The sequence below is a fragment of the Kocuria sediminis genome, from assembly GCF_009735315.1.
GTDB classification, from domain to species: Bacteria; Actinomycetota; Actinomycetes; order Actinomycetales; family Micrococcaceae; genus Kocuria; species Kocuria turfanensis.
Window position 1 is genome coordinate 1 of the sequence record NZ_WOGU01000002.1, and the last position, 55758, is coordinate 55758.

At 74.6% G+C, this 55758-nt stretch carries 54 protein-coding genes, 2 tRNA genes and 1 pseudogene (1 of these 57 only partly in view); 31 read left to right on the forward strand and 26 right to left on the reverse strand.

The features are described from left to right. Window positions 1-239 (forward strand): annotated as a pseudogene (locus tag GMA12_RS18225) (hypothetical protein); the annotation flags it as partial. Between the two features lie 48 nt (window positions 240-287). Here GMA12_RS18225 and GMA12_RS02215 read toward each other — a convergent pair. Next, window positions 288-782: a nucleoside deaminase gene (locus tag GMA12_RS02215; protein ID WP_156266829.1), complete on the reverse strand. Its 495-nt coding sequence runs from the start codon at window positions 780-782 to the stop codon at window positions 288-290. A gap of 325 nt (window positions 783-1107) precedes the next feature. On the opposite strand from GMA12_RS02215, the gene GMA12_RS02220 reads away from it, so the two are divergent. Continuing rightward, window positions 1108-2205, forward strand: coding sequence for a pyridoxal-phosphate-dependent aminotransferase family protein (locus GMA12_RS02220; RefSeq protein ID WP_156266831.1), 1098 nt, complete (start codon window positions 1108-1110; stop codon window positions 2203-2205). Window positions 2206-2311: 106 nt separating this feature from the next. Here GMA12_RS02220 and GMA12_RS02225 read toward each other — a convergent pair whose 3' ends face one another. The 10 genes from GMA12_RS02225 to tadA form a co-directional block, all read right to left on the reverse strand. Continuing rightward, window positions 2312-2644 carry a carboxymuconolactone decarboxylase family protein gene (locus GMA12_RS02225; protein WP_162459378.1) on the reverse strand — a complete coding sequence of 111 codons (333 nt, stop codon included), beginning with the start codon at window positions 2642-2644 and terminating at the stop codon, window positions 2312-2314. Between the two features lie 77 nt (window positions 2645-2721). Further along, complete coding sequence (locus GMA12_RS02230; RefSeq protein ID WP_370829968.1) at window positions 2722-4197, reverse strand: stealth family protein; 1476 nt, start codon at window positions 4195-4197, stop codon at window positions 2722-2724. Window positions 4198-4380: 183 nt separating this feature from the next. After that, window positions 4381-5220 carry a DNA-formamidopyrimidine glycosylase family protein gene (locus tag GMA12_RS02235; protein ID WP_162459379.1) on the reverse strand — a complete coding sequence of 280 codons (840 nt, stop codon included), beginning with the start codon at window positions 5218-5220 and terminating at the stop codon, window positions 4381-4383. A gap of 27 nt (window positions 5221-5247) precedes the next feature. Further along, window positions 5248-10296, reverse strand: a complete 5049-nt coding sequence (locus tag GMA12_RS02240; protein ID WP_156266833.1) for an Lhr family ATP-dependent helicase — start codon at window positions 10294-10296, stop codon at window positions 5248-5250. Then, entirely contained in the window at window positions 10286-11104 is an 819-nt protein-coding gene (locus GMA12_RS02245) for a DUF4232 domain-containing protein (RefSeq protein WP_156266835.1), read from the reverse strand. The genes GMA12_RS02240 and GMA12_RS02245 overlap by 11 nt, the downstream gene beginning before the upstream one ends. 143 nt (window positions 11105-11247) lie before the next feature. Beyond that, window positions 11248-14115, reverse strand: a complete 2868-nt coding sequence (locus tag GMA12_RS02250) for an FAD-binding and (Fe-S)-binding domain-containing protein (RefSeq protein ID WP_156266837.1) — start codon at window positions 14113-14115, stop codon at window positions 11248-11250. A gap of 85 nt (window positions 14116-14200) precedes the next feature. After that, the gene (locus tag GMA12_RS19190) at window positions 14201-14527 is read right to left on the reverse strand and encodes a 2Fe-2S iron-sulfur cluster-binding protein (protein WP_162459380.1); all 327 of its coding nucleotides are present in this window, start codon (window positions 14525-14527) and stop codon (window positions 14201-14203) included. Between the two features lie 101 nt (window positions 14528-14628). Then, complete coding sequence (locus tag GMA12_RS02260) at window positions 14629-15462, reverse strand: thioesterase family protein (protein ID WP_156266839.1); 834 nt, start codon at window positions 15460-15462, stop codon at window positions 14629-14631. 212 nt (window positions 15463-15674) lie between these two features. Beyond that, a tRNA-Ser gene (locus GMA12_RS02265) sits at window positions 15675-15764 on the reverse strand. A 29-nt stretch (window positions 15765-15793) separates the two neighbouring features. Continuing rightward, the gene (gene tadA / locus GMA12_RS02270; RefSeq protein WP_206064628.1) at window positions 15794-16339 is read right to left on the reverse strand and encodes a tRNA adenosine(34) deaminase TadA; all 546 of its coding nucleotides are present in this window, start codon (window positions 16337-16339) and stop codon (window positions 15794-15796) included. 125 nt (window positions 16340-16464) lie between these two features. On the opposite strand from tadA, the gene upp reads away from it, so the two are divergent. The 4 genes from upp to GMA12_RS02290 all read left to right on the forward strand — a co-directional run bounded on the left by upp (window position 16465) and on the right by GMA12_RS02290 (window position 20252). Next, a complete protein-coding gene (gene upp, locus GMA12_RS02275) occupies window positions 16465-17100 on the forward strand; it encodes a uracil phosphoribosyltransferase (RefSeq protein ID WP_062735258.1) in 636 nt (211 codons plus the stop codon). Window positions 17101-17608: 508 nt separating this feature from the next. Continuing rightward, window positions 17609-18433 (forward strand): winged helix-turn-helix domain-containing protein, encoded by an 825-nt coding sequence (locus GMA12_RS02280; RefSeq protein ID WP_156266841.1) that lies wholly within the window; start codon window positions 17609-17611, stop codon window positions 18431-18433. A 94-nt stretch (window positions 18434-18527) separates the two neighbouring features. After that, complete coding sequence (locus tag GMA12_RS02285; RefSeq protein WP_156266843.1) at window positions 18528-19067, forward strand: SixA phosphatase family protein; 540 nt, start codon at window positions 18528-18530, stop codon at window positions 19065-19067. Window positions 19068-19079: 12 nt separating this feature from the next. Continuing rightward, window positions 19080-20252 (forward strand): FAD-dependent monooxygenase, encoded by a 1173-nt coding sequence (locus GMA12_RS02290; RefSeq protein WP_162459381.1) that lies wholly within the window; start codon window positions 19080-19082, stop codon window positions 20250-20252. 57 nt (window positions 20253-20309) lie between these two features. Here GMA12_RS02290 and GMA12_RS02295 read toward each other — a convergent pair. Then, window positions 20310-20385 (reverse strand) — tRNA-Arg (locus tag GMA12_RS02295). Window positions 20386-20672: 287 nt separating this feature from the next. Here GMA12_RS02295 and GMA12_RS02300 point away from each other — a divergent pair. The 3 genes from GMA12_RS02300 (at window position 20673) to GMA12_RS02310 (ending at window position 24438) form a co-directional block, all read left to right on the forward strand. Continuing rightward, the gene (locus GMA12_RS02300; RefSeq protein ID WP_156266845.1) at window positions 20673-22538 is read left to right on the forward strand and encodes a phosphoenolpyruvate carboxykinase (GTP); all 1866 of its coding nucleotides are present in this window, start codon (window positions 20673-20675) and stop codon (window positions 22536-22538) included. 162 nt (window positions 22539-22700) lie between these two features. After that, window positions 22701-23192, forward strand: coding sequence for an RrF2 family transcriptional regulator (locus tag GMA12_RS02305; RefSeq protein WP_162459382.1), 492 nt, complete (start codon window positions 22701-22703; stop codon window positions 23190-23192). Window positions 23193-23250: 58 nt separating this feature from the next. Beyond that, the gene (locus GMA12_RS02310) at window positions 23251-24438 is read left to right on the forward strand and encodes a globin domain-containing protein (RefSeq protein WP_156267408.1); all 1188 of its coding nucleotides are present in this window, start codon (window positions 23251-23253) and stop codon (window positions 24436-24438) included. 82 nt (window positions 24439-24520) lie between these two features. On the opposite strand, the gene GMA12_RS02315 is transcribed toward GMA12_RS02310, so the two are convergent. Continuing rightward, window positions 24521-25921 (reverse strand): phosphomannomutase/phosphoglucomutase, encoded by a 1401-nt coding sequence (locus GMA12_RS02315; protein ID WP_162459383.1) that lies wholly within the window; start codon window positions 25919-25921, stop codon window positions 24521-24523. 74 nt (window positions 25922-25995) lie between these two features. On the opposite strand from GMA12_RS02315, the gene manA reads away from it, so the two are divergent. Continuing rightward, on the forward strand, window positions 25996-27153 hold the full coding sequence (gene manA, locus GMA12_RS02320; RefSeq protein WP_156266847.1) for a mannose-6-phosphate isomerase, class I: 1158 nt from the start codon (window positions 25996-25998) through the stop codon (window positions 27151-27153). An 82-nt stretch (window positions 27154-27235) separates the two neighbouring features. Continuing rightward, window positions 27236-27448 carry a hypothetical protein gene (locus GMA12_RS02325; protein WP_047803740.1) on the forward strand — a complete coding sequence of 71 codons (213 nt, stop codon included), beginning with the start codon at window positions 27236-27238 and terminating at the stop codon, window positions 27446-27448. Window positions 27449-27460: 12 nt separating this feature from the next. Here the strand turns inward: GMA12_RS02325 and GMA12_RS02330 are convergent, their stop codons facing one another. Beyond that, window positions 27461-28333: an FRG domain-containing protein gene (locus GMA12_RS02330; protein ID WP_156266849.1), complete on the reverse strand. Its 873-nt coding sequence runs from the start codon at window positions 28331-28333 to the stop codon at window positions 27461-27463. Between the two features lie 117 nt (window positions 28334-28450). Beyond that, entirely contained in the window at window positions 28451-29668 is a 1218-nt protein-coding gene (locus GMA12_RS02335; RefSeq protein ID WP_370829977.1) for a glycerophosphodiester phosphodiesterase family protein, read from the reverse strand. Window positions 29669-29798: 130 nt separating this feature from the next. On the opposite strand from GMA12_RS02335, the gene GMA12_RS02340 reads away from it, so the two are divergent. Then, window positions 29799-31121 carry a hemolysin family protein gene (locus GMA12_RS02340; protein ID WP_156266853.1) on the forward strand — a complete coding sequence of 441 codons (1323 nt, stop codon included), beginning with the start codon at window positions 29799-29801 and terminating at the stop codon, window positions 31119-31121. A gap of 33 nt (window positions 31122-31154) precedes the next feature. Here GMA12_RS02340 and GMA12_RS02345 read toward each other — a convergent pair whose 3' ends face one another. Then, window positions 31155-32825 carry a thiamine pyrophosphate-binding protein gene (locus GMA12_RS02345; RefSeq protein ID WP_162459384.1) on the reverse strand — a complete coding sequence of 557 codons (1671 nt, stop codon included), beginning with the start codon at window positions 32823-32825 and terminating at the stop codon, window positions 31155-31157. After that, window positions 32822-33604 (reverse strand): cyclase family protein, encoded by a 783-nt coding sequence (locus GMA12_RS02350; RefSeq protein ID WP_156266855.1) that lies wholly within the window; start codon window positions 33602-33604, stop codon window positions 32822-32824. The genes GMA12_RS02345 and GMA12_RS02350 overlap by 4 nt, the downstream gene beginning before the upstream one ends. A gap of 252 nt (window positions 33605-33856) precedes the next feature. Here GMA12_RS02350 and GMA12_RS02355 point away from each other — a divergent pair, with 252 nt between their 5' ends. Together GMA12_RS02355 and GMA12_RS02360 are read left to right on the forward strand one after the other, a co-directional pair. Continuing rightward, window positions 33857-34153: a DUF1540 domain-containing protein gene (locus GMA12_RS02355; protein ID WP_156266857.1), complete on the forward strand. Its 297-nt coding sequence runs from the start codon at window positions 33857-33859 to the stop codon at window positions 34151-34153. Window positions 34154-34376: 223 nt separating this feature from the next. After that, window positions 34377-34946, forward strand: a complete 570-nt coding sequence (locus GMA12_RS02360; RefSeq protein WP_156266859.1) for a hypothetical protein — start codon at window positions 34377-34379, stop codon at window positions 34944-34946. Window positions 34947-35009: 63 nt separating this feature from the next. On the opposite strand, the gene GMA12_RS02365 is transcribed toward GMA12_RS02360, so the two are convergent. Both GMA12_RS02365 and GMA12_RS02370 read right to left on the reverse strand, forming a co-directional pair. Beyond that, entirely contained in the window at window positions 35010-35513 is a 504-nt protein-coding gene (locus GMA12_RS02365; RefSeq protein WP_156266861.1) for a metallophosphoesterase family protein, read from the reverse strand. A gap of 238 nt (window positions 35514-35751) precedes the next feature. Beyond that, entirely contained in the window at window positions 35752-36615 is an 864-nt protein-coding gene (locus GMA12_RS02370; protein WP_156266863.1) for a sulfite exporter TauE/SafE family protein, read from the reverse strand. A gap of 411 nt (window positions 36616-37026) precedes the next feature. Between GMA12_RS02370 and GMA12_RS02375 the strand changes: the two genes are divergently transcribed. Further along, entirely contained in the window at window positions 37027-37569 is a 543-nt protein-coding gene (locus GMA12_RS02375; RefSeq protein WP_156266865.1) for a type 1 glutamine amidotransferase domain-containing protein, read from the forward strand. 86 nt (window positions 37570-37655) lie between these two features. Here GMA12_RS02375 and nhaA read toward each other — a convergent pair whose 3' ends face one another. Continuing rightward, entirely contained in the window at window positions 37656-38990 is a 1335-nt protein-coding gene (gene nhaA, locus GMA12_RS02380) for a Na+/H+ antiporter NhaA (protein ID WP_156267412.1), read from the reverse strand. A gap of 276 nt (window positions 38991-39266) precedes the next feature. Between nhaA and GMA12_RS02385 the strand changes: the two genes are divergently transcribed. Beyond that, window positions 39267-40256: an alginate O-acetyltransferase AlgX-related protein gene (locus GMA12_RS02385; RefSeq protein ID WP_156266867.1), complete on the forward strand. Its 990-nt coding sequence runs from the start codon at window positions 39267-39269 to the stop codon at window positions 40254-40256. An 88-nt stretch (window positions 40257-40344) separates the two neighbouring features. Then, window positions 40345-40830, forward strand: coding sequence for a hypothetical protein (locus GMA12_RS02390; protein ID WP_156266869.1), 486 nt, complete (start codon window positions 40345-40347; stop codon window positions 40828-40830). An 18-nt stretch (window positions 40831-40848) separates the two neighbouring features. Here the strand turns inward: GMA12_RS02390 and GMA12_RS19195 are convergent, their stop codons facing one another. Further along, the gene (locus tag GMA12_RS19195; RefSeq protein WP_276607340.1) at window positions 40849-40980 is read right to left on the reverse strand and encodes a hypothetical protein; all 132 of its coding nucleotides are present in this window, start codon (window positions 40978-40980) and stop codon (window positions 40849-40851) included. Window positions 40981-41198: 218 nt separating this feature from the next. Between GMA12_RS19195 and GMA12_RS02400 the strand changes: the two genes are divergently transcribed. Next, a complete protein-coding gene (locus GMA12_RS02400; protein ID WP_156266871.1) occupies window positions 41199-42497 on the forward strand; it encodes a cytochrome P450 in 1299 nt (432 codons plus the stop codon). Here GMA12_RS02400 and GMA12_RS02405 read toward each other — a convergent pair. Next, window positions 42455-43297, reverse strand: coding sequence for an SDR family oxidoreductase (locus GMA12_RS02405; protein WP_156266873.1), 843 nt, complete (start codon window positions 43295-43297; stop codon window positions 42455-42457). The genes GMA12_RS02400 and GMA12_RS02405 overlap by 43 nt on opposite strands. A gap of 195 nt (window positions 43298-43492) precedes the next feature. On the opposite strand from GMA12_RS02405, the gene GMA12_RS02410 reads away from it, so the two are divergent. From GMA12_RS02410 to GMA12_RS02420, 3 genes are all read left to right on the forward strand, one after another. Continuing rightward, window positions 43493-43993: a pyridoxamine 5'-phosphate oxidase family protein gene (locus GMA12_RS02410; protein ID WP_156266875.1), complete on the forward strand. Its 501-nt coding sequence runs from the start codon at window positions 43493-43495 to the stop codon at window positions 43991-43993. A gap of 110 nt (window positions 43994-44103) precedes the next feature. Continuing rightward, window positions 44104-44643, forward strand: a complete 540-nt coding sequence (locus GMA12_RS02415) for a DUF488 domain-containing protein (RefSeq protein ID WP_156266877.1) — start codon at window positions 44104-44106, stop codon at window positions 44641-44643. Beyond that, the gene (locus tag GMA12_RS02420; RefSeq protein ID WP_156266879.1) at window positions 44631-44963 is read left to right on the forward strand and encodes a cupin domain-containing protein; all 333 of its coding nucleotides are present in this window, start codon (window positions 44631-44633) and stop codon (window positions 44961-44963) included. Before GMA12_RS02415 ends, GMA12_RS02420 begins: the two co-directional genes overlap by 13 nt. A gap of 53 nt (window positions 44964-45016) precedes the next feature. On the opposite strand, the gene GMA12_RS02425 is transcribed toward GMA12_RS02420, so the two are convergent. After that, window positions 45017-45184 (reverse strand): hypothetical protein, encoded by a 168-nt coding sequence (locus tag GMA12_RS02425; protein ID WP_156266881.1) that lies wholly within the window; start codon window positions 45182-45184, stop codon window positions 45017-45019. A 180-nt stretch (window positions 45185-45364) separates the two neighbouring features. Between GMA12_RS02425 and GMA12_RS02430 the strand changes: the two genes are divergently transcribed. The 5 genes from GMA12_RS02430 (at window position 45365) to GMA12_RS02450 (ending at window position 48470) form a co-directional block, all read left to right on the forward strand. Then, window positions 45365-46024: an SDR family oxidoreductase gene (locus GMA12_RS02430; protein ID WP_156266883.1), complete on the forward strand. Its 660-nt coding sequence runs from the start codon at window positions 45365-45367 to the stop codon at window positions 46022-46024. Window positions 46025-46242: 218 nt separating this feature from the next. Next, window positions 46243-46725, forward strand: coding sequence for a pyridoxamine 5'-phosphate oxidase family protein (locus tag GMA12_RS02435; protein ID WP_156266885.1), 483 nt, complete (start codon window positions 46243-46245; stop codon window positions 46723-46725). Beyond that, window positions 46722-47060: an acylphosphatase gene (locus tag GMA12_RS02440; protein WP_162459386.1), complete on the forward strand. Its 339-nt coding sequence runs from the start codon at window positions 46722-46724 to the stop codon at window positions 47058-47060. The genes GMA12_RS02435 and GMA12_RS02440 overlap by 4 nt, the downstream gene beginning before the upstream one ends. Before the next feature lie 59 nt (window positions 47061-47119). Continuing rightward, complete coding sequence (locus tag GMA12_RS02445) at window positions 47120-48091, forward strand: cation diffusion facilitator family transporter (protein WP_156266887.1); 972 nt, start codon at window positions 47120-47122, stop codon at window positions 48089-48091. Then, the gene (locus GMA12_RS02450; protein ID WP_156266889.1) at window positions 48081-48470 is read left to right on the forward strand and encodes a YqfO family protein; all 390 of its coding nucleotides are present in this window, start codon (window positions 48081-48083) and stop codon (window positions 48468-48470) included. The genes GMA12_RS02445 and GMA12_RS02450 overlap by 11 nt, the downstream gene beginning before the upstream one ends. On the opposite strand, the gene GMA12_RS02455 is transcribed toward GMA12_RS02450, so the two are convergent. Next, the gene (locus GMA12_RS02455) at window positions 48445-48843 is read right to left on the reverse strand and encodes a DUF779 domain-containing protein (protein WP_156267416.1); all 399 of its coding nucleotides are present in this window, start codon (window positions 48841-48843) and stop codon (window positions 48445-48447) included. The genes GMA12_RS02450 and GMA12_RS02455 overlap by 26 nt on opposite strands. A 108-nt stretch (window positions 48844-48951) precedes the next feature. Continuing rightward, window positions 48952-49722 carry a spermidine synthase gene (locus GMA12_RS02460; RefSeq protein WP_156266892.1) on the reverse strand — a complete coding sequence of 257 codons (771 nt, stop codon included), beginning with the start codon at window positions 49720-49722 and terminating at the stop codon, window positions 48952-48954. Between the two features lie 92 nt (window positions 49723-49814). On the opposite strand from GMA12_RS02460, the gene GMA12_RS02465 reads away from it, so the two are divergent. Next, window positions 49815-51332 (forward strand): MDR family MFS transporter, encoded by a 1518-nt coding sequence (locus tag GMA12_RS02465; protein WP_156266894.1) that lies wholly within the window; start codon window positions 49815-49817, stop codon window positions 51330-51332. Here the strand turns inward: GMA12_RS02465 and GMA12_RS02470 are convergent. After that, the gene (locus GMA12_RS02470) at window positions 51298-51963 is read right to left on the reverse strand and encodes a cyclodeaminase/cyclohydrolase family protein (protein WP_370829991.1); all 666 of its coding nucleotides are present in this window, start codon (window positions 51961-51963) and stop codon (window positions 51298-51300) included. The genes GMA12_RS02465 and GMA12_RS02470 overlap by 35 nt on opposite strands. Before the next feature lie 222 nt (window positions 51964-52185). On the opposite strand from GMA12_RS02470, the gene GMA12_RS02475 reads away from it, so the two are divergent. The 4 genes from GMA12_RS02475 to GMA12_RS02490 form a co-directional block, all read left to right on the forward strand. Further along, window positions 52186-52494 carry a hypothetical protein gene (locus GMA12_RS02475; RefSeq protein WP_156266896.1) on the forward strand — a complete coding sequence of 103 codons (309 nt, stop codon included), beginning with the start codon at window positions 52186-52188 and terminating at the stop codon, window positions 52492-52494. A 95-nt stretch (window positions 52495-52589) separates the two neighbouring features. Continuing rightward, window positions 52590-53852, forward strand: coding sequence for an endonuclease/exonuclease/phosphatase family protein (locus GMA12_RS02480; RefSeq protein ID WP_370829993.1), 1263 nt, complete (start codon window positions 52590-52592; stop codon window positions 53850-53852). Continuing rightward, complete coding sequence (locus tag GMA12_RS02485; RefSeq protein ID WP_156266898.1) at window positions 53849-55678, forward strand: pyruvate kinase; 1830 nt, start codon at window positions 53849-53851, stop codon at window positions 55676-55678. Before GMA12_RS02480 ends, GMA12_RS02485 begins: the two co-directional genes overlap by 4 nt. Before the next feature lie 35 nt (window positions 55679-55713). Beyond that, window positions 55714-55758, forward strand: partial view of an acyl-CoA thioesterase gene (locus GMA12_RS02490; protein WP_156266900.1) — the start only. Its footprint extends 930 nt past the window's final position; 45 of the gene's 975 nt are visible here — the first part of the coding sequence; its start codon is at window positions 55714-55716; its stop codon lies beyond the right edge, outside the window.

Here is a 55758-nt window from a genome sequence, read left to right on the forward strand (position 1 = left end):
CCCTGGACCCCGAGCAGGCCGCCACCGTCACCGCCTTCCTGCACGCCATGGCCGACGCCGTCGACGCCGCCGAGGACCTCGAAGACGTCGAGGACCACGGGGACCACGAGGGTCCCGGGGATCCCGTCGGTTCCGAGGCCCCCAGGGTCACCGGCTCCGAGGATCCCGGGGCCACCGGCGCTGTCCGGGGCACCGACGCCGCCGCGTGGCCGAGCGCGCCGGACGCTGCCGGGGCCTGACAGCCGGGGGCGTCCGCGCGGGCCCCGGCCGGTGCCGGGGCCCGGGACTCAGTAGGCGGTGCGGGTGGTGTTCGCCGCCCACGCCTCGAAGGGCGCGGTGCGCTCCTGGAGGTCCACGGGGCGCACGGGCAGGGAGCGCTCCTCCACCGGCCGGGCGAAGTACTCGTGGAACTCCGCGTCGTCGAAGCCCCCGGCCGCGGCGTCGTGCCGGTCGGCCGCGAACCAGACCGCGTCCAGGCGGGACCACAGGGACGCGGACACGCACAGCGGGCACGGCTCGCAGCTCGAGTAGAGGGTCGCCCCGGAGAGGTCGAAGGTGCCGAGCTCCCGGCAGGCGGTGCGGATGGCCACCACCTCGGCGTGCGCGGTCGGGTCGTTGTCGGCGGTGACGCGGTTGACGCCGGTGAAGCGGCGGCCGTCGGCGGTGACGACCACGGCGCCGAAGGGCCCGCCGTCGGCCCTGGCGTTGTCGACCGCGAGCGTGATGGCCTCGCGCAGGAACTGCCGGGCCTCGGCCGGAACGGTGGTCTCGTCTGTGCTCATGCGGAACTCCCGGGTGGGGCAGGTGCCGCTGGGGAGCTCGCCGAGCCAGAACCGGGAGACGCGCCGACGGCGGCCGCTGCGTGATCGATGGTGCAGTTCTGCCTGGTAGATAGTCCGGTCGCTCGGACCCGCCGTGGGCCAGTCCAGAGGGTACCGGGCAGTGTCCCGCTTCACAACAGCCGCCCCCGCGGCCCCGGCGGTCGCACGCGGACGGGCACCGCCACGGCGTCGGCGGGCCGGGCGCCCGGCTCCGTGCCGGAGGGCGTCCCGGCTAGGCTGGGCACCCGACCCGATGACCCGTCCGTGTGAGGAGCGCTCCGTGCCCATGATCCAGCGACACCTGTTCGGCCCCGGCCCGTCCAACCCGTATCCGGAGGCCACGGCCGCGCTGGCCCATCCGCTGCTCGGACACCTCGACCCCGCGTTCCTGGAGATCATGGACAGCGCCTGCGACGGCCTGCGCGAGGTCTGGGGCACCCGCAACCGGCGCACCCTGCCGCTGAGCGCCACCGGCTCGGCCGGCATGGAGGCCGCCTTCGTCAACACCGTGGAGGACGGCGACGTCGTCGTCGTGGCGGTCAACGGCCTCTTCGGGGAGCGGATGTGCGACGTCGCGGCTCGGTGCGGCGCCGAGGTGGTGCGGGTGGACTTCCCGTACGGGCAGCCGATCGACCCCCAGCGGGTCGCCGAGGCGCACCCCGCTCCGAAGATCATCGCCGCGGTGCACGCCGAGACCTCCACGGGCGTGCGCTCGGACATCGCCGCGCTGGGGGAGGTCAAGGGCGACGCCCTGCTGCTCGTCGACGCCGTCACCTCCATCGGCGGCATCGAGCTGCGCGCGGACGAGTGGGGGGTGGACCTCGGCTACGCCGGCACCCAGAAGTGCCTGGGCGTGGCCCCCGGTCTGGCGCCGTTCACGATCTCGGACGCCGCGTTCGAGCGCCGGGTGCGGCACCCCCGGTCCTGGTACCTGGACCTCGGCATGCTCGGCGGCTACGTGGGGGAGGCGCAGGGCCGTGCCCGCACCTACCACCACACCGCCCCCACGGCCATGATCGCCTCCCTGGACGCGGGGCTGCGCCGGATCTCCGCGGAGGGCCTGGAGAACGTGTGGGCCCGCCACCAGGCGGCGGGCGACGCCCTGCAGGACGGGCTGCAGGAGATGGGCCTGGAGCTGTTCGCCGCCGAGGGCCACCGCCTGCCGGAGCTGACCACCGTGAAGGTGCCCGAGGGGGTCGACTCCGCCGCGGTCCGCGCCCACCTGCTGGAGCACTACTCGCTGGAGATCGGCGCGGGCGTGAAGGAGTACGCCGACACGGTCTGGCGGATCGGGCTGATGGGTCCCAACGCCCACGCCGGCTCCGTGGCGCTCGTCCTGGGCGCCCTGCAGGAGGCGCTGCGGAAGGCCCCGCTGCCGGTCTGAGCCGCCGCGCCGCGCGCCGGCCGGGCCGGACCCACCGGTCCGGGCCCGGTCGGCGCGCGCCGCGGGACGGGTCCGGACCGGTGGGTCCGGCCGGGGAGGACCGGGATCAGGCCTCGTCGAAGATCCGCACGGCCATGGTGCCGTGGGTGACCGCGGCGCCGGCGCCCAGCCCGGCGGCGACCATGACCGCCTCGGCGATCTGGGCCTTGGAGGCGCCGGCCTTCTTGGCCTGGGTCACGTGCACCTCGAGACAGTAGGGGCACTGGGAGCTGATGGCCACGGCCACCGCGATGAGCTCGCGGTGGAGCTGGTCGATGGCCCCGCCCTCCCGCCCGATCGTGCCGTCGAAGGCGGCGAAGGCCTGGAACTCCTGCGGGGCGAGCGCCTTGAACTCGGGCAGGCGCTTGAGGTCGTCCGGGGAGTGGTAGTGATCGGTCACGGTGACGTCCTTCCGGGTCGGGTGCCCCCGAGGCTACCGGGATCGGCTCGGGCGGCCCACCCCGGCGCCCGGCCCGGTCACTTCTCCCAGGGCGCCCGGATCGGGAAGTACCGCTCCAGGAACTCCGTCATCCGCTCGGCCCGCTCGGCCGCCGGCACCTCCGGGAAGCTGCCGTCGTTGAGGCAGAACATGTCCACGCTGCGCCGCCTGAGCAGCCGGTCCATCTGCTGCAGCCCCGCCCGGGTGGTGGTGTCCACGTACTCGGTGCGGGCGGTCTCCTGGGTCACGGCCCGGCCGGTGAGCAGCGCGTAGTAGTGGTACAGCGAGTTGGTGACCGAGATGTTCTCCGCGGCGCGGAAGCGGCTGGAGGCGGTGCGCAGGAACTCCCGGGGGAACTCCCGCTCCATCTCGGCCACCACGCTGCGGCGCAGCGGGGCGGCGCAGTGCTCCAGGTGCCGGGTGGTGATCCGGCCGAAGCGCTCCCACAGCAGCCTCCGGTTCACGCGGGCCGCGTTCTCGAAGCCCGAGCGCTCGGGGTGCCCCTCGCCCAGGCCGATGCGCGTGCTGGCCTCCACGAACTTCGTCACCCCGCCGGGGGAGAAGAACAGGGCCGGCCCGAGTTGACGGCCGAAGAACATGTCGTCGTTGGAGTAGAGGAAGTGCTCGGACAGCCCTTCGATCCGGTGCAGCTGCGCCTCGACCGCCTGCGAGTTGTAGACCGGCAGCACCGAGGTGTCCGCGAAGAACTCCTCGCTGCGCACCACGCGCACCCGGGGGTGCTCGGCCAGCCAGGCGGGGGGCCGGGAGTCGGTGGCGATGTAGACGGTCCGGACCCAGGGCGCGAACATGTGCACCGAGCGCAGGGCGTACTTGAGCTCGTCGACCTGCCGGAAGCGCGCCTCGTGGTCGTCGCCCTCCCCGACCACGGCGCCCTCCATGTAGGAGGCCCGGACCCGCCGGTACTCGGCGTCGGAGCCGTCCACCCACGAGAAGACCATGTCGATCTCGAAGTCGATGTCGCTGGCGTGGTCGGCGAACATGTTCTCGATGGTCGGCCACCGCAGGCCGAAGCGCTCCACGCTGCCGCGCACGGCCTCCGTGCGGGAGACGGTCCGGCGGGTCAGGGAGTTCTCCACCGGCAGGCGGATCTCGTGCTCGCCGAACTCCCACAGCTCGATCTGCACGCCGGTCGCCGCGCCGTAGTACAGCTTCGAGCGCTTGGAGTAGTGCGGGCGGTAGAGCCGGAACACGCGGGCGTTGCGCCGGTGGGTGAGCTCCCCGTCCGCGAGCAGCTCGGAGGTCTGCTTCTTGGTGTCCATGGGCTTGACGTAGTACGGCTCGCCGGCGGCCGCCTCCACCAGGGCCTCGCGCAGCCGCGCACGATCCTGCAGGTCCACAGCCACCACGGGGCGCTCGTCGTTGCCCCGCACCAGGAGGTGGTCGATGCCGGCGTCCTCCAGGACGCGGCGCAGGAACAGCAGGTTCTGCACCATGACGTCGTATGGCGTCTGGTCGGTGATGCGCAGGGCGAAGCGGCCCTTGTACCGGACCACGTCCGGGCGCTCGTCGAGCGCCGCGGCGGAGGCGCGGGACGCGCTGCGGAACTCCTCGCCGTCGGGCCCGTCCTCGGGCGCGGGGAAGTAGGCGGTGTCGAGCGTGATGGCGTCGATGGTCGTCTCCTGGTCGTGGTCAGCGGCTGCGGCGCTCCCAGGATAAGACCCCGCGCGGGCCCGCCGTCACGGGGTGGGCTGGCAGCGCTCGCAGAACCACAGCGCCCGGTCCTGCGGGGGCCCGGGGTGGGCCTCCCCGGGGGCGAGCTCGGCGTCGTCGATCCGGGCCTCCCGGATCGGGGCCCCGCAACGGCGGCAGGGCTGCCGGCCGCGTCCGTAGACCCAGAACTGCTCGCCGCGCCGGGCCGGCCCGCCCACGGTGGAGCGCTGGGAGCGGTCCCGGTTGGCGTGCAGCAGCCGGTGGGAGAGGTCCACCACGGCCCCGAGGTCCTCGACGCCGGCCACCGGGGTGAAGGGGTGCAGCCGCCGCAGGAAGAGGATCTCGTTGCGGTAGACGTTGCCGATCCCGGCGAGGTTGCGCTGGTCCATCAGCGCGGCGGCCACGGGCCGGTGCGGGTGCCGGGCCAGCCGGGACAGGGCCTCCGCCCGGTCCCAGTCGGGGCCGAGCAGGTCCGGGCCGAGGTGGCCCACGAGCTCGTCCTCGTCCGCCGTGGCCACGAGGTCCAGCATCCCGAGGTCGAAGCCCACCGCCTGGGCCCCGGCGGTCTCCAGGACCGCGCGGGCCTGGTAGCCGGGGCGCCGCCACGGGGCCCCGCGCGGATAGACGTGCCACATCCCCTCCATGAGCAGGTGGGAGTGCAGGGTCAGCGGCACCAGGGCCTCGGGGCCGCCGTCCACACGGATCAGGAGGTGCTTGCCGCGCGGGACCACCGCGGTCACGGTGCGCCCGGAGAGGTCCGCGGTGGCGATCGCGGGGAAGCGCAGGTCGCTGCGCGTGAGGACCTGACCGGCCAGGGCGCGGCGCAGCAGCGCGGCCTGGCGGTAGACGGTGTCACCCTCGGGCACGGCGGCCTCCTGGAGCGGGCGCCGCGGTCACCGGCGCATCCTCAGCCCGCGCGGCGTCGAGTAGAAGCCGCCGGCCAGCAGGGACTCCCGGACCGCGGTCTCGAGGGGGCCGGAGCCGAGCACCGGGGCGCCGTTGACCTTCTCGACCGTGAGCTTGTCCACCGCGCCCCGCCGGACGGTGTCGGCCACGGCCGGGCCGGCGGCGGCCAGGGCGTGCGCGTCCTCGGTGAACGCGAGGACGGTCCGCCCGCCGCGCTCCACGTACAGGGCCAGGGCACCGTCCACGAGCACGACGACGGCGCCCGCCTTGCGCCCGGGCCGGTGCCGTCCGGCCGGCACGTCCTCGCCGTCCGGGGCGATCGCCGCGACCGGGTCCGGCCACTCGAGGGCGGCCCCGTAGGGGTTGGCCGGGTCGGTCGCGGCGAGTGCCAGCGCCACGGGCTCCTCGGCGCGCACCTGGTCGTCGGTGCTGAACGTGCGCAGGTGGTCCACGGTTGCCGGCTGGGCGAACTGGGCGGCGCCCAGGCCTTCGACGAAGTAGCCGCGGCGGGCGCGGCCGGTGTCCTCCAGGGTGGAGAGCACCTTGTAGACCGTGGCGAAGCCGCCGGGGATCTCCTCGACGGCCACGGGCCCCTTGGTCACCACCCCGTAGCGGTCCATGAGCAGCTCGGCGGTGGCCGAGGCCCGCAGCGTGGGCTCGAGCGGCTCCGGGCGCAGCATCGACCAGCGCCCGGCCACGAGCGGGGAGTCGTGCCGCTCCAGGGTGGCGGGGCCGGCCGTGGCCCGCAGCGCCCCGCCGGTCCCCGGCCGGGACGCGGCGCCGCCGGGGCGCAGCCGCGCGGCGCCCCGGCGGACCGTGGAGCGGCCCCGCGGGGGCTTGGCCCGGTGCCGGTGGGCGGCCTGCCCGCCGGAGAGCAGCGAGCGCACCGGCAGGAAGGTGTCGTTGGTGATGAGTCCGGCCCAGACGAGGTTCCACAGCGCGGTGGTCAGCTCCCCGGCGGGCACCGGGTCCCCGTCGGCCTCGAGCAGCCCCAGCAGCTGCGGGAAGAACCAGGCGCCGCCGGGGGCGAGGACGTCGAGCACCCGGCGCTCGAGGGTGGAGTCCAGGGCGGCGGCCGCCACGGCGAGGGTCTCGGCGGGCGGCAGGGTCAGCTGGGCGGCCTCGCTCAGGTGCAGCGACACCCACCCGTCGTCGCCGGCCAGGGAGCCGGCCCCGGACCACAGGACCTCCCCGGACGCGGTGAGCTCGTCCAGCAGCTCGGGCCGGTAGTCCGCCACGCGGGCCGCCAGCACGAGCGGCTCCCAGGCCGAGGCCGGGACGGCGACGCCGGCGAGCTGGTCCACCACCGTGAGCACACCGTCCTCGCCGCGCAGCTGGTGGCCGCGGCCCACGTGCTGCCAGGCGGGCAGGAACCGGGCGTAGACCTGCCCCGGGACCGGCTCCACGTCGCGGCGCAGCGCGGCCAGCGAGCGGCGCCGGATCCGCCGCAGCACCTCCGCCTCGCACCACTCGGAGGCGGCTGGCCCGGGCCCGCCGGCGTCCGTGCGCGCCGGGCGGAACTCGCCCTCGACGACCCGCCGGTCCGCGGCGAGCCGCTCCAGCGTGGTCCGCACCACGGCCGTGCCCAGCCCGAGCCGGGCCGCGGCCTCGTCCACGGTGAAGGGCCCGTGCGTGCGCGCGTAGCGGGAGACGAGGTCGGCCAGCGGGTCCTCGACGGGCTCGACGAACGCGAGCGGCACGCCCATGGGCAGGGGCACGCCCAGGGCGTCGCGCAGCCGGGAGGCGTCCTCGATCGCCGCCCAGTGCTCCACGCCGCGCAGGTGCACCCGCAGGGCGCGGTTGGCGGCCACGAGCCGCTCCAGCCAGCCGGTGGCGGTGTCCTCGGCGCAGGCGGCCTCCGGGTCGTCCGGGTCCTGGAGCCGGCGGGCGGCCTCCGCGGTGGTGAGCGGGCCGAGCAGGCGCAGCAGGTCCGCGGCGCCCTCGAGCCCGCGCAGCCGGCGGTCGGCGGCGAGGCGCTGCAGCTCCGCCTCCGTGCGCTCGAGGACCTCCGGGTCCAGCAGCTCCCGCAGCTCGGCGCGGCCCAGGAGCTCGTTGAGCAGGGCGGCGTCGAGGGACAGGACCGCCGCCTTGCGCTCGGCCAGCGGGGAGTCCCCCTCGTAGAGGAACTGGGCGACGTAGCCGAAGAGCAGGGTCCGGGCGAACGGGGAGGGCTGGTCGGTGGTGGTCTCCACCACCCGGATCGCCCGGCGCTCCACGGCCCGGTGCAGCTCCTTGAGGGCGGGCAGGTCGTAGACGTCCTGCAGGCACTCGCGCACCGTTTCCAGGATGATCGGGAACTGCGGGTACTTCCGGGCGACGTCCAGCAGCTGCGCGGAGCGCTGGCGCTGCTGCCACAGCGGCGTGCGCCGGCCGGGGTCGCGCCGGGGCAGCAGCAGGGCCCGGGCGGCGCACTCCCGGAAGCGGGAGGCGAACAGCGCCGAGCCGCCCACCTCCTCGGTCACGATCCGGTCCAGCTCGTCGGGGTCGAACAGGAACAGCTCCGCCCCCGGGGGCTCGTCCTCCATGGCCGGCACGCGCAGCACGATGCCGTCGTCGGCGGCCTGCGCGGAGCCGTCCAGGCCGTAGCGCTCGTGCAGCCGGGCTCCCACGGCCAGCGCCCAGGGGGCGTGCACCGGCATCCCGAACGGCGAGTGCAGCACCACCCGCCAGTCCCCGAGCTCGTCGTGGAAGCGCTCGACGACGAACAGCCGGTCCGAGGGCACCTGCCCCACGGCCTCCTTCTGCTCGCCCACGTAGGCCAGCAGGTTGTCGGCGGCCCACTCGTCGAGCCCGGCCGCGCGCAGCCGGGCGCGGGCCTCGTCCTCGGCGGCCCCGGCGATCTCCCGGTTGAACCGGCCCACCGCGCGGCCCAGCTCCACGGGCCGGCCGGGGCCGTCGCCGTGCCAGAACGGGAGCTTGCCGGGGACCCCGGGGGCGGGGGAGACGATGACCCGGTCGTGGGTGATCTCCTCGACCCGCCAGCTGGAGGCGCCCAGGGCGATGACGTCGCCCACGCGGGACTCGTAGACCATCTCCTCGTCGAGCTCGCCCACCCGCTTCGAGTTCTTCCCGTCCTGCTCGCCGACCAGGTACACGGCGAACAGGCCGCGGTCCGGGATGGTCCCGCCCGAGGTCACCGCCAGACGCTGCGCCCCGGGCCGGCCCTCGATCGTGCCGGTCTCCCGGTCCCAGACGATGCGCGGGCGCAGCTCGGCGAACTCGTCGGAGGGGTAGCGGCCCGAGAGCAGGTCCAGGGTGGCGTCGAAGGCGGAGCGGGGCAGGGTCAGGAACGGGGAGGACCGGCGGACGGTGTCGAACCACTCCTCCACCTCGACCGGTCCCAGGGCGGTCGCGGCCACGGTCTGCTGGGCCAGCACGTCCAGCGGGTTCAGCGGGACCGCGAGCGGCTCGATCCGGCCCTGCAGCATCCGCTCGACCGTCACCGCGGCGTCGAGCAGGTCCCCGCGGTGCTTGGGGTAGAACCGTCCGCGGGAGACCTCCCCGACCTGGTGGCCGGCGCGGCCCACGCGCTGCAGCCCCGAGGCGGCCGAGGGCGGGGCCTCGATCTGGACCACCAGGTCCACCGCGCCCATGTCGATGCCCAGCTCGAGGGATGACGTGGCCACCACGCAGCGCAGCCGCCCGGTCTTGAGGTCGTCCTCGATGACCGCCCGCTGGTCCTTGGAGACCGACCCGTGGTGGGCGCGGGCCAGCACCGGGGCCGCGCCCTCGTAGCGGCCGGTCTGCCGCCGCAGGTCCGCGGGCTCGGCGGTCCCGCCGGGCGCGGAGGAGTCCCGCCCGGCCAGGGCGGAGCGCAGCACGTCCCCGAGCTGCTGCGGCGCGGAGCCCGCGGGGACCCCGGGGGCGGCGCCGCCGCGCGGGTCGTTCTCGTTCCCGGGGGCGGCCTCCGGCGCGCCGCCGTCCGGGTCCGTGTGCTCGAGGCGGAAGGCGTAGATCTCGTTGAGCCGTGCCGTGAGCTTCTCGGCCAGGCCGCGGGAGTTGGCGAACACGATGGTGGAGCGGTTCTCCAGCACCAGGTCCACGACCCGCTCCTCGACGTGCGGCCAGATCGACGCGGTGGTCGTGGGGGCGAGGGCGTCGAGGTCGTCGTCGCCGAAGCCGGACCCGGCCAGGGACGGGGACGCGGCGGGCCCACCCAGCACAGTCATGTCCGGGATCGGCACCGAGACCGTGAGGTCCCACCGCTTCTCCGCTCGCGGCGCGACGACGGAGACCGGCTCCCGCCCGCCCAGGAACCGGGCGACCGTCTCGACCGGCTCGACCGTGGCCGAGAGCCCGATGCGCTGCACCGGCTTCTCCAGCAGGGCGTCCAGCCGCTCCAGGGTGAGCGCCAGGTGCGCCCCGCGCTTGGTGCCGGCCACGGCGTGCACCTCGTCGACGATCACGGTGTGCACGTCCGTGAGGGTCTCCCGGGCCTTGGACGTGAGCATCAGGTAGAGCGACTCGGGCGTGGTGATGAGGATGTCCGGCGGGCTGGACAGCAGGGCCCGGCGCACGGCCTGCGGCGTGTCCCCGGAGCGGACCCCCACGCTGACCTCCGGCGGCTCGACGCCGGCGTGGCGGGCGGTCTGGGAGATCCCGATCAGCGGGGCCCGCAGGTTGCGCTCCACGTCCACGCCCAGCGCCTTGAGCGGGGAGATGTAGAGCACCCGGGTGCCGCGCCGCTCACCCCGGGCGCTCGCGGAGCGGGCCTTGGTGCGCAGGCTCCCAGCGGTCCCGGCCGGTGCCGCGGAGGCGGCGCTCCCGGGTCCGGCCGCGGGCGCGGTGTCCCCGGCCCCCGGCCGGCCGGTCGCCGCGTGCCGTCCCGTCGCCGCCTCGGCCACGAACCGGTCCAGGGCCCACAGGAACGCGGCCAGGGTCTTGCCGGAGCCGGTGGGCGCCACGATCAGGGCGTGGCGCCCCGCGGCGATGGCCCGCCAGGCGCCCTCCTGGGCGGCCGTGGGCGCGGCGAACGCACCCGAGAACCAGGCCCGGGTGTGCTCGGTGAACAGGCTCAGCGCCGGATCAGGTGCCAAAGCCCTGGATCTCGAGCTGCTGGACGCCCGGACCGGTGCAGGCCTCGGCGGGGAAGGGCACCACCACGGACTGCGTGTTCTCGGGCGGGTAGACGCGCAGTCCCGCGGCCTCCCGGGCCTCGCACCCGGGGTGGACGGCGGCCTGGCTGATGCGCAGCGCGGCGGTGGCCGACTCGCCCGGCGCCAGCTCCCGGCCGGTCCCGGGGACTGCGGCGTCCCGCACCGCCGGGGCACCGAGGGCCGTGCCGTCGGCGTCCACGAAGGACACCCCCGGGTAGCCCGCGAGCACGCAGGGCTCCTCGGCCGCGTTGGTCACGGTGATGTCCACGTAGACCGACCCCGCGCCGCTCCCGGCTGGTGCGGCGGAGACCTCCAGCGCGGAGGTCGCGCACCAGTCGGTGCGGGCGCCGGCGGTGCCGCCGCCCCGGGCGGGCTCGCCGGCGGTGCCGTCCGCGGTCCCGTCGGCATCGCCGGTGGTCCCCTCGGCGGCTTCGTCCGTGGTCTCCTCGGCGGATTCGTCCGTGGTCTCCGCTGCGGTCTCGGCGGCGCCGGTGGGCTCGGCGGTGGGCTCCGCGGGACCGCCGTCCGGGGCGGTGGGTGCGGCGGTGGCCCGCTCGCCGGCCGGGGCCCTGCCCTCCGCCGGCGCACTGCCGGACGGGGCCGGGGCCACCGCGGAGGCGCTCGCGGTGGGGGCCGCGGCGGTGCCGACCTGCTCCGGCTGCTCGCCGCCGCAGGAGGTCAGCGCCAGGAGCGAGGCGAGGGCGAGGGCGCCCAGGACGGGGCGGGCAGCGGGGGAGAGCGAAGACATGGGGGGATATCCTCCTCGTGCGGACGTCGTGGCGGGCCACGCCTTGAGGAGGGGGCCCTCCCAGGGCCTTCATTCTAGGCAGGGCCACCGACACCCGCCCCCGGACGCGTCCGCCGCCGGGGCGGTGTCGCGGCCGGGAGGCGCTACCGCTCGCCGGCCTCCGCCGGGGGCAGCGCGGCGCGCATCACCTCGGCCAGGTGGACGCCGTCGGCGCCGGTGCCCTGGGCGATCTGGGTGCGGCACGAGAAGCCGTCGGCGAGCACGATCGTCCCGTCTGCCGCGGCGCGGATCGCGGGGAACAGCTCCCGCTCGCCGAGGGTCTGGGAGACCTCGTAGTGGCCGGGCTCGAAGCCCCAGTTGCCCGCCAGCCCGCAGCAGCCGCCGCCGACCACGGCGGTGTCCACGCCCAGCTTCGCCAGCACCTCCAGCTCGGGACCGTAGCCGAGCATGGACTTCTGGTGGCAGTGCACCTGGCACACGGCCTCGGCGGGACCCGCCTCGGTGGCCAGCTCCCGGAAGGGCCAGGGGCCGCCCTCGGCCAGGTGCCGGGCCGCGAACGCGCCGATCGTTGTCGTCAGCTCCGCCACGCGCCGGGCCCGGGGGTCGCCGGGGAGCAGCTCCGTGATCTCGTCCTGGAGCATGACCGTGCAGGAGGGCTCCAGGCCGATGATCGGGTACCCGGCCTCCAGCAGCGGCTCCATCACGTCGAGGGTGTCGCGCAGCACCTTCTGCGTCATGTCCAGCTGCCCGGTGGAGTGCCAGGTGAGCCCGCAGCAGACGTTGTCCATGGGCAGCAGCACCCGGTAGCCCATGGCCTCGAGCACCTCCACGGCGGCCTTGCCGGGGGCGTCGGCGGCGAAGTTCGTGAACGTGTCCGGCCACAGCACCACGGTGGGCCGGCCGTCGGCGTCGTCGCCGGGCCGGCGGGCGGGGCGGCCGCGGAACCACCGGGTGAGCGGCTGGTCGACGAAGGAGATCATCCGCCGCTTGGGCTCGATCCCGCCCAGCCGTTTGGTCAGCTCCTCGACCACCCGGTTCGACTCCAGCAGGTTGATCAGCCGGAAGGAGAAGGGCACCTTCTCCACGATCCGCATCAGCAGTGGCATCCAGCCCATCGTGAACTGCGCCATGGGCCGCCGGTCCCGGCCCAGGAAGGAGAGCAGACCGTGCCGGTAGTGGTGGTGCAGGAACTCGGCCTTGTACGTGGCCATGTCCACGTTGACCGGGCACTCCGTGGCGCAGGCCTTGCAGGACAGGCACAGGTCCAGGGCCTCGAGGGTCTCCTTCGACTTCCAGCCGTCCGTGATGGACTCCCCGCGCAGCATCTCGGCCAGGGACCGGGCGCGGCCCCGCGTCGAGTGCACCTCGTCGTGGGTGGCCTGGAAGGACGGGCACATGGCCCCCACGTCGGAGCGGCAGGACCCCACGCCCACGCAGCGGTTCACGGCGCTGGAGAAGGACCCGCCGTCCCGGGAGAACGCGTGCACGGGCGTGAGCGCGAACGTCCGGGCGCCGGGGCCGGGGCGGATGCCCTGGTCGATGGGCTCGGGGTCCACCAGCACACCGGGGTTGAAGAACCCGTCCGGGTCGAAGACGCGCTTGAACTCCGCGAAGGCGGCCAGGGCCTCGGGGGAGTAGATGGTCGAGAGCAGCTCGGAGCGGGCGCGGCCGTCGCCGTGCTCCCCGGAGACCGAGCCGCCGTAGCGGTGGACCAGCGCCGCGGCGCGCTCGATGAACGTGCGGTAGGTCGCCATCCCGGCGTCGGTGCTGAAGTCGAAGGAGATGCGGATGTGCACGCAGCCCTCCCCGAAGTGCCCGAAGGGGATGCCGGTGAGGCCGAGCTCGTGCAGCAGGCCGTAGAGGTCGCGCAGGTACTCGCCCAGCCGCGCCGGCGGGACCGCGGAGTCCTCCCAGCCCGGCCAGGCCTCCCCGCCCTCGGGCAGGCGGGTCACGATGCCCGCCCCGGCCTCGCGGATCCCCCACAGGGCCTTCGCCAGCGGCGCCTCGGCCACGATGATCGAGTCCACGACGTTCTCGGGCACCAGGCCCGGCAGCGCGCGGGCGGCCGCCTCGGCCTCCTCCAGCGTGTCGGCGCCCACCTCGCAGTACAGCCAGCCCCCGCCGCGGGGCAGCTCGGAGCCGGAGGTCTCCCGGCCCGGGCGGGTCTGCAGGGCCTCCACGAGATCGGAGCCCATGCCCTCGATCGTGTACACCCCGGGCACCCGCAGCTTCGGGGCGGCCGTCGCCGCCTGGAAGGCGTCCTCGAAGCCCAGCACGGCCAGCGCGGTATGGGCGGGCTTGCGGACCAGCCGGACGGTGAGCTCGGTGATGATCCCGCAGGTGCCCTCCGTCCCGGCGAAGGCCTTGGCGGTGTCGAAGCCCTTCTCCCCGAGCAGGTAGTGCAGCCCGTACCCGGAGACCTGGCGGGGGAACTGGCCCAGCTCGGTGCGCAGCATCGCCAGGTGCCGGTCCCGGATCCCGCTCAGCGCCCGGTCGATCCCCGGCTCGGAGGTTCCGCCCCGGTGCAGCTCGACCTCCCGGCCGTCGGCGAGCATGACCGTCAGGGACACGAGGTTGTCCGCGGAGGTGCCCCAGGCCACGGAGTGGGAGCCGCAGGCGTTGTTGGCCACCATCCCGCCGACCGTGGCGCGCGAGTGCGTCGAGGGGTCCGGCCCGTAGGTGAGGCCGAACTCGGAGGCCGCCGCGCGCAGCTGGTCGCAGATCACGCCCGGCTGGATCGTGGCGGTCATCGCCTCGGGGTCGATCGACAGGATCCGGTTGAAGTGCCGGGAGGTGTCGATGACCAGGCCCTCGCCGATCGCGTTGCCCGCCACCGACGTCCCGCCCCCGCGGGAGACCACCGGCCAGCCGCGCTCGTGCGCGAGCGCCAGCAGCTCGCGGACCTCCTCGACGCTGCGCGGCTCGGCCACCGCGGCCGGCAGCCGGCGGTAGATCGACGCGTCGGAGACGTAGGCGGCACGCGTCGTGAGGTCGTCACGGATCTCGGTCATGGGTCCACTTCCTGCGCGCCGGCGACGCCGGCCCGTCCGGGGGCTGGTCAGAGTCGGGGGTGCCGTCCCCGCGGGGACGGGCGGGTCACCACTCGGGGGCGATGGTGACCTCGGCGCCGTCGAGGTCCTCGGACCACTCGACCTGGCAGCTGAGCCGGGAGGTGTCGTGGCGGGTGTCGTCGAGCATGTCGAGGAGGTCCTCCTCCTCGTCGTTGATCTCGTTGGCCTTGGCGAAGGAGCTCTGGTCCAGGTAGGAGTGGCAGGTGGAGCAGGACGCGTTGCCGCCGCAGGTGGCGAGGATCGGGTACTTGTGGCGGGTGAGGGCCTCCATGAGGCTCTCGTAGTCCTTCCACTCCACGCCCTCGGTGCGGTTGCCCTCGCGGTCGATCACGGTGATGTTGATGCTGCTCACTTCGATGGCCTCCTCGGGGCGTGGTGGCCCCTGGTCTCGACGTCGGAAATCCCGCCGCCCATTGTACGGTCGCGCGGTGGGCCTCCCGGACGGGAGCGGGCTCAGCCGGCGGTCGGCAGCGGCCGCACCGTCAGGGACTGGGCCACCTGGCCGAGGTAGCCGGCTTCGTCGTGCAGCGCGGACTCGGTGAGGCCCACCCCGCTGGCGCCGAAGGTGACGTGCGTGTCCAGGCCCACCCAGGCCGAGACGGGCTCCCGCACCAGGTGCACGCCGAGGTCCACGTTGGGGAAGGCCAGCTCGTCCGGGCCGACCCGCACGGCGATGCCGTTGGCGGCGTCCACCGCGGCGAGGAACTGCGCCGTGGCGGAGACCTCCTCCCCGGCGACGACGGCGTGCGGCGCGCGCAGCCACATGGTGGCCCGGCCGGGCCGGTGCTCGCGCACGGTGCGGCCCTCCAGCGAGGCGATGTACCCGCCGGGCCACCGCCCCGTCATCGTCGTGGGCAGGGCATCCGCCACGGACGGCAGGGCCTCCCGGTGCGTCCCGGCGACCGCGGCGGTCCCGCCGCGGACCAGCCGCCACACGCTGAGCCGGATGCAGGAGCGGCCCCCCTGGCTCATCGTCGCCTCGACCAGCTCGATCGTGCGGCCCGGGCGGACCACGCGCGTGGTCACCTCGACCTCGCCGCCGGGGATGAAGCCGAGGATGTCGTAGGAGAACCGCGAGGGCAGCAGGTCCGCGCGGGGGTGGTTGACCTCCACCGCGTGGGCGAGCAGCCCGGAGGCGGCGCCCATGTGCTGCTCCGCCGCGTTCCACGCGCCCTGCGCGTGCAGGGTGGAGCGGAAGCGGGTGGCGTCCAGCCGCACGAAGTAGGCGTCCGGGTACTCCTCCCCGTCCGTTCCCAGGTGTCCGACTGCCTGTGCCGACGTCGTCATGCTGCGCCTCTCCGTTTCCCGCCCGCCGGACGGCGGGCCGTGACCGGCACCACGGTAGCCGGTGCCGGCCGGTCCGCCGGTGGAGCGAGGGACGGCCCGGCCGCGGCGGACGGCGGGCGGGCCGAAGGGACCCGGCGGGGATCCTGCGCCGGCGCGGTCCGGCCGGACACGGAGAAGGGCCCCGCTCCCGGAGGAGCGGGGCCCTTCTCGACTGGCGGTGACGGAGGGATTTGAACCCTCGTTGGCTCTTACACCAAACATCATTTCGAGTGATGCACCTTCGGCCGCTCGGACACGTCACCAGCTCGCAGTACTGTACCGGCTGGCGTGCTCAAGCGCCAAAACCCGCCGGTCCGGCAGGACCGGGGTCCGCCGGAGCGACGCTGTCGCGACCGCCGCGCCGGTGCCCGGCGAAGAAGTCGAGGAGCAGGCGCGAGCACTCCTCCTGCAGGACGCCCCCGGTGACCTCCACCCAGTGGTTGAGCCGGCGCTCCCGCAGCACGTCGAGCACCGAGCCCGCGGCCCCGGCCTTGTCGTCCCACGCGCCCAGCACCACGCGGGGCACGCGGGCGAGGACGACCGCCCCGGCGCACATCGCGCACGGCTCGAGGGTCACCACGAGGGTGCAGTCGTCGAGGCGCCAGGTGCCCCGGGCGCGCGCCGCCTCCCGCAGGGCGAGGACCTCGGCGTGGGCGGTGGGGTCGCCGTCGGCCTCCCGGCGGTTGCGCCCGCGGCCGAGCACCGTCCCGTCCGGGGCGACGACGACGGCGCCGATCGGCACGTCCTGGGTCTCCAGTGCGGCGCGGGCCTCCGCGAGGGCCAGCCGCATCCACTCCTCGGCGCGGGCCTCGTCCCGGGTGCGCGGGGGCAGTCCCATCCTGGTCCTCTCCTGGTCCTCTCCTGGTCCTGTCCTGGTCCTCGTCCGGCCGTCCTCCGGGCGGATCCTGCGGGCCGGGGCCGGGCCCGGCGGGGGCCGCAGAACCCCGATGGTAATTTTGGTGCATGCGAGTGACCGTTCTCGACCACCCTCTGGTGGCGCACAAACTGACCGTCCTCCGGGACAAGAACACCACCTCCCCGGTGTTCCGACTGCTCGTCGAGGAGCTCGTGACGCTGCTCGCGTACGAGGCCACCCGGGGCGTCCGCGTGGAACCGGTGGAGATCGACACGCCGGTCACCCGGACCACCGGCACCGGGCTGTCCAAGCCGCGGCCGCTCGTCGTGCCGATCCTGCGGGCCGGCCTGGGCATGCTCGAGGGCATGACCCGCCTGGTCCCCACGGCCGAGGTGGGCTTCCTGGGGATGGCCCGCAACGAGGACACCCTCGACATCATCACCTACGCCGAGCGCCTGCCCGACGACCTCACCGGCCGCCAGGTCTTCGTCCTGGACCCGATGCTGGCCACCGGGGGCACGCTGCGCGAGGCGATCAAGTTCCTCTACCGCCGCGGTGCCGAGCAGATCACGTGCGTCTGCCTGCTCGCGGCCCCCGAGGGCCTGGCCGCCCTGGAGGAGGAGCTGGGGGACTCGGAGGTGAGCATCGTCCTGGCTGCGAGGGACGAGCGGCTCGACGAGAATGCGTACATCGTCCCGGGGCTCGGCGACGCCGGTGATCGCCTCTACGGCGTGGTGGACTGAACACCGCCCCGGAGATCCCGCGGATCCGCCGCCACAGAGGCCCGTCGACCCCGGTCGACGGGCCTCTGCCGTCCCTGGGCGCATGTGTCCACATGCTGAGATGAGCTGATGGGCGCATTCGGCATCTTGACAACCCTGGGGAAGGTGTGCATGAAGCCGTCGGACGGGGGCGGAACCGCTCAGTGAACTGGCTTTGCGGGGTTTCGCCCCCAGGGGTGGGGGTGGGGACAAGGTGAAGGGGGTTCATTTTGGAGGGCGGCCCGGAACGCCGGCGGCCGTGTCTCACATCGTGAGAAAGCGTCAGGATTATTACTTGCGAGTTCCTGCGGGCTGGTGGACCATGAGATCAACGCCACTGTCAGGGATCTATCAGCTTCGCGGGGACCTTCCCCGAGCAGTCCGAAGCCGGTGATCCGGGAGATGGGAGTGGTGGGGTCGGTCCGAGGGGCGGAGCGGCCCGGGTGGGCGGCAGACGTCCATCGCACGACGCAGAGACGAGGGGCACCAGATGCCAGGTACACCGGGATACGTGCACATTTCTCAGCGCACTCGCACGAGCGAGGCACGCGCTGCCCGCCGTCCTGCCACGGCTCCTGATCGGGTGCCGGGCGCGCCCGCCGACTACCGCAGCCTCCGCAGCACGCTCGGGGCCATGCCGGCCGCACCGGGGGAACCGCCCCTGCCCACGCGACTGGAGCGGGAAGCGGCGCCGCGGCCCCAGGTCCAGGAGAACGAGGCTCGCGGCTTCGTGATCTACGTGGGCCTCAACGAGGAGACCGCCGCGGCGAACGGCACCTCGCTGGTCAAGATGGTCCAGAGCATCCGGGCCTACGCCCAGCAGCTGGTCCCGGAGGCCGACTCCTACGCCGCCGTGGCCCTGGCCCCGGCGAACACCACCGGCAGCGACCTGGAGGTCGTCCGCAACGCCCTCGGCGACCCGACCTCGGGAGCCGTGCGCCCGACCGCTCCCGCGGCACCGGCACCGGCGCCCGAGACCAAGACGAACCAGTCCACCGGGGTGCTCATCGACCTCTCCCGGCGCGAGGTCTTCCTCGACGGCGGGCTGCTCAACCTCACCTTCAAGGAGTTCGAGCTGCTGAACTACCTGGTGGAGAACGGCAGCCGCACCGTGGGCCGCCACGAGCTGCTGCACAGCCTGTGGCGGGACTCGGAGGAGGTGCCCAACGAGCGCACCATCGACGTGCACATCCGGCGCCTGCGCTCCAAGCTCGGCCGGCTGGCCAACACCGTGCGCACCGTCCGCGGTCAGGGCTACCGCTTCTACGAGCACCCCGAGGTCGTCGTGTGGGCGGCCCCCGAGTACTCCATCTGATCCTTGTCCGGCCCGTGCAGGCCCCGGCTCCTTCCCGCGGTGCGGGAGTGCCGGGGCCGTCCCACGCCGGTGGGGCACGTGGCATCATGAACCGATGACCCGCCACGACCGCAAGAAGCTCGTCCTCATGCGCCACGCGGAGGCGGAGCACCCCTGGGGCGTGACCGACCACGACCGCCCGCTGCACCGGAGCGGGGCCCAGGACGCCGCCGCGGCGGGGCGCTGGCTGCTGGCGCAGGGCCACGTCCCGGACATGATCCTGTGCTCGAGCGCGCTGCGTGCCCGGCAGACCTGCACCTGGGTGTGCAGCGTCCTGGGCGACCTCGCCCCGACCGCCCGGCTCGACGAGTCGCTCTACGCGGCGCCGGACGCCCGGATCATCGCGGCCGTCAACCACGTGCCGGACACCGTGGAGTCCCTCCTGCTCATCGGCCACCTGCCCGGCCTGCGGGACGCCGCCCTGCGCCTGGCCACCCCGGACTCCGACTACGACGCCGTGATGGCCCTCGCCGACGGCTGCCCCACGTCCGGGCTCGCGGTCCTCGAGGTCCCCGGCTCCTGGGCCGAGCTGGACGGCGCCGACGCGCGTCTCGTGGACTTCACGGTGCCGCGGCCGTCCTCCGGGCGGCACTGAGGCGGGCCGTCCGTGCGCGCCGTCGTCTGCGGGGCCGGCATCGCGGGTCTGGCCCTGGCCGGGTGCCTGGGCCGGCAGGGCTGGGACGTCGAGGTGCTCGAGCGGGCCCCGGGGCCCCGGCGGCAGGGCTACATGATGGACTTCTTCGGCCCCGGCTGGGACGCGGCCGAGGCCATGGGCGTCCTCGAGGCGGTCCGGGAGACCGGCCACGCCGTGTCCCGGCTCAGCTACGTCGACGGGCGCGGCCGTGAGCGGGCGGGACTGCCGTACGCCCGGTTCGCGCACGCTCTGGACGGGCGGCTCACCAGCGTCCTGCGCCCCGACCTCGAGCGCGTGCTCCGCGAGCACGCCCGCCCGGTGGCGGCGCTGCGCTTCGGCCGTGCCGTCGTGGACGTCGTGGCCCGGCCCGGCGGGGCCGGCGTGGTGCTCGCCGACGGGACGCTCCTCGACGCCGACCTGGTCGTCGGCGCGGACGGCGTCCACTCCGCCGTCCGCCGGGCCGTGCTCGGCCCCGAGGAGCGCTTCCGCCGGTTCCTGGGCTGCCACACGGCGGCCTTCCTCCTCGACGACCCCGAGGTGCACCGGGAGGTGGGCGACCGGGTCTGCCTCACCGACGGCACCGATCGCACGGTGGGCCTCTACGGGGTGCGGGACGGGCGCGTGGCGGCCTTCGCCGTGCACCGGGTGGACGACCCCGCGCTGCCGGCCGATCCGCGCGCGGCGCTGTGGCGGGCGCACTCCTCGTTCGGCTGGCTCGTGCCGCGCGTGCTGGAGGCCTGCCCGGAGGACGTCTACTACGACGAGGTGCTCCAGGTGGAGGTCCCGCGCTGGAGCCGGGGGAGGGTCGTCCTGCTCGGGGACGCGGCGCAGGCGGTGTCGCTGCTCGGCGGGCAGGGCGCCTCGATCGGGGTCGCCGGGGCCTGGCTGCTCGCCGAGCGGCTGGCGCGCGCGGACTCCGTGGAGGAGGCGCTGGCCGGGTGGGAGCGGGTGTGGCGGCCGGTCGTGGCCGAGAAGCAGCGCGCGGCCCGGGACGGTGCCGCCTGGTTCCTCCCCGCCTCCCGGTCCCGGGTGCGGGCCCGGCGGCTGATGCTGCGGCTGGCGGGCCTGCCGGGCCTGGACCGGTCGGTGACGCGCGGGCTCGTGGGGCGGGCCCGCGGGGACGTGCGCGCCCTCGCCGCGGGATGAGACCGTGGGGCGCGCACGACGGAGGCCCCGGACCGTGCGGTCCGGGGCCTCCGTCTGTGGTGCGCCCGAAGGGATTCGAACCCCCAACCTTCTGATCCGTAGTCAGATGCTCTATCCGTTGAGCTACAGGCGCATCGGCTTCCCGGCGTCGCCGCCGTTCAAGCCGGGTACAACTCTACATGCGGGCCGCGGGAGCGCCAAATCGCCGGCCGCCCCGGTCCCCGGACCGCCGCGCACGTAATCCTGCTGGGGCGGCCTCCCTCCGGACGATAGGATGAGCCCACATCACAGTAGAGACCGGCCGCCCCTCTCCCTGCCGCTCACTGTGGGCCCGGTGCGACCGGGTCGTGTGTTCGACGGCGAGCACCACCACGAGAGCCCCGGGCGGTCGGCTGACGGCCTCAACGAGGAGACATGTCAATGGCTGACAACCCCACTGCAACGACGGAGACCACCGGGCTGAACGAGGCTGTGACGAGCGCGCTGGACAACGCGCCCACCACCCACGCGCACCTTCTCGACTGGGTGCGCGAGACGGCGGAGCTGACCCAGCCGGACCGCATCCACTGGGTCGACGGCTCGGAGGAGGAGTGGAAGCGGCTCACCGACGAGCTCGTGGACGCCGGCACCTTCGTGCGCCTGGACGAGCAGAAGTTCCCCAACTCCTTCGCCGCCTTCTCCGACCCGGACGACGTCGCCCGCGTCGAGGAGCGCACCTTCATCTGCACCAAGACCGAGAAGGGCGCGGGTCCGACCAACAACTGGGAGGACCCGGGGGTGATGAAGGCGGCGCTGCGCAAGCGCTTCCACGGCGCCATGCGCGGACGCACCATGTACGTCATCCCCTTCGTCATGGGCCATCTCGACGCCGCCCGGCCCAGCTACGGCGTGGAGATCACCGACTCCGCGTACGTGGTGTGCTCGATGCGCATCATGGCCACCATCGGCACTCCCGTGCTCGAGAAGATGACCGCGCAGAACGGGTTCTTCGTCGAGTGCCTCCACTCCCTGGGCGCCCCGCTGGCCCCGGGCGAGGAGGACGTGCCCTGGCCCTGCAACCCGGCCAAGTACATCGTGCACTTCCCCGAGGACCGGTCCATCTGGTCGTTCGGGTCCGGCTACGGGGGCAACGCCCTGCTGGGCAAGAAGTGCTACGCCCTGCGGATCGCCTCGGCCATCGCCCACGACGAGGGCTGGCTGGCCGAACACATGCTCATCCTCAAGGTCACGAACCCGCAGGGGGAGGGCCGGTTCATCTCCGCGGCCTTCCCCTCCGCGTGCGGCAAGACCAATTTCGCGATGCTCGAGCCCACGATCGAGGGCTGGAAGGCGGAGATGGTCGGCGACGACATCGCCTGGATCCGCTTCGGCAAGGACGGCCAGGCCCGCGTGACCAACCCGGAGGCCGGCCTCTTCGGCGTGGCCCCGGGCACCGGGTGGCCCACGAACCCCAACGCCATGCGCGCCATCGCCCGCGGCAACACGATCTTCACGAACGTGGCGCTCACCGACGACGGCGGCGTCTGGTGGGAGGGCATGACCGAGGAGGTCCCCGCGCACCTGACCGACTGGAAGGGCCGCGAGTGGACCCCGGAGTCCGGCCGTCCGGCCGCGCACCCGAACTCCCGGTTCTGCACCCCGATCAAGCAGGTCGACATCCTGGCCCCCGAGTACGACGACCCCGAGGGCGTGCCGCTGTCCGCGATCGTCTTCGGTGGGCGCCGCAAGACCACGGTGCCGCTGGTCTCGCAGTCCTTCGGCTGGGAGCACGGCGTCTTCCAGGGCGCCACGCTCTCCTCGGAGACCACGGCCGCCGCCAAGGGGGCCGTCGGCGTGGTGCGCCGCGACCCGATGGCCATGCTTCCCTTCATCGGCTACAACGCCAACGACTACCTCGCCCACTGGGTCGAGATCGGTGAGCGCGTGGGTGAGGAGAACATGCCGAAGGTCTTCTACGTCAACTGGTTCCGCCGCACCCCGACCGGCGGGTTCGCCTGGCCGGGCTTCGGCGAGAACTCCCGGGTGGTCAAGTGGATCGCGGAGCGCCTCGACGGCGCCGCCGGCGGGCAGGACACCCCGATCGGGACCGTGCCCACCCCGGAGGACCTGGACCTGACCGGCCTGGAGCTGGCCCCCGAGGACCTCGAGGCCGCCCTTCGGGTCGACGTCGAGGAGTGGAAGGCGGAGCTGCCCAGCATCGACGAGTGGTTCCACCGGCTGGGCCACGTGCCCGAGTCGATCCTCGAGCAGCGCGCCGGCCTGGAGGACCGGCTGCACCAGGCCTGAGCCGGACGGCCCGGGCGGCGCCGCCCGGGCTCTCGCACGACGGAGGGGTCCCCGCACCGGGGGCCCCTCCGTCGTGCGTGGGAGAATGGGGGCGCTCCCGCAGACGGCCGGGAGCGCCGGGATCCGGGAAGGAGCCGCCATGAGGAACGGGAGGGTCCGGCCGTGCGGCTGACAGCATTCTCCGACATCGCCCTGCGGGTCCTGCTGCTGACCGGTGGGGCCCCCGAGGGGGAGAGGCTCACCACCCGGGCCATCGCCGAGGGGGTCGGCGCGCCCTACCACCACGTGACCAAGACGGTCGGCCGGTTGAGCGGGCTCGGACTGCTCGCCTCGAGCCGCGGGCGCACCGGCGGGGTGTCCATCACCCCCGCCGGTCTGGACGCCGGCGTTGGCACGCTGCTGCGCGAGCTCGAGGCCGGCTCCGCGATGGTCGCGTGCGAGGCCCCGGACGGGCACTGCCCCCTGGACCACGCGTGCCGGCTGCGCCGGGCCCTCGCGGACGCCCGGGAGGCCTTCTACCGGGCGCTCGACGACGTGCAGGTGCGCGACCTCGTGAGCGAGCGGCAGGTGGGGCCGGTGCTCCTGTCCATCGGGATGCGGCCCCCGGGAGAACCGGACAGCCGGCGCACGGCCCCGGCGGCACCGATTCCTTAATAAGCATTTCAAATGCTAGTTTCGGGGGTGTCAGACACCGGCACCCCAGGAGGCAATGATGCTGTCCGAGAAGTCCCGCCCCGTCATCGAGCAGACCATCGGCGTGGTCGCCGAGCGGATCCCGTTCATCACCCCCGAGTTCTACCGCTCGATGTTCGCGGCGCGCCCCGAGCTGCTGGACGGCATGTTCAGCCGGTCGAACCAGAGGAACGGGAGCCAGCCGCAGGCGCTCGCGGGCTCCATCGCGATGTTCGCGTCCTGGCTGCTGTCCCACCCTGAGGGCTACCCGGACGAGCTGCTCTCCCGCGTGGCGCACAAGCACGCCTCCCTGGGCGTGCGGCCGGAGCACTACCCGATCGTGCACGAGCACCTGTTCGGCGCGATCGCCCGGGACCTCGGGAACGCCGCGACCCCCGAGGTCGTGGCCGCCTGGGACGAGGTGTACTGGCTGATGGCCGACGCCATGATCAGGATCGAGGCGCGGCTCTACGGGTCCCAGGCCAACGACGCGGTCCTCGCCCCGTTCCGGGTCGCCGCGAAGGAGCAGGCCGGGGTCGGCACGGTCGCCCTGACCCTGGAGCCCGCCGACGGGACCCCCCTGACCCCTGCCGTGGCCGGACAGTACGTGACCGTCCAGGTGCGGATGCCCGACGGGGTGCACCAGCCCCGTCAGTTCACCCTGGTGCCCGGGCCGGAGGGGACCCGGCGCATCGCCGTGCGCCTCGACGAGCGCGGCGAGGTCACCCCGGTGCTGCACCACGACGTCCGGGTCGGCGACGTCCTGACGGTCTCCAACCCCTACGGCGACGTGGTGCTCCCGGAGGGGGACGGGCCCCTGGTGCTGGCCTCCGCCGGCATCGGCGTCACGCCCATGCTGGCGTTCCTGGACCGGCTCGTCCGCCAGGAGTCGCAGCGGGAGGTCCTGGTGCTGCACGCGGACCGCTCGGTCGCGACCTGGCCGCTGCGGGAGCTGCACGAGCTGCTCGTGGCCGAGCTGCCCGGCGCGCGCCTGGAGACCTGGATGGAGACCCCCGGGCAGGGCGACCACGACGGGTTCATGGACCTGGCCGAGGTGCGGATCCCCGCGGGCGCCCAGGTGGTGCTGTGCGGTCCGCTGCCGTTCATGCGGGCCGCCCGCTCCGCCGCGGTCGCCCAGGGCGTGCCCGGACGCAGCATCGCCTACGAGATCCTCGGCCCGGACCAGTGGATGCTGCACGACGACGCCCGCGCGGCCGCCGTCGCCTGAGCCCCGCCCCGCCAGCGCGGAGCCCCGCGGGACGGCGCGTCCCGCGGGGCTCCGCGCTGCCGGAACCGGGTGGCCGCGGGGCTCAGGAGCGCACGAGCCCCAGCACCCGGTCCCGGACCCGCTCCATGGTCTCGGCGTCCTTCGCCTCGACGTTGAGGCGCAGGAACGGTTCCGTGTTGGAGGGGCGCAGGTTGAACCACCAGCCCTCGTCCGGGCAGCTGAGCGTGGTCCCGTCCAGGGTCTCCACGACCACGTCCCGGCCGGCGAGGGCCTCCACGACGCGGCGCACGGCGCCCGCCTTGTCCTCGACCGTGGAGTTGACCTCGCCCGAGGCCGCGTACGGGTCGTACTGGTGCATCAGCTCGCTCAGCGGCCGCTCCTGCTCGCCCAGCGCCGCCAGCAGGTGCATCGCGGCGAGCATGCCGGTGTCCGCGTTGAAGAAGTCGCGGAAGTAGTAGTGGGCGGAGTGCTCGCCGCCGAACACCGCGGACTCCTGCGCCATCACGGCCTTGATGAACGAGTGGCCCACCCGGGTGCGCACGGGCCGCCCGCCGCGGGCGGTGACCAGCTCGGGGACGGCGAGGGAGGTGATGAGGTTGTGGATGATCACCGGCGTCTCGACGCCCTCCGCCCGGGCCCGCTCGATCTCCCGCTCGGCCACGAGCGCGGTGACGGCGGACGGGGAGACCGTCCCGCCCCGCTCGTCGACCACGAAGCAGCGGTCGGCGTCGCCGTCGAAGGCGATGCCCAGGTCCGCCCCGTGCTCCTGCACGGCGCGCTGGAGGTCCACGAGATTCTGCGGCTCCAGCGGGTTGGCGGGGTGGTTGGGGAACGTGCCGTCCAGCTCGAAGTACAGGGGCACGATCTCCAGGGGCAGGGCAGGCAGGACCGCGTCGCCCAGCACGGCGGGGGTGGTCAGCCCGGCCATGCCGTTGCCGGCGTCGACCACCACCTTGAGCGGCCGCGCCCCGGAGAGGTCCACCAGGGAGCGCAGGTACTCCGCGTAGCCGGCCAGGACGTCCCGCTCGGTCACGGTGCCGGGAGCCGGGGCGGCAGGGATCACGCCCTCGTCGAGGTAGCGCTGCGCGAGGTCGCGGATGTCGTAGAGCCCCGTCTCGGAGGAGACCGGCACGGCCCCGGCCTTGGACATCTTCATGCCGTTGTACTCGGCGGGGTTGTGACTCGCCGTGAAGGTGACCCCGGCGGCGTCGAGGGTGCCGGAGGCGTAGTACAGCTCGTCGGTGGAGATCAGCCCGATCTTCAGCACGTCCGCGCCGCGGCGGACGGCGCCCTCGGCGAAGGCGTCCATGAACTCCGGGGAGGAGGGGCGCATGTCCCCTCCGACCAGGACCGTCCGGCCGGCGAGGTCCAGGACGTCCACGAACGCGGCGCCGGTGGCCCGGACGGTCTCCGCGGTGATGGACTCGCCCACGATGCCGCGGACGTCGTAGGCCTTGAACGAAGCTGAGAGATCGATAGTCACAAGCGCCGATCTTAGGCCACGACCGCCCCGGGCCGCCGCCGGACCGGCGGGCGGTCTGTGATTGGATGACGGGCATGGGTGAGATCCTCCGCATGCGCAATCCGGTCCAGCACTATGCCTGGGGCTCACGCGAGGTGCTGGCCCGGCTCCGGGGCGAGCCCGTGCCGAGCCCCGAGCCCGAGGCCGAGCTGTGGGTGGGGGCGCACCCCTCCGCACCGTCGGCGGTCCTGCTCGAGGGCCGCGAGCGGCCGCTGGACCGGCTCGTGCGGGAGGACCCCGAGGGCTTCCTGCCCGCGTCGGCGCGCGGCGGCGAGCTGCCCTACCTGCTGAAGATCCTGGCCATCGACGCCCCCCTGTCCATCCAGGTCCACCCCTCCCCGGAGCAGGCGGAGGAGGGCTACGAGCGCGAGCAGCGGGCGGGGATCCCCCGGGACGACCCGCGGCGCAACTACAAGGACCGCTCGGCCAAGCCCGAGACCGTGGTGGCGCTCACGGACGTGGAGCTGCTCACCGGCGTGCAGCCGGCGGAGCGGCTGCGGGCCACGGCCGACCGGCTCGGCCTGGACTGGCTGCGCGCGGCCGCCGACGGCGAGGGGCCCGTGCTGCCCCGGGTGCTCACCCTCGAGGACGACGCCGCCGCGGACGCCGTGGCGGCGACCGTCGCCGCGGCCCGCGCCGCCGGCCCGCAGGACCCGGTGGCCGCGCTGGTCCGGTACGTGCACGACCGGCACCCGGACGACCGCGGCCTGCTGGTGGCCGTGTGCATGCAGCACGTGCGCCTGGCCCCCGGCCAGGCCCTGCACACCCCCGCGGGGCAGGTCCACGCGTACCTCTGCGGAACGGCCGTCGAGGTGATGAGCTCCTCGGACAACGTCCTGCGGGCCGGTCTGACCGGCAAGCACGTGGACGTGCCGGAGCTGCTCGCGGTGCTGGCCGAGGTGCAGTCCGACCCCGAGGTGGTCGAGCCCCCGGCCGACGAGCACGGCGCGCGCGTCTATCCCCTGTGGGACGAGCGGCTGTCCCTGGTCGCCCACGAGCTCGTGCCGGGCCGCACCGTGCCGTTCGAGCTGCGCGGGACCGCCGTGCTCCTCGCCGTCGGGGACCGCGCCGTGGTGCGCACCCCGGAGGCCGAGTGGACGCTGGGCGGCGGGGAGTCGCTGCTCCACCGGGGCGCCCCCACCGCCGTGGAGCTGTCCGGGGACGCCCGGGTCTTCACCGTCTCCTGCGGCTGAGGCCGGCCCCCCGGCCGGGGCCACTAGACTGGGCCCACCGGCCCCGGAGCGCCCGGTGCCTGTACTCCCCGGGAGACCCGCCATGAGCACCACCCCGTCCGACGGCCTGCGCGGCACCACCGCGCCGTGCCCGCGCTGCGGCGCCACGGGCTTCGAGCTCGTCTACGTCCAGATCATGCCCGACGACTGGGACACCGCGCGCGACGTCGAACTGGCGTCCCCGTCGATGATGCTGCCCGACGGGCGGGCCCCCGAGTTCTCCTGCCAGAACGGGGCCTGCCGCCACCTCTGGTGAGCCGGCGGGAGCTCAGCCGACCGGGGCCTGCGGGCCCTCGGTCATTCCCGGTGCGGCCGGGCCCTCGCCCCGGGACATCTCCGGTCGCGGCCCGTAGTACCGCCGCAGCCACCGGGAGAGCCCGTCGAGGCCGGGGAAGAGCACCCGTTCCGTCACGTTGGCCTGGTCCAGGTGGTCGCGGATCCGCCACTTGAGCCCCGCCGGGATGATCACTTTGCGGTAGAGCTCCGGGTGCTCGCCCAGCCAGTCGTGCAGGGAGGCGGTGGCCCCGGGCATCGCCGAGAAGACGGCCGACTGGTTGACGATCCGCTCGTCCAGGGAGGGCGGCTCGAAGAACAGGGGCGCGGCCTGCGCGCCGCCGCTCACGCACCGGTCGAAGTCCTCCAGGGTGTAGGCGATCCGGCCGAGCATGCCGGTGGTGAACAGGCCCGCCTCGTGCGCGCGGATCTCGCGCCGCAGCTCGGCGGGGAGGAGCTCGTGGGCCGCGGCGTAGTCGACGCACCACACGGCGCCCGGGGCGTCGTAGCAGCGGGGGTCCGCGGTGGCGAAGTGCAGCGCCACGTAAGGGGAGTTCGTCCAGTCCAGCAGGCGGGTGGGCAGTCCGTGGTGCTGGGCCACGGACAGCCAGTTCCAGTCGGAGTCCCCCGGCGAGGTGTCCCGGGCCGCGTACTTGCGGAAGTTGCGCAGGAGGTGGGACTCGATCCGGTCGCTGGACCCGCCCCGGAGCCGGTACAGGCTGGTGTGCAGGTCGTGGTCGGCCAGCGCGTGCCCGCGGTAGACCACGTTGATCCGGAACTGCCCGCGGGAGGGCTGCCAGTCGCTGTGCGTGAGGGCGTCGATCAGCCCGTAGAGGTCGTCCTCGGCGATCTCGATGACCGGGTCCATGAACGGCGTCCCTGCCTCTCCGCGGGTCCTCCTCGACAGCGTGCGCTCCACCGTAGTGCGCGCCCGCCGCCCGGGGAAGACCCGCGGTCGGGGGACGGTCCCCGGTGCGGGGCCGGCTCAGTTCGCGAAGACGTCCTGCAGCCGGTCCTGGTCGGTCCACAGGGCCACGGAGTCGCCGCCGTTGTTCAGCACGGAGGCGGAGCCGCCGTTGTAGGAGGCCCCGTCCGTGTCGGGGCCCGGGCCGGTGTACACCCGCAGCTGCTCGCCCGGGTCCAGCTCGTAGCCGTCGCCCACGGACAGGACGTTGTTCGCCGCGTCGCGCAGGATCCAGCCGCTCACGTCCACGGTGCGGGCGCCCGTGTTCGTGAGCAGCACGTGCTCGCCGGTCCCGTACTGGACGTCGTCGCCGGGCACGTCGTTGACGGCGCCGGCGATCTCCACGCCGTGGTCGCCCGGGTACGGGTCCAGGCCGTCGAGGAGACGGTCGGCCTGGACCGGGAAGTCGCCGGTGACCATGTCCACCCCGAGGTCGAGCACGTGCTGGACGGCCTCCGCGGAGTTGACGGTGTACACGCCCAGGTCCAGGCCGGCGGCGTCGACGCGCGCGACGTCCTCCGCGTCCAGGGTGCGGTAGTTGGTGCCGACCGAGTCCACGAAGCCCGCCCAGCGCTCGATCGTGGCAGCATCGGGCACGGACCCGGTGAGCTGCTGGAGGGGGACCTCGGGCGCGAGGCCGGCGAAGGTGCGGTTGGAGGCCTCGTCGAAGCCGATGACGGTGACCTTGCCGGCCTCCAGCAGCTTCGACCAGTCCTTGTCCTGGGCCAGGGCGTCGGCGACGACCTGTTCGACGCCCGGAGAGTTCCGCGGCGACTTGATCTCGATGTAGACCCCGGTGTTGACCGTGGCGACCTTCGCGGCGTCGTCGAGGTGGGGGATCCGCTCGCCGGCGAACCGCGGGCCGAAGTACGCCCCGGCGTCGAGCTGCTGCAGCTCCGCCCAGGTGAAGGAGGTGACGGGGTCGTTCTCCCGGCCCGGGAAGACCTCCGCCACGTTCGTGGTGCGCGCCGGGGTGTCGTCGTGGAAGAGGAACGGCACGCCGTCGGCGCTGAGCTGCACGTCGATCTCGAGGTAGTCCACGCCGGCGGCGCGGGCGTCCTTGAACGCGGAGACCGTGTTCTCGGGGGCGGTGCCGGCGGCGCCCCGGTGGCCGATCACGAGGGGGCGGTCGGCGTCGGCGGGGGCCGCGACGGCCGGCGCCGCGACGGTCAGCACGGTCGCCGCGCTGAGGGCTCCGGCGGTCACGGCGCGCAGGACGGGAACGAGGGGAACGGACACGGGGGTGCTCCTTCGAGCTCGGGGGACGGTGCCCCGCCAGTCCAGCCGGGCCGGGTGACGGCGCGGCCGACGCGAGGTGAAGCGCCGGTGATCTCCTGGCGTCGAAGGACCGGCCGGTACCGTGGGCGGCATGGACGCCGACACCCTGGTCAACCTGCTGCTGGTCCTGCTGTTCGTGGTGATCGGGGGTGTCTTCGCCGGCACCGAGATGGCGATCGTGAGCCTGCGGGAGAGCCAGATCCGCCGGATCGAGCGCTCCGGGCGCAAGGGCGCCCGCACCGCGGCGCTCGTGCGCGACCCCAACCTGTTCCTCTCGGCGGTGCAGATCGGCGTGACGGTGGCCGGGTTCTTCTCCTCGGCCTACGGCGCCTCCACCATCGCCCCGGACCTCGCCCCGCTGTTCGAGCGGGCCGGGCTCTCGGGGTCCGCCGCGCAGACGGCGGCGCTGATCGGGATGACCCTGGTGATCGCCTACCTGTCCCTGGTCTTCGGGGAGCTGGTGCCCAAGCGCCTGGCCATGCAGCGCTCGGTGGGCTTCACCCAGCTGCTGGCCCCGCCGCTGAACCTGTTCGCCAAGCTCATGCGCCCGGTCATCCGGCTGCTCTCGGCGTCCACCAACCTCGTGGTGCGGCTGCTCGGCGGGGACCCGCACGCCGTCACGGAGGAGGTCTCGGCGGAGGAGATCCGTGAGCTGGTGGTGGACACCCGGGGCATCGGGCCCGTCTCCCGCTCGATCCTCACGGACGTCTTCGAGGCCGGGGAGCGGCGCCTGGCCGAGGTGATGCGGCCCCGCCCCGACGTGCAGTTCCTCGACGGCACCCTGTCCATCACCGAGGCGTACCGCACGGCGCTGACCCTGCCGCACTCCCGCTATCCGGTCACGGGCGCCACCGTGGACGACGTGCTCGGCTTCGTGCACATCCGCGACCTCGTGCAGGCCGACGCCGACGGGGACGGCGTGATCGAGGCCCCGCCCCGCACCCTGCGGGACGTGGTGCGGCCCATCCCCTTCCTGCCGGAGACCAACCACGTGCTGCGCACCCTCCAGGCCATGCGCAAGAACGGGCAGCACATCGGTCTCGTGGTCGACGAGTACGGCGGCACCGCGGGCATCGTGACCCTGGAGGACCTGGTCGAGGAGCTCGTGGGGGAGATCTACGACGAGTTCGACGCCGGGCTGCGGGAGCACGAGGACACGGTGCTGCGCTCGGGCGAGGCCGTGCTGGTGGACGGCGGGCTCATCATCCAGGAGGTGCCGGAGGAGACGGGCCTCACCATCCCGGAGGGCCACTACGAGACCGTGGGCGGGTTCGTCATGGACCGCCTGGGCCGGGTGGCGCGCCCGGGCGACGCCGTGCAGGTGGACGGGTACCGGCTCGAGGTCCTGGCCGTGGACCGCAGCCGGGTGGAGCGGGTCCGGATCACCCGGCTGCCGGACGGCGGGCCGTCCTGACCGGGGCCGCGCCGGGCGCGGCCCCCGGCGGGCTCAGTGGCCCCGGAAGGCCTCGGCCAGCCACCACGCCCCGCCGTCGGAGGCGATCTTCGCGTCGACCACCAGCGGGCGGTCGCGGGGCCCGTCCGCCCAGGCGCGCACGGCGGCGAGGTCCTCGACCCTGCGCACCACCACGCCCTCGGCGCCGAAGCCGCGGCCGACCGCGGCGATGTCCACGTCCGGGAACACCACGGTGTCCAGCGGGACGTCCCCGGCGCCCGGACCGGCGAAGTGGTGCACCTCGGCGCCGTAGGCGGCGTCGTCGTAGACCACGCAGACCAGCGGCAGCCCCAGCCGCACCGCCGTCTCGAGCTCCGCGACGCCCATGAGGAAGCCCCCGTCCCCGGTGCCCAGCACGGGCAGCCGGTGCGGCTGCGCCAGGGCCGCGCCGATCGCGGTGGCCAGACCCAGGCCCACCGACTGGAAGGCCTGGGTGAAGCAGAACCCGCGCTCGTCCGGCACCGAGAGGTACTGGCTGGGGTAGCCCATGAAGTTGCCGCTGTCGACCGCCACGACCCGCTCGGCGGGCAGCAGCGCGTCCAGCTCGCGGGAGAGCACCCGCGGGTCGATCCGCTCGCCCGTGGAGAGGTCCTCGAACGGCACGTCCCGCCAGCGCCCCTCCCGGGCGATCCGTGCCGCCAGCTCGGGGCTGCGCCAGGAGGAAGACGCCTCGGGTGCGCCCTCCAGCGCGGCCAGGACGTCGCGGGCGGTCTGCGCGCAGTCGCCCACGACCCCGAGCTCCAGCGGGCGGTCCACGGGCCGGTGCGCGCCCAGCGCGGCCTCCTCGACGTCGACCTGCACCACGGCGGCCTCCGGGCCGATCAGCCGCCCGTGCCGGGTGGTCCACATGTTCAGGGCGCAGCCCCAGCCCACCACGAGGTCGGCCGCGCCGATCAGCTCCGCGGCCAGGGGCGTGGAGAAGCCGCCGGAGATGCCGAGGTCGAACTCCTCGCCGGCGAACAGCCCCTTGGCGACCGCGGAGGTCGCCAGCAGCGCCCCCGTGCGCTCGGCCAGGGCGGCCAGCTCGGCCCGCGCCCCGCGCGCCCCCCGGCCGGCCACGAGCACCGGCCGGCGGGCGGTGGCCAGCAGCGCGGCGAGCCGGCCGGCGTCGTCGCCGTGCGGGCGCACCCGCGGCGCGGGCGGAACCGCGGCCGCTCCGGAGGTCTCCGGAGCGGCGGCGGCCTGGACGTCGAGGGGCACGCTGAGCACCACGGTGCGGCGGTCGTTGCGGGCGCGGCGGAACGCCCGGACGACGTCGGCCACCGCGCTCGCGGGGGAGTGCACCCGTTCGGCCACCGCCCCCACGGACCGGGCGAGGCCGTCCTGGTCGACCCGGAAGTTCGAGTGCACGGCCGCGGCCTGGGCGTCGGCGGTGAGCACCACCAGCGGCGTGCGGGACTTCGCGGCCTCCCCGATCCCGGTCACCGCGTTGGTCAGCCCGCAGCCCTGGTGGGTGGTCAGCACCGCGACGCGCCCGCTCGTGCGGGCCCAGGCGTCGGCCATGGTCGCGGCCCCGCCCTCGTGCCGGGCCGCGGTGAAGGGCACGCCCGCCGCGATCAGCGCGTTGGTCAGGTGGAAGTTGCCGCTGCCGACCACGCCGAAGACGTGGCCGGCCCCCAGCTCCGCGAGCGTGCGGCCCACGAGCTGGGCGACGGTGCCGCTCACGCCCCGGCCCGCTCGACGAGGGCGAGCACGCGGGCGGGACTGCCGGTGCCGCCCACCACCGGCAGCGGGGCCACGACCAGCTGGGCGCCGAGGACCGGCAGCCGGTCGAGGCCGCGCAGCGACGTCAGCCCGTACTTGTCGGCGCCGAGCAGGTGGTGGTGGGCGGGGAAGGGCGGGTCGAAGCCGCCCGCCACGCCGGCGTCGATGCCGACGGTCTCCACCCCGAACCCGCTCACGTGCGGGTGCGCGGCCAGCCACCGCGCGGCCGCCACGGACGGCCCCGGCGCGTGCAGGCCGTGCTCGTCGGCGTTGAGGAACCGTGCGGGGTCCTCCCCGCGTGCGGACCAGCCGGTGCGCAGCAGCACCCAGCAGTTCTGCGGGAACCGCCCGTGCTCGGCCTCCCACCGGTCGAGGTGCTCGGGCTCGAGCAGGGCGTCGGCGTCCGCCTCGGCCTCGGCGGTGAAGTCCACCACCGCGGCGCGCCCGACGAGCCGGGCCGGTTCGATCCGGTCCACCGACTTCCCGTGCCGTCCCGTGATCCAGTGCACGGGGGCGTCCAGGTGCGTGCCGGCGTGCTCGCCCACCCGCAGGTCGTTCCACGCCCAGCCCGGCCCGGCGTCGTCGAAGGCGCTCACGGGGGTCATGGACAGGCCCACGGTGTTGGCGAAGGGCGCGGGCAGCTGCAGGATCGGGGTCTCCGGCGTCAGCGGGGTGGTGAGGTCGACGACCTCCACCGCCCCGGCGGCCAGCGCCGCGCCCAGTTCGGTCAGGACGTGCATGGGACGGTCCTCCTCCGGCCCCTGCGGGGGCCCTCTGCGCCCGTGGTCTCCGTCGTGGGCCCGGTGCCCTCGCCATGGTGCGGTCCCCGCCATTGTGCCCCGGGCGTCCCGGCACGGGCACACGGCGCGGACAGCCGGAAATCCGGCACGAAAAAATGCGCTATCCATTGTCTCTGGTCAGGCGCATCCTGGAAGGACGAAGAGGCCGCCGTCACCGGCCGGGTCTCGTGGACATCCCCAGGAGGATCAGCCATGGCCACCACCGAGTTCGTTCCCGTCTCCGACTGCAGCGTGGGGCAGTGCTCGTACAACCACGACCACGAGTGCACCGCCCACGCCATCACCGTCTCCGGGTCCTCCGGCCACGCCCACTGCGGCACCTTCATCCCGCTGGGCAAGGAGGGCGGTCTGCCGACCGTCCACGCCGAGGTCGGGGCCTGCCAGCGCGCCGAGTGCGTGCACAACTCCCACCTGATGTGCACCGCCCACGACGTGAAGATCGGGGCCGGCGCGGACGAGGCCGACTGCCTGACGTATCAGGCGGCCTGAGTCCGTCCCCACGCCACCCCCTGGTCCCGGCAAGCCGCCGGGACCAGGGGGTGGCGTCGTCCCCGGGGTCGTGGTGTTCCGCGCCCGCGGTGGCCTCGCGTCGGCGCCCACGGTGGTGCCGGACCGGACTCCGGGCGGTGCCGGGGCGGGCCCCGGAGTGCCCGGCGCGGGACAATGGAGACGTCCGAACGGAGACCATCGACGACGAGAGGACGGTACGACCATGGACGAGGAGATCCGGCTCAGCGGAGCCGACCACCCGCACGTGCAGATCCCGCGGCTCGGAGAGCTCGATGCGATCTGGGTGCGGCGGATCGTCCTGGCCGCCCTGTTCAGCCTGGTCGTCGGCCTGCTGGCAGGCATCGCGGCGGCGCTGCTGCTCGGGGCGGACGGCACGCTCGGCCCCGCGCAGTGGGGGCTCATGGCCGGTGGCGCGGCCCTGCTGCTCAGCGGCATCGTCCTGTCCCTGACCCGCGCCGACGACGCCCCCCGCAACGACCTGATGGACGCCCGCGCCCGGGCGAGCAGGGGACTGCGGATGTCGGTGCGCCGGGAAGCGATCCCGCAGGACCCGGTGCTGCGGGAGATGCAGGACTACATGGCGGTGGAGATGGTGCAGTACGCCTGGCCGATCGCGCTCGCCGTGCCCGGCATGGCGCTGGTGGTCTGGGCGATCTTCGTGCCGGCGCCCGTCGTGGTCGTGGCGCTGCTCCTGGTGCTGGTGTGGGCCGTGATCCGGGTCAACGGGACCGTGGTGGGCCGGCGCTACTACGGGCTGCGCGGCCTGCTCTGACCGACGGGCCCGCTCCCGCCGGCACGCCCCCGCCGGCCCGGGCCGCTGTCCCGGGCCGGCGGCTCAGCGCCGCGGGAGGCGGAGGAGCTCCACGTCGGTGAGCCGGCCGCCGTCGGCGACGGCCGTGACGTAGGTGCAGTACGGCTGCCGCCGCCGGTCGGTGGGGGAGCCGGGGTTGAGCAGCCGCAGCCCCTGGGGGGTCGTGCTGTCCCACGGGATGTGGCTGTGGCCGAAGACCAGGACGTCGAGGCCGGGATGGGCCCGGTCCATGCGGGCCTCCCGCCCGGCCGCGGCCCCGGTCTCGTGGACCATGCCGAGGCGCACGCCCCCGATCGTCTCGCGGGCCACCTCCGGCAGCCGCTCGCGCAGCTCGGGGCCGTCGTTGTTGCCCCACACCCCCACCAGCCGCGCGGCCCGCTCCTGGAGCCGCTCGAAGGTCGCGAGGTCGACCCAGTCGCCCGCGTGCAGGACCACGTCGGCCTCGTCGACCGCCCGCCACACCGGTTCCGGCAGGTCGCGGGCGCGCTTGGGGACGTGCGTGTCGGCGAGCAGCAGGAGTTTCACCATGCGCTCAGCCTCGCACGGGCAGCGGGCCGCCGTCGCGCCGGACCCGCTCCACCGGCCGGGAGGCGAGCTGGGGGCGGACGACGACGGCGAGCGCGCCGCGGCCCCGCCCGGGGTCGGTTGCCGGGCCGGTAGTTGTCGGTGCGCGGCGATGTCGGTGGGATGCCGGCCGGCACGGAGGGGCCGGTGGGCGCGGAACCGGCCGGGCCGGCCGGGCGCCGCGGCCCGGGTGCGGTGCGGGTCAGGCGGTGAGGGGGGTGCGCAGCGGGCACCGGGGTACGGCGAACCAGCACACTGCGGCGGCCAGACCGGCCGCTGCGGCGGTGATCCCGACGACGGCCCCGGCGGTGCCGGGCAGTTCCTGGGCCAGGACGAAGACGCCCATGACCAGGACGAAGACGCCGAAGCCCCTGCGCAGGGCGGCCTCGGGGATGCGGCCGGCGAGCCGGGCGCCGGCGAACGAGCCCAGGACCGCGGCGACGGTCACGGCCCCGACCAGGACCCAGTCCGGGGAGACCGTGGTGAGGTAGCCGCCGAGGCCCGCGAAGGACTTCATGGCGATGACGACCAGGGAGGTGCCGACGGCCACGGGCATGGACAGCCCGCCGAGCAGGGCCAGGGCCGGGACGACGAGGAAGCCGCCGCCGGCCCCCACCAGACCGGTGACCAGACCCACGACCAGGCCCTCGGCGACGACCTTCAGGACGGGCAGTTCGCCGTCGTGGGCCCGGGCGGGCCCGTTCCTGCGGCCGCGGATCATGGCCAGGGAGGTGGCGACCATCATCACGGCGAAGGCGATCATCAGCACGGCGCCGGGGACGCGGCCGCCGAGGAGGCCGCCGGCGAAGGCCCCGGCCATACCGGCGGCGCCGAAGACCAGGCCGGTGCGCCACTTCACGCGACCGTTGCGGGCGTGGTCGACGGCGCCGACGGCCGAGGTCACCCCGACCACGAAGAGCGAGGCCGCGATGGCCTCCTTGGGGTCCAGGCCGGTGACGTAGGTGAGGATCGGCACGGTGAGGATGGACCCGCCGCCGCCGAGCAGTCCGAGCGAGAGCCCGATCAGCACCGCCAGCAGCAGGGTCAGCACGAGGGTGAGAGTCATGGGTCGAGGTCCTTTGCCTCCGCGTCCGGCGCGGGTCGTGCGGCGGTCCCGGGGGTCCGGGGGCCGTGCAGTGGGTGGACGCCAGTCTGGCAGATACCCCTGGGGGTATGCAAGTACCCCGGGGGGTATTCTCTGTGCCCGGCTGATCGCCGTGCGAGAACGGACCGCCGGCAGGCTTCCCGAACCGGGCCGTTGCGGCCAGAGTGGACGGGTACGACCCGGCGAGACGCAACCCGTGCGACGCACCGGCGAGAAGCAGCCGTGCGACAGGCTGCGGCGGGACCGGCACGGCAGCCGGTGCCGCACCGGGGGCAGACGCCCCCGGTCCCGCGGCTGCCTGTGACCGCCCGTCCGTGTCCACCCGCCCGTGTCCGCCGGTCCATGTCCGTCCACCCAGCAGGAGGTATGCGCATGACCACCGACATCACCGGCAAGAAGATCGCGTTCATCGCCACGAACGGCGTCGAGGAGCCCGAGCTCACCGAGCCCTGGAAGGCCGTGCAGGAGGCCGGTGGCACTCCCGTGCTGCTGTCCCCGGAGCAGGGCAGCATCACCGCCATGCAGGGTGACTGGGACCGCGCCGGCAGCTACGACGTCGACGCCACGCTGGCCGACGCCTCGGCCGAGGACTTCGACGCCCTGGTCCTGCCCGGCGGCACCCTCAACGCCGACAACGTGCGCGTGGACCAGGACGCCCTGCGCCTGGTCAAGGAGTTCGACGCCGCGGGCAAGCCGATCGCGGCCATCTGCCACGCCCCCTGGATCCTCATCGAGGCGGGACTCGCCCAGGGCCGGCGGCTCACGTCCTACAACTCCCTGGCCACGGACCTCAAGAACGCCGGCGCGGACTGGGTCGACGAGGAGGTCGTCGTCGACGGCCGGCTCGTGACCTCCCGCAACCCCGGTGACCTCGAGGCGTTCAACCGCGAGGCCCTGAAGCTGTTCGCGGGCTGACGGCACCGCACACGCGACAGGCCCCCGTCCGGAATTCCGGGCGGGGGCCTGTCGCGTACCGGGACCGGGCGCGGCGGCCCGGCGGCTCAGTGGCGGCCGTCCGGCCGCACCTCCTCCTCCCGCACCTCGTCCTCCTCGTAGACGTCGGGGATGCCGTCGTGGTCGGCGTCGACCGACTCCAGCCGCTCGATCTCGCGGTAGCGCCGGTTGCGGGCCCGCAGCAGCACCGAGGCCAGCGTGGCCGCCAGCACGGACGCGGTGAGGATCGCCACCTTGGCCTGGTCACCGGCCAGGCTGCCCGGGGCGAAGCTCAGCTCCGCGATGAGCAGCGAGACGGTGAAGCCGATGCCGGCCAGGAGAGCGACGCCCACGAGGTCGATCCACTGGAAGGTGGGGTCGAGCCGGGCGCGCGTGAGCTTGGTGACCAGCCACGTGGCGCCCACGATGCCGATCGGCTTGCCCAGCACCAGGCCGGCCACGATGCCCAGCGTCACCGGCGCGGAGAGCGCGGAGGTCAGGCCCTCCCAGCCGCCCACGGCCACGCCGGCGGAGAAGAAGGCGAACACCGGCACGGCGAACCCGGCGGAGAGCGGGCGGAAGCGGTGCTCGAAGATCTCGGCCAGACCCGGCCCGGCCGAGGGCCCGCCCTCGGCCCGGCTGCGGATCACCGGCACGGCGAAGCCGAGCAGAACACCGGCCACGGTGGCGTGGATGCCGGCCTCGTGCACGAGCGCCCAGACGACGGCGCCGAGGGGGAGCAGGACCAGCCAGGCGGCCGGGGCCTTGAGGCCGAAGAACCGCCGGTACTTCTGCGCCAGGAAGAGGTACAGCGCGAACGGGATCAGGGCCAGCAGCAGCGGCTGGACCGAGACGTCCTCCGAGTAGAAGACGGCGATGATCGTGATGGCCAGCAGGTCGTCGACCACCGCGAGGGTCAGCAGGAACAGCCGCAGCGCCGTGGGCAGGTGCGAGCCGATGATGGCCAGCACCGCCACGGCGAAGGCGATGTCGGTGGCGGTGGGAATGGCCCAGCCGCCGGAGGTCTCGGGGTCGGAGAGGTTGATCGCGGCGTAGATCGCGGCCGGCACCAGGACACCGCCGACCGCCGCCGTGATCGGCACGACGGACTTGCGGAACTCGCGCAGGTCACCGGCCACGAACTCGCGCTTGAGCTCCAGGCCCACCAGGAAGAAGAAGATCGCCAGGAGGCCGTCGGCCGCCCACGCGCCGAGGCTGAGCTTCAGATGCCAGGGCTCGTAGCCGACCTCGAGGTCGCGCAGGGCGAAGTAGCTGTCCGCGAACGGGGAGTTCGCCCAGACGATCGCGACAAGGGCGGCCGCCACGAGCAGCAGGCCGCCGACGGTCTCCTTGCGGAGGATCTCACCGACCCGCAGCACCTCGCGGTAGCTGCCGCGGCGCAGCGTGTCGTTGCGGTGGTTCTGGGAACGGTTCTCGGGGTGGTCCTCCGGGTGGACCGTGGGATCGTGAGCAGACACGGGGTTCCTCCGTCATCGGGCAGCAGAATGTTCCTGCCGACCAGACTTCCCGGCTCACCTGGTGCTCAGTCTACGGAACCTGGCGGTGCACGCCACCCGGGCCGCCGGCTGTCACAAACGTCCCGGGAGGCAGTGGGGCTAACGCGCTGGTCAGGACGCGTGCGAACCTGTCAGCAGATCCGCTCGAGGAAGGGGAACCCCGTGCTGGAGATCCGAGGTGCCGCCCAGAACCGGGCCACGGTCGAGCCCCGGCGATCCGCCGAACCGGCGGCCCGGGAACGGCCCGCCGTCGCCGTGCCGGGGGTGCTGGTCGTGCTCGGCGCGGCGCTCGTCGTGGGCGCCTCGCTGGGCGGGCCGACGTGGTCGGGGGTCCTGCGGGACGCCGGCATCGTGCTGCTCACCGTGGGCGGGGTGGGTCTGCTCCTCGCCGCCGCGCCGGCGCACCGGCCCGCCGCCGTGCCCGCCGAGGCACCGTCCCGTCCGGCGGCCGAGCCGGCCGTGCCCCACGGCGACCAGCTGGGCCTGGTGGGGGTCCGCGAGGAGCTCGACGTCGTCGACGTGCTCCGCAGCGTGCGCCCCGGCCAGGAGCTGTGGTGGATGGACACCTTCCCGCTGACGCTGGCCGGTGATCTCGACGCCATCCACCGCGCGCTCCGGGTCGGGGTCCGGGTGCGGCTGCTGGTCCTGGACCCGCGGTCGCCGGCGCTCGCGGCCCGGCTGCGGGAGATCCGCCACCACTACGGGCTCTCGCCGATGGACCTGCGCCGCAGCTTCGACACGCTGGTCCACCAGCTCCGGGCGCTGGGGGAGACCGACCCCGTGGTCGCCGAGCGCCTGGCGGTGCGGGTCCACGACGGTCTGCCGGGGGCACCCCTGTTCCTGGTCCTCGGGGAATCCGCCCCGGCGGAGCGCCCCGCGGCGGAGGCCGGCGCGGCCCCGGAGCAGATCCCGGCCACGCCGGAGGTCGTGCGGGCCTTCACCAGCTACTACCTCCTCGACGCGAGCCAGGACATGCCCTACTTGGAGTGGCGGGAGGGGCCCTTCGCGGAGCGGCTGCACGACTACGCGCGCCACCACTGGACCGAAGGGCACATGGTCTTCCCGCTCGAGCCCGGCGACCGCTCGGCCTCGGCGTTCAGCGTCCGGGCCGAGCACGCGCCGCGCAACGGCCGCAGCGCCGACGGCTCCTGACGTCCCGCTCCCGCCCACGCCCGCCGGGCCCGTCCCCGGAGCGTCACGGCCTGTGGCGGCAGGACCGCATGTCTGCTGAGATGGCGGCATGGACGTTTCGGACTTCAAGACCCTCTTCGGGGACAGCATCCGCACCTGGCTCGACTGGGACGCGCTCGACGACGAGAACGCGCAGGTCGAGGACCTGGTGCTCTCGTCCCGGGAGGACATCGGCGCGCTCTACACGGTGTGGCACGTGGACCCCGAGGGCAACCCCGGCGAGTGGTCGCACCCCCAGCACCGGCCGCTGACCATCGCGCAGGCGGCCGAGACCAGCTGGCCGGAGGACCGGCAGGCGAAGCTCGACGGGATCCGCGACGAGCTCGCGGACAACGACGAGCCCGTGGTGCTGACCCTGCCCGTCTACCGGGCGGACGACAACCTCGTGGTCCTGGACTCGAACCACCGCATCGTGGGGGCCTACCGCGCGGAGGCCGAGCTGCGGGTGCTGCTGGTGGTGCTTGCCGGGCCGGCCTCCTCCCTGATCCTGCCGGGCCTGGCCCAGGTGGAGAACGACCGGGCCGACCGGATCTGAGGCCCCGCCCGCGCGGCGTCAGCCGGTGCGCTCCTGCTCGTCCGCGGCGACGAGGTGCTCCAGGACCACGTCGGCCGGCGGAGCCTGGGCCGCGTCGGGCAGGTCATGGCCGGGTCCCGGCACGGTGACGAGCCGGGCGGAGCCGATCACCGCGGCGAGGCGCCGGGCCTGCGGCGGAGGGTCGACCAGCCCCTGGCTCGGCCCATCGCCGAGGCGTCGGCGCCCATGACGAGCAGCACGGGGACCCCTCCTCCGGGCCGACATCCTCGACCCACAGCACGCAGTGCTCGTCCACGCGCACGGCGCGTTGCCTGGACTCACCACCGCTCCGCCGTGTGCGGCGTCACACCCGCCGGTAGCATGGCTCTATGAGCGACCACGACGCCCGCTGCCCCGTCCCGCACGGTGATTCGCACGGCGACCCGCGCGGTGACCGGCGCCGGACCGCTCCGCCCGGGGAGTCCGCCACGCCCCGGGTGGAGGTGCGCGACGGCGTCTGGCACGTCCGCGCCCTGCCGCTGGTGCGCCAGGTGCTGCGGGAGGCCGACGCCACCGTGCAGGCCGGGTTCAGCGCCGAGACCGCCCGGCAGGGCCTGACCGGCGACCACCCGCCCGTGCTCTACGCGGACGGCCCGGAGCACCGGCGCCAGCGCACCGCCACCGCCAGGTTCTTCACCCCGGCCACCGTGCGCCGGCGCTACCGGGACCTGATGGAGGAACGGGCCGACGACCTCGTCGAACGGATCCGGCAGGACGGCGGGGCGGAGCTCTCCGCCGTCACGCTGCGCTACTCGGTGGAGGTCGCCGCCCAGGTGGTGGGGCTGACGAACTCGGACATCGACGGGATGTCCCGGCGCCTGGAACGCTTCTTCAGCGGCCCCGTCACCGGCTCCTCCGGTGCCCCGCAGCGCCGGCTCCCGGGACGGCTGGGCGCCGTCGTCGGCTCCGTGCGGCCGGTGTGGGCGATGAGCGCCTTCCGGTTCCGGGACGTGCGCCCGGCCATCCGTGCCCGGCGGGAGCAGCCGCGGGAGGACGTGATCTCGCACCTGCTCCAGCAGGGGTACACGGACCGGGAGATCCTCGTCGAGTGCCTCACCTACGCCGCCGCGGGCATGGCCACCACCCGGGAGTTCATCGCGGTGGCGGCCTGGCACCTGCTGGAGGACGACGGGCTCCGCGCGGAGTACCTCGCCGCCGAGGAACCGGCCCGGCACGGGATCTTGCACGAGATCCTGCGCCTGGAGCCGGTGGTGGGCCACCTCTACCGCCGCACCACCCAGGACCTGGTCCTCGAGGACGGCGGGGAGCGCCACGAGGTGCCGGCGGGGGCGCTGCTGGACCTCTACGTCCGGCAGGCCAACGCGGACCCGCAGGAGCTGGGGGAGGACGCCCGGCAGCTGTGCCCGGAGCGCCCCCGCCCGAAGGGCGTGCGCCCCGAGGTGATGTCCTTCGGCGACGGCGCCCACCGCTGCCCGGGCGGGTTCATCGCGATCCAGGAGACCGACGTCTTCCTGCAGCGGCTGCTGCGGCTGCCGCTGGAGTTCGCGCACCCGCCCCGGGTCTCCTGGGTGGAGCTCATCGCCGCCTACGAGGTGCGGGACGTGGTGCTGCGGGTGGGCGCCGGTCAGGGGTGGCGCGAACCCTCCCCGGCGAGCACCGCCCGGTAGCCCTCCCGGTAGGTGGGGTAGCGCAGCTGCACCCCGGACGCCCGCAGCCGGGCGTTGGACAGCCGCTTCGAGCCCCGCCGCGGCGCGTCGGCCTCCGGCACGTCCTCGGGCAGCGGGGCGCCGAGCTCCTGGGCCAGGAACTCGAGGACCTCCCGCTCCGGCGCGGGCTCGTCGTCCGTGCCCAGGTACAGCGTCAGCGGCTGGGCCTCCATGGTCAGCAGGTGCACGGCGGCCGCGGCGGCGTCGTCGCGGTGGATCCGGTTGGTCCAGGCGGCCCCGGCCGCGGTGTCCCCGGAGCGCACCTTGTCGATCAGCCGGGTCCGGCCCGGCCCGTAGATCCCCGACAGCCGCAGGACCGTGCCGTGCGGGAACTGCTCGTGGAACAGCTCCTCCGCCTCCAGCAGGATCTGCGCGGTGGGGGTCGCCGGGGCCGGAGGGTCGTCCTCGGTGACCTCGGCACCCCCGGCGTCCCCGCACACGGCGGTCGAGGAGATCAGCAGCGCGCGGCGGGGCAGCGCCCCGGCGGCGCGCAGCCCGTCGAAGAGGTGGCGCAGCCCGTCGAGGTAGGCGGCCCGGTAGGCCTCCGGGGTGCGCCCGTCCGCGGCCGTGGCCACGACCAGCAGCTCGACGTCGCCCGGCAGCTCGGGCACCTCCGCGCTCAGGTCCACGGGCACCCCTGCCAGGGGCGGGGGCACCAGCTCCGCCCGGCGGCGCAGGCCCAGCACCTCGTGCCCCTGCTCGGCCAGCCGCAGCCCGATCTCCGTGCCCAGGTCTCCGCATCCCGCGATCACCACGCTCATGCCGGCCATTCTCGCACTCCCCGCCCGTTCCGCCCGCCCGTTCCGCCCGCCCGTTCCGCCCGGCCGGTGCGCCATGCCGTTCCCTCCGCGCCCGCCCCGGCATAGGTTGGGGACAGGCACGCACCGCGGGGAGGCACCGCGGGCCGGCGCCGCGGGACGGGCGCCGTGCCGGGACGCGAGAGGCAGGAGCCGGCGATGGAGTGGTACCGCAAGGACGTGGAGGAGCTCCCGGCCGGGGCCTGCTGGCAGCTGCTCAGCACCGCCGGGGTCGGCCGGCTGGCCGTGGTGGTGGACGGGGCGCCCGAGATCTTCCCCGTCAACTACGCCGTGGACGGGGAGTCGGTGGTCCTGCGCTCCGCGGCGGGCACGAAGACGGCCGCCGCGATGGCCGCCGCTCCGGTGGCCTTCGAGGTCGACGGGCACGATCCGGCGACCTCCACGGCGTGGAGCGTGGTCCTCAAGGGCCCCGCCGAGGAGGTGCAGCGGGGCCACGCGCTCATGGCCGCGCTGGAGCTGCCGCTGTTCCCGTGGCAGGCCGGGGTCAAGGACCGGTTCGTGCGGATCGTCCCGGCCGCCGTGACAGGGCGCCGCTTCCCGGTGGTGGACCCGGCGGCGTGGAACTCCCCGGCGGCCGTGGGCCGGCGGACCCCGGGCGGCTCGGCCCGCTGGACCGGGGCCGGGCCCGGCGAGCCGTGAGGCCCCGCGACGGTCGGAGCCGCACGGACCACCGGCCCCGGCGGGAGCCCCCCGGAGCCGGCCGTGTCGGCCCCGGAGGGCTGCCGGGGCGCGGTCAGTAGGGTGGGGGCATGGCAGCGCACACCGTCCACACCGTGGGGCACTCCACCCGCTCCGCCGAGGAGTTCGTGGAGCTGCTGCAGGAGTTCGGCGTGCAGCACGTCGTCGACATCCGCACGGTGCCGCGCTCGCGGACCAATCCGCAGTTCGACCTCGACCGGCTGCCCGCCACGCTCGCGCGCGCCGGGATCGGCCACACCCACTGCCGGGGGCTGGGCGGTCTGCGCCGCACGTCGAAGGACTCGGTCAACACCGCCTGGCGCAACGCCTCGTTCCGCGGCTACGCCGACCACATGCAGACCGAGGAGTTCCGCGCGGCGCTGGCGGAGCTGGAGCGGCTGGCCGCGGACCGCGTCGTCGCGATCATGTGCGCGGAGGCCGTGTGGTGGCGCTGCCACCGCTCCCTCGTGGCCGAGGCCCTGCTGGTGCGCGGGCACGACGTGCAGCACATCATGGGCCCCGGCGCGCTGACCCCCGCGACGCTGCGGGACTTCGCCGTGGTCGACGGCGACCGGATCACCTACCCAGGAGGAGAACCATGCGGCACCTGAACGAGATCGCCCTGCAGCACCTCAACGAGGCCCGCCACAACGGCCACGGCCGCAGCTCGGAGCGCCTGCTGCACCAGAAGGTGCTCCGCCAGACGCTGGTGGCACTGAAGGAGGGCACGGTGCTGGCCGAGCACAACGCCCCGTACGCGGGCAGCCTCCAGATCCTGCACGGACGGATCCGCGTCAGCTCCGGCGAGGACCTGGTGCTCGAGGCCGGGCAGCTGCACGTCCTGCCCGAGGAGCGGCACTCGGTCGAGGCCCTGGAGGACGCGGTCGTCCTGCTCACCGCGGTGACGGGCATCGAGGACGCCGCCGAGTAGCCGCGGCCGGAGCGCCGGCCCTCGGCCGAGCGTCCGGAGCGCCCCGGGCCGGCTCAGCGGCGGCCCAGCTGCTTCTCCCGGCGGTAGGCGATGAACACACCGGACAGCGCGATCATCAGCATCATCGCCGCGATGAGCGCGAGGGTCGCCGCGCCGTCGATCAGCGCGGCGACCAGCAGGACCAGGGCGATCGTGGACAGCAGGACCTGGAAGATCAGCACGGGGAGCCTTCGGTCGGGAACGGGAGCCGCACCGAGGCTACCCGAGCCGGGGACCCCGCGGCGGCGGGGCCGCCGCGCATTCCCGGTTTCGCCCTGCGCGTGAGCCGTGTCCCTGTGGCCCGGACGCGGCTAGCGTCGGGGAGGACGACGCACTCCCTCCACACCGTAAGGAGCACCCCCATGTCCCACGTAGCCATCATCGGCGGCCACGGCAAGGTCGCACTCATCCTCTCCCAGCTGCTCAAGACCGGCGGCAACGACGTCACGAGCATCTTCCGCAACCCGGACCACACGGACGACGTCGAGAACACGGGGGCGACCCCCGTGGTCGCCGACGTGGAGCAGCTGTCGGTCGCACAGATCGCCGACCTGCTCGAGGGCCACGACGCCGTGGTGTGGAGCGCCGGCGCCGGCGGCGGCAGCCCCGAGCGCACCTACGCCGTGGACCGGGACGCGGCGATCCGCGCGATGGACGCCGCCGAGGTGGCCGGCGCCAAGCGCTTCGTGATGGTGTCCTACTTCGGGGCCGGCCAGGACCACGGCATCCCGGAGGACGACCCCTTCCACGCCTACGCCCAGGCCAAGGCCGACGCCGACGACCACCTGCGGGCCTCCGCGCTGGACTGGACCATCGTGGGCCCCGGTGCCCTCACCGAGGACGAGGCCAGCGGCAAGATCGACGTCTCCACGGGCGAGCGCGACGGCGAGCGGAAGACCTCCCGCGCCAACGTGGCCCTGGTGGTCGGGGCCGTGCTGGACGACCCCTCCACCGTGGGCAAGAAGATCGACTTCTCCGACGGGGACACGCTGATCTCCGACGCGCTCGAGGTGGTGTCCTGAGCCGCTGAGCCCGGCCGGACGAGGGGCGGCGCCGGGACCCGCGCGGCTCCCGGCGCCGCCCCTCGGCGTGCGGGGGCCCGGGGCGAGGGCTCGGAGGCGACGGCCCGGGCACGCACCGCGGCGCCGACGCCGCCCGGCGGCCGCCACACGGTTCCGCCCACGAAGAACTCCCGCGCCCCGCCGTGCCACGGGGTGCGGTCGTTCCCTACGCTGAGCTCATGAGCACGCACCAGGATGACATCCAGCACATCGTCGAGTTCGTCAACCGCACCCGGGTGGGCATGCTCGGCACCCGGGAGCCCACCGGCAAGCTCGTCAGCCGTCCCATGACCGTGGTCGACGTCGCCCCCGGGGAGGACCTGGACTTCTTCACGAGCCGGGACACCTCCGCCGTCCGGGACGTGCGGACCAACGACGCCGTCAACGTCGCCTTCGTGGGCGACCACGAGTGGGTGTCGATCTCCGGCGCCGCCGAGGTGGTCGAGGACCCGGCGGTGATCGAGGGGCTGTGGTCGGACGCGCTGAGGGCCTACTACCCGGACGGGCCCTCGACCCCCGGTCTGGTGGTGCTGCGCGTGCGCACCGAGACCGCCGAGCACTGGCGCGCTCCCGGGACGGTGGCCACCGCCCTGCGCTGGGCCAAGGCCCGGGCCACCGGTGGGCAGATCGATCCCGGCGAGTCCACGGTGGTGGACCTGTGAGCCTGCCGCCGATCCACCAGGGCGCCTCCGCGGGGCGGAACCCGGACGAGCTGGACCTCGACGAGCCGCTGCGGCTCACCGCGGTGGTGCACGGCGCCGTGCAGGGCGTCGGCTTCCGCTGGTGGACGGCGCACCGGGCCGAGGAGCTGGGCCTGGTCGGCTCGGCCGTCAACAACACCGACGGCACCGTGGGCATCATCGCCGAGGGCCCCCGGCGGGCGGTGCGGGACCTGCTCCAGGCCCTGCACGGCCGCGAGGCGCCCGGCGCCGTCATGAAGGTGGACTCGCACTACGGCCCGGCCACCGGCGAGTTCAGCGCCTTCGTCACGGGCTGAGCCCGCCGGCCCCGCCGTGCGGGGGTGGAGGCCCGTCCCCGCCGTTCTACGATGGAGGCATGGCGCACGACCACACCGGAGTCCGCGGGCGCGCCGCGGACGGGCACGACCACGGGCCCGGGCACTCGCACGCCGGGCCCGGGACCGACCGGTGGCGGATCGCCACCGCGTTCGGCATCACGGCCGCCCTGTTCGTCGTGCAGCTCGCCGGTGCGCTGTGGACCGGGTCCCTGGCCCTGCTCCTCGACACCGCGCACGTGCTCACCGACGCCGGGGGGCTGCTGCTCGCACTGGTCGCCGCGCAGCTGAGCCTGCGCCCGCCCACCGCCCGGCGCACGTGGGGCTGGCGGCGCGCCGAGATCGTGGCCGCTGCCCTGCAGGCGGGGGTGCTGCTGGCCGTGGGGCTGTTCGTGCTGGTGGAGGGGGTGCGCCGCTTCGTCGAGCCGCATCCGGTGGCCTCCGCCGAGCTGGTCGTCTTCGGCGTGCTGGGGCTGCTGGGCAACCTCGTGGCGATGGTCGTGCTCTTCGGGGGCCGCCGCTCCAACCTCAACCTGCGGGCGGCGATGCTGGAGGTGCTCAACGACGCGCTGGGGTCCGTGGCGGTGATCGTGGCGGCCGTGGTCATCACGCTCACCGGCTGGGTGCAGGCGGACGCCGTCGTGGCCCTGCTCATCGGACTGCTCATCGTGCCCCGCACCATCCGGCTGCTCACGGAGTCCCTGTCCGTGCTGCTGGAGAGCGCACCCCCCGGCCTCGACCTCGCCGACGTCCGGGGGCACATCCTCGGCCTGCCCCACGTGGTGGAGGTCCACGACCTGCACGCCTCCCGGATCTCCTCGGACCTGCCCGTGCTGACCGCCCACGTGGTGCTCGAGGAGGAGTACTTCTACGCGGGCGGGTCGGCCGAGGCCCTGGGCCGGATCCAGCGCTGCGTGGCCGAGCACTTCCCGGTCTCCGTCCAGCACTCCACGATCCAGCTGGAGCCCGCCGACCACGTCGAGCCGGAGGTGTGCGCGCCCCATGACTCCTGAGCCCCCGAGCAGCGAGCAGCACTGCCTGGTCGTCTACGTCCCCGCCACGCACGCGGAGCAGGTCCTGCAGGCCCTCGGCGACGCCGGGGCCGGCCGCGCCGGCCACTACTCCCACGTGGCCTTCGTCAGTCCCGGGACCGGCCGCTTCACGCCGCTGCCCGGGGCCGATCCCGTGATCGGGGAGGTCGGGAGGCCGGAGGAGGTCGACGAGGTCCGGATCGAGACCCTCTACCCGGCGGCCGCGCGCGAGCGCGTGCTGCGGGCGATGGCCGGGGCCCACCCCTACGAGGTCCCGGCTTTCGCCACCTTCCCGGTCCACGACCGGGGCCCGTCCTTCGACGAGCAGGGCCGGCTCAGGGGGCGGCCGGGTCCGGCATGAGCGCGGAGCGGATGAGGAACCGCTTGCCCTCCGGGGCCTCCACCGAGAAGCCCGAGCCGCGCCCCACCACCACGTCCACCGTGAGCAGGGTGTGCTTCCAGTACTCGAACTGCTCCCGGGACATCCAGAACTCCAGCTGGGCCGTGGCCGGGTCGCCGGGCAGCCGGAACACGCCCAGGAGCACGTCCGCCGGGCCGGTGAGGAAGTCCCCGGCCGGATAGCACATGGGCGCCGACCCGTCGCAGCACCCGCCGGACTGGTGGAACATCAGCCGCCCGTGCCGCTCCCGCAGCGTCCCGAGCAGCTCCACGGCGGCCGGGGTCAGGGCCACGCGGGAGAAGGTCTCGCCCTCGACGGCGGGGGCGGACTTCAGGACGGCGGTGTCCGCGGAGCTGTCCGCGGTGCCGCTCCCGGCGGGGCTCTGCACGGTGTGGTCGGTGCTGCTCACGGCGCGCTCCTCGGCTCGGCGATGTGAGCCAGGCTACAGGCGGGCGAGCAGTTCCTCCAGGCCCAGTCCGTCCAGCACCCCCGCCGGGTGGGGCCCGGCCGCCGCGAAGGCGTCCGCCCATCCCCGCGGCAGGGGGCGGCGGCCGGCCACGAGGACCAGGTTGCCCGGGTAGCGGCCGGTGAGCAGCCGCTGCTCGGCCAGGCACCACACGTCCGCGAACGCCGAGCGCACGGCCCGGGCCTGGCCGGCGAAGAAGCCCAGCCCGGGGTCGTCGCCCACGTTGACGACCAGCACGCCGCCCGGCGCCAGGAGACCGGCGGCCTCGGCGTAGAAGGACGGCTCCGTGAGGTGCCCGGGCGCGTCCCGGCCCGAGAAGACGTCGAGGACCACCACGTCGGCGGTCCCGGGGGCCACGACGTGCGGCAGCGCCGCCCGGGCGTCGTCGACGACCACGCGCACGTCCGCCCCCGCGGGCAGGGGCAGCGCCTCGAGCACGAACGCGGGCAGCTCCCGCTCGAGCTCCACGGCCGCCTGCGGCGATCCGGGCCGGGTCGCCGCCACGTACCGGGCCAGGGTCAGCGCCCCGGCGCCCAGGTGCACCGCGGTGACCGGTGCGCCCGGTGCGGCCACGACGTCGACGACGTTGGCGACCCGCCGCAGGTACTCGTAGAAGATCTCCTCCGGGTGGGCGAGGTTTACGTGGGACTGCTCCGCCCCGCCGATGGACAGGACGAACCCGCCCTCGGTGAAGCCGTCCGGGGTGATCTCGGCGTGCACGCCGGCGTCCTTCAGATATCTGCGCATGAGCCCATTGTCACGTCCGCGGCGGGAATGAACCGGGGCGCCGGGCGGCTGCACCGGTGTACCCCTGCTGCGTCCCGAAGGATCCCCCGCCCATGACCCCCGACATCCCCGTGTCCGAGACCACGCCGGTCCCCGCCCCCGCACCCACCGCCGGCGTCCCGGACACCGGTGCCCCCGCGGCCGGCGCCGACCACTCCGCCCGCAACCGCCTGGTCATCGGGCTGCTGCTCGTCTCCACGTTCGTGGTGATCCTCAACGAGACGATCATGGGCGTGGCCCTGCCCCGCCTCATGGCCGACCTCTCCGTCACGGCGGTCGCCGGCCAGTGGCTGACCACCGCCTTCATGCTCACCATGGCCGTGGTCATCCCGGTGACGGGGTTCCTGCTCCAGCGCCTGCACACCCGGCCCGTGTTCCTGACCGCCATGACCCTGTTCAGCCTCGGCACCCTCGTCTGCGCGGTCGCGCCCGGGTTCGGCACCCTGCTCGCCGGGCGGGTGGTGCAGGCCTGCGGGACCGCCATCATGATGCCGCTGCTGATGACCACGGTCCTGACCCTGGTGCCGCCGGCCGGGCGCGGGCGGGTCATGGGCAACATCTCCATCGTCATCTCGGTCGCCCCCGCCGTGGGACCGACCATCTCGGGCGTCATCCTCAGCGTGCTCGAGTGGCGGTGGATGTTCATCCTGGTGCTGCCGATCGCGGTGGGCTCCCTGCTGCTGGGCGCGTGGCGGATGCAGAACGTCACCGAGCCCCGCCCCGCGCCGCTGGACGTGGTCTCCGTGGTGCTCTCGGCGCTGGGCTTCGGCGGCCTGGTCTACGGCCTGAGCACGCTCGGCGAGGGTGGGGAGGCCGCCGTCCCGGCGTGGGCCCCCCTGGCCGTGGGGCTGGCGGCGCTGGCCGTGTTCGTGCGGCGCCAGACCCGGCTGCAGCGCACGGACCGGGCCCTGCTGGACCTGCGGACGTTCCGGTCCCGGGTGTTCACGGCGTCCACGGCGGTGCTCGCCGTCAGCATGATGGCCCTCTTCGGCACGCTGATCGTGCTGCCCATCTACCTGCAGACCGTGCACGGCCTCGACCCCCTGGGCACGGGCCTGCTGCTGCTGCCCGGCGGGCTCGTCATGGGCCTGCTCGCGCCCGTCGTCGGGCGGGTCTACGACCGCTCGGGCCCCACCGTGCTGCTGGTGCCGGGCTCGATCCTGCTGAGCGGGTCCCTGTGGTACCTGGCGTCCACCTCGGCGGCCACGCCGGTGCCGATGGTGCTGCTCACCCACGTGGTGCTCAGCACGGGCCTGGCCCTGATGTTCACCCCGCTGTTCACCGCGGGCCTGGGCTCCCTGCCGGAGCGGCTGTACTCGCACGGCTCCGCCATGGTGGGCACCCTGCAGCAGGTGGCGGGAGCCGCGGGCACGGCCCTGTTCGTCACCGTCCTGACCCTGGGAGCCGCCGGCGCCGCGGCCTCCGGGGCCGCGGCGCCGGAGGCCACCGAGGCCGGCGTGCGCAGCGCCTTCCTGTGCGGCGGGATCATCTCGCTGCTGGCGGTGGCCGGGTCCTTCGGGGTGCGCCGGCCTGCGCTCAGCCCTGAACCCGCTCCCGGATCCGCCGGCTGAGCTCCGCGGCGTCCTCGACGGCCCGCTCGCCGCGGGTCACCTCCGCCCGCAGCCGCTCCACCACGGCCTCGTCCTTCAGCGAGCGGACGTTGATCTCCAGGGTGACCAGCGCGGTCGCGACGGCGGCGCGGGCGGCCTCCACGGCCGCCGCGACGTCGCTGAGCACGTTGGGGTTGCACCAGCCGGTCAGCTCCCGCGCCAGGCCCAGGACCTCCGCGCCCACGCCGATCAGCTCCCGCGGAGGCCGGGCCGCGCCCGCGGTGGCCTCCTGCACCGCCCGCGAGCGCGCCGCCCGCTGCTCGTCGGTGTCCCGCGGCAGCCCGAACGCCGCGGAGAGCTCCCCGAAGGCCTCCGCGTCCGCGTCGGCGAGCCGCAGCGCGGCCGGGATCAGCTCCTCGGCGCGGGTGGCCGCGCCCGCCGCGTGCTCCGAGCCGGTGGAGTACCGCGCGGACATCGCGAGCAGGGCCGCGCCCAGCGCCGCCTGCAGGGCCCCGGCGGCGCCGCCGCCGGGGGCGGGCGCGTCCGAGGCCATGCGCTGCACGTAGGTCCTGATGTTCTCCGAGTTGATCTTCTCCGGGCCGGGGCTCTTCGAGCTGGTGCTCTCGGGACCGGTGTTCTGGGGGCTGCTCACGGTGGGTCCTTCCGGTGGCGGGCCGGCGCCGGGACGGGCGCGGCGTCCGCACGAGCCTAGCGGCCGGTGGCGGATCTCACAGGCCTCACGGCGGGACGGCACGGCCCGTCAACCGGGGCGAAACGTCCCGGCCACATCGGCGGACGATCCTGGGGGTGTCCGACGAAACCGCAGTCGACGGCCCCGGCTCCCGCAGGACCGGGCCCCGAGAGGACGTGCCCCATGACAGCTCTTCCCGCATCCGCCACCGCCACGATCCCCGCCGACCCCGCCATCGACACGGTCCCCGCCGCCTCTGCCACCGACGTGACCTCCGCCGACGAGGCCTGGATCCGGGACCCGGGCCTGATCCGGCCCGGTGACCGGATCGAGGTGTGGGAGCAGGGCACCCTCTGCCACGTCGGCACGGTGGGCCAGTCCGCCCCGCACCTGGGCCTGCTCTGGATCCTGGAGACGGGCACCGGCGCCCGCCGGCTCGTCCCGGTGCACGGCTACCGCCTGCGCCGGTCACCGGCCGCCCACGCCGCCTGACACCGCCAGCGCCGCCTGAGCCGCTCTCCGTTCAACCGCTGTTCGCCCGGACCCGCTACGGTCGGCGCTGACAGCCGGGCGGACGAGGAGGATCATTGGGACCGAGCAGATCGACGGCGGCGGTGGGGCTCGCGGCGCTCCTGATGGGCGCCGGCCTGCCGGCCGCGGCCGGAGAGGGCCCGGCCCGGGCGCAGGGCCACGACCGGGCCCCCGGCCACGGGAGGGAGCAGGCCATGGCGGCACAGGACCCGGTGCGCTTCATGACGTACAACGCGTCCCTCAACCGCGCGGCCCCGGGGCGGCTGCAGCAGGACCTCGCCACCCCGGACGACGCCCAGGCGCGGGCGGTCGCCGAGCTGGTCCAGCGGACCGACCCGGACGTGCTGCTGCTCAACGAGTTCGACCACGACGCGGCGGGCCGCTCGGCGGAGCTGTTCCGCACGAACTACCTGGAGGTCCCGCAGCGCGGCCAGGACCCCGTGCACTACCCGTACGTCTACACCGCCCCGGTGAACACGGGGGAGCCCTCGGGGCTGGACCTGAACCGGGACGGGGTCGTGGGCGGGCCCGACGACGCGTGGGGCTTCGGGCTCTTCCCCGGTCAGTACGGCATGGTCCTCTACTCGAAGCACCCGCTCGACGCCGACGGGATCCGCACCTTCCGGGACTTCCGCTGGGCGGACATGCCCGGCAGCCGCCTGCCCGCGGAGCACTACGCCCCCGGTCACGCGGAGCAGCTGCGGCTGTCCAGCAAGTCCCACTGGGACGTCCCGGTGCGCATCGGGAGCACGACGGTGCACGTGCTGGCGTCCCACCCGACCCCGCCGACCTTCGACGGGCCCGAGGACCGCAACGGCCGGCGCAACGCCGACGAGATCCGGTTCTGGGCCGACTACGTGCGCGGCCCCGCGGCGTCGTCGTACGTCTACGACGACGAGGGCGTGCGCGGCGGGCTGCGGCCGGGGGAGCGGTTCGTGGTGATGGGCGACCAGAACGCGGACCCGCTCGACGGCGACTCGTGGCCCGGGGCGATCCAGCAGCTCCTGGAGCACCCGCGCGTGCAGGACCCCCTGCCCGCCTCCGCCGGCGGCCCCGAGGCCGCCGCCCGGCAGGGCGGGGCGAACCTGACCCACCGCTCCGACCCGGCCCACGACACCGCGGACTTCACCGACGACCCCGCCCCCGGCAACCTGCGCGCCGACTACGTGCTGCCCTCGCGGAACCTGCGGGTGACCGGCGCCGGGGTGTTCTGGCCCGTCCCCGGCGAGCCCGGCGCCGAGCTGACCGGCGAGCACCCGTTCCCGGCCTCCGACCACCGCCCCGTGTGGGTCGACGTGGTCCCCGGAGCCCGGCGATGACCGCCCGGCAGGAGCGCGCCGCGGAGCTGCTCGACCGCCTCCTCGCCCTCGTCGAGGTGGTCGCCGAGGCCCGCCGCGCCGCGGTGCCGGAGCTGGAGCGGGTGAATCCCCGCCACCGCCGCTCCGCCCTGAACCTCGTGGACTACGTGGCCGTGCGCAGCCAGGACGTCCGGGACCTGCAGCGGGACCTCAGCCGTCTGGGGGTGTCCTCGCTCGGGCGGATGGAGGCGGGCGTCATGACCCACCTGACCGCCGTGGTGGAGACCCTGCAGGTGCTCGCGGCCCGCACCGGCGATGTCTTCGCCGCCCCCGACCCCGGGGTCGAGCTCGAGGAGCCCGAGCTGCCCGGGACCGAGGTCCTGCGCCGCAACACCGCCGCCCTGCTGGGATCGGGCCGCGAGGACCGGCGCACCCGCATCATGGTGACCCTGCCCTCGGAGGCGGCCGGGGACCGCCGTCTGGTCGAGTCCATGGTCCGGGCCGGGATGGACGTGGCCCGGATCAACTGCGCGCACGACGGCCCCGAGCAGTGGGGGGCCATGATCGGGCACGTGCGGGCGGCCGAGCGCGCGACCGGGCACGACGTGCGCGTGGCGATGGACCTCGCCGGGCCCAAGCTGCGCACCGGGCCGGTCGAGCCGGGCCCGCAGGTCGAGAAGATCAAGCCGGTCCGGGACAGCCGCGGCCGCGTCACGGCCCCGGCCCGCCTCTGGCTGGGGGACCCGGACCCGGGGCTGGACGACGACGCCCCGGCCGTTCCCGTGGCCGACCCCGCCTGGACCGCGGCGCGGGTGCCGGGGGAGAGGCTGCGGCTGAAGGACGCGCGCGGCTCCGGGCGGACGCTGCGGGTGCTGGAGGCGACCGGTCCGGGCGTGCTGGTGGAGTGCTCCAAGACCGTGTACTTCGCCACGGGCCTGGCCGTCGAGGCGGAGGACGGCACCGAGGGCGTGCTCGGCGAGCTGCCCGCGGTCGAGCAGTTCCTGCGCGTGCGCACCGGAGACGTGCTCGTGCTGACCCGGGACATGGCCCCCGCCCCGGTCCGGGCGCAGGGGCCGCACCGGATCGGCTGCTCGCTGCCCGAGGCCTTCACCGACGCCCGGGAGGGGCAGCCCGTGTGGCTCGACGACGGGAAGATCCGGTGCCGGATCACGGCCGTGTCCCCCGAGGAGATCGAGCTCGCGGTGCTGCAGGCCGCGCCCGGCGGCACGAAGCTCCGGGCCCGGAAGGGCATCAACCTGCCCGAGACCGACCTGCGCATCTCGGCGCTCACCGACGAGGACCGCGCGCACCTGCCCTTCGTGGCCCAGCACGCGGACGCCGTCAACATGTCCTTCGTGCGCTCGCGCCAGGACGTGACCGACCTGCTGGAGGAGCTGGAGGCCGTCGGCCGCCGCGAGCTGGACATCACCCTCAAGATCGAGACGGTGGGCGGCTTCGAGGCGCTGCCGCTGATGCTCCTGGAGGCGATGCGCTGGCAGGACGTGGGCGTGATGATCGCCCGCGGCGACCTCGCGGTCGAGGCCGGCTTCGAACGCCTCGCCGAGGTGCAGGAGGAGATCCTGTGGCTGTGCGAGGCCGCGCACGTCCCGGTCGTGTGGGCCACCCAGGTGCTCGAGTCGCTGGCCAAGAAGGGCCTGCCGTCCCGGGCCGAGGTCACCGACGCGGCGATGGGCCAGCGCGCCGAGTGCGTGATGCTCAACAAGGGGCCGTTCGTGGTGGACGCGATCGAGGCGCTCGACGACATCCTGGTGCGCATGGAGGGGCACGCGCACAAGAAGTCGGACATGCTCCGCCGGCTCAACGCGTGGGCGCCGTTCGCCCGGTGAGCTCCGGCCCGGGGCGACCGTGCCACACTGGTGCCATGGCCGCCCGTGACACCGCTGTGCTCCGCTTCCTCGCCGCCCCG

Coding starts and splice junctions, on each gene's coding strand:
- GMA12_RS02390 (WP_156266869.1), top strand. CDS start 40,345: ATGGACGTTTCGGACTTCAAGACCCTCTTCGGGGACAGCATCCGCACC.
- GMA12_RS02350 (WP_156266855.1), bottom strand. CDS start 33,604: ATGCACGTCCTGACCGAACTGGGCGCGGCGCTGGCCGCCGGGGCGGTG.
- GMA12_RS02420 (WP_156266879.1), top strand. CDS start 44,631: ATGCGGCACCTGAACGAGATCGCCCTGCAGCACCTCAACGAGGCCCGC.
- GMA12_RS02460 (WP_156266892.1), bottom strand. CDS start 49,722: ATGCGCAGATATCTGAAGGACGCCGGCGTGCACGCCGAGATCACCCCG.
- GMA12_RS02410 (WP_156266875.1), top strand. CDS start 43,493: ATGGAGTGGTACCGCAAGGACGTGGAGGAGCTCCCGGCCGGGGCCTGC.
- GMA12_RS02325 (WP_047803740.1), top strand. CDS start 27,236: ATGAGCACCACCCCGTCCGACGGCCTGCGCGGCACCACCGCGCCGTGC.
- GMA12_RS02280 (WP_156266841.1), top strand. CDS start 17,609: ATGCCAGGTACACCGGGATACGTGCACATTTCTCAGCGCACTCGCACG.
- GMA12_RS02260 (WP_156266839.1), bottom strand. CDS start 15,462: ATGACGACGTCGGCACAGGCAGTCGGACACCTGGGAACGGACGGGGAG.
- GMA12_RS02360 (WP_156266859.1), top strand. CDS start 34,377: ATGGACGAGGAGATCCGGCTCAGCGGAGCCGACCACCCGCACGTGCAG.
- GMA12_RS02370 (WP_156266863.1), bottom strand. CDS start 36,615: ATGACTCTCACCCTCGTGCTGACCCTGCTGCTGGCGGTGCTGATCGGG.
- GMA12_RS02365 (WP_156266861.1), bottom strand. CDS start 35,513: ATGGTGAAACTCCTGCTGCTCGCCGACACGCACGTCCCCAAGCGCGCC.
- GMA12_RS02355 (WP_156266857.1), top strand. CDS start 33,857: ATGGCCACCACCGAGTTCGTTCCCGTCTCCGACTGCAGCGTGGGGCAG.
- GMA12_RS02450 (WP_156266889.1), top strand. CDS start 48,081: ATGACTCCTGAGCCCCCGAGCAGCGAGCAGCACTGCCTGGTCGTCTAC.
- manA (WP_156266847.1), top strand. CDS start 25,996: ATGGGTGAGATCCTCCGCATGCGCAATCCGGTCCAGCACTATGCCTGG.
- tadA (WP_206064628.1), bottom strand. CDS start 16,339: ATGGGACTGCCCCCGCGCACCCGGGACGAGGCCCGCGCCGAGGAGTGG.
- GMA12_RS02415 (WP_156266877.1), top strand. CDS start 44,104: ATGGCAGCGCACACCGTCCACACCGTGGGGCACTCCACCCGCTCCGCC.
- GMA12_RS02430 (WP_156266883.1), top strand. CDS start 45,365: ATGTCCCACGTAGCCATCATCGGCGGCCACGGCAAGGTCGCACTCATC.
- GMA12_RS02445 (WP_156266887.1), top strand. CDS start 47,120: ATGGCGCACGACCACACCGGAGTCCGCGGGCGCGCCGCGGACGGGCAC.
- GMA12_RS02330 (WP_156266849.1), bottom strand. CDS start 28,333: ATGGACCCGGTCATCGAGATCGCCGAGGACGACCTCTACGGGCTGATC.
- GMA12_RS02405 (WP_156266873.1), bottom strand. CDS start 43,297: ATGAGCGTGGTGATCGCGGGATGCGGAGACCTGGGCACGGAGATCGGG.
- GMA12_RS02435 (WP_156266885.1), top strand. CDS start 46,243: ATGAGCACGCACCAGGATGACATCCAGCACATCGTCGAGTTCGTCAAC.
- GMA12_RS02300 (WP_156266845.1), top strand. CDS start 20,673: ATGGCTGACAACCCCACTGCAACGACGGAGACCACCGGGCTGAACGAG.
- upp (WP_062735258.1), top strand. CDS start 16,465: ATGCGAGTGACCGTTCTCGACCACCCTCTGGTGGCGCACAAACTGACC.
- GMA12_RS02400 (WP_156266871.1), top strand. CDS start 41,199: ATGAGCGACCACGACGCCCGCTGCCCCGTCCCGCACGGTGATTCGCAC.
- GMA12_RS02485 (WP_156266898.1), top strand. CDS start 53,849: ATGACCGCCCGGCAGGAGCGCGCCGCGGAGCTGCTCGACCGCCTCCTC.
- GMA12_RS02375 (WP_156266865.1), top strand. CDS start 37,027: ATGACCACCGACATCACCGGCAAGAAGATCGCGTTCATCGCCACGAAC.
- GMA12_RS02475 (WP_156266896.1), top strand. CDS start 52,186: ATGACAGCTCTTCCCGCATCCGCCACCGCCACGATCCCCGCCGACCCC.
- GMA12_RS02245 (WP_156266835.1), bottom strand. CDS start 11,104: ATGTCTTCGCTCTCCCCCGCTGCCCGCCCCGTCCTGGGCGCCCTCGCC.
- GMA12_RS02250 (WP_156266837.1), bottom strand. CDS start 14,115: ATGACCGAGATCCGTGACGACCTCACGACGCGTGCCGCCTACGTCTCC.
- GMA12_RS02215 (WP_156266829.1), bottom strand. CDS start 782: ATGAGCACAGACGAGACCACCGTTCCGGCCGAGGCCCGGCAGTTCCTG.
- GMA12_RS02285 (WP_156266843.1), top strand. CDS start 18,528: ATGACCCGCCACGACCGCAAGAAGCTCGTCCTCATGCGCCACGCGGAG.
- GMA12_RS02310 (WP_156267408.1), top strand. CDS start 23,251: ATGCTGTCCGAGAAGTCCCGCCCCGTCATCGAGCAGACCATCGGCGTG.
- GMA12_RS02465 (WP_156266894.1), top strand. CDS start 49,815: ATGACCCCCGACATCCCCGTGTCCGAGACCACGCCGGTCCCCGCCCCC.
- GMA12_RS02340 (WP_156266853.1), top strand. CDS start 29,799: ATGGACGCCGACACCCTGGTCAACCTGCTGCTGGTCCTGCTGTTCGTG.
- GMA12_RS02220 (WP_156266831.1), top strand. CDS start 1,108: ATGATCCAGCGACACCTGTTCGGCCCCGGCCCGTCCAACCCGTATCCG.